This window comes from Mastigocoleus testarum BC008 (assembly GCF_001456025.1).
In the GTDB taxonomy this organism is placed as follows: Bacteria; Cyanobacteriota; Cyanobacteriia; order Cyanobacteriales; family Nostocaceae; genus Mastigocoleus; species Mastigocoleus testarum.
Genome location: NZ_LMTZ01000123.1, coordinates 1 through 57,671 on the forward strand (window position 1 = coordinate 1; position 57,671 = coordinate 57,671).

General features: G+C 37.7%; 37 protein-coding genes, 1 tRNA gene and 2 pseudogenes (1 of these 40 running past the window's edge). 15 read left to right on the plus strand and 25 right to left on the minus strand.

Annotation, left to right across the window (positions count from 1 at the left end):
• Nucleotides 1–274, plus strand: a pseudogene (locus BC008_RS31770) (photosystem II q(b) protein); the annotation flags it as partial.
• A gap of 284 nt (nucleotides 275–558) precedes the next feature.
• Here BC008_RS31770 and BC008_RS31775 read toward each other — a convergent pair.
• Nucleotides 559–1,575 (minus strand): hypothetical protein, encoded by a 1,017-nt coding sequence (locus BC008_RS31775; protein ID WP_027842225.1) that lies wholly within the window; start codon nucleotides 1,573–1,575, stop codon nucleotides 559–561.
• A gap of 486 nt (nucleotides 1,576–2,061) precedes the next feature.
• Nucleotides 2,062–2,646, minus strand: a complete 585-nt coding sequence (locus BC008_RS31780) for a hypothetical protein (RefSeq protein ID WP_036264995.1) — start codon at nucleotides 2,644–2,646, stop codon at nucleotides 2,062–2,064.
• A 96-nt stretch (nucleotides 2,647–2,742) separates the two neighbouring features.
• Here BC008_RS31780 and BC008_RS31785 point away from each other — a divergent pair, with 96 nt between their 5' ends.
• On the plus strand, nucleotides 2,743–4,074 hold the full coding sequence (locus BC008_RS31785) for a YcjF family protein (protein WP_027842223.1): 1,332 nt from the start codon (nucleotides 2,743–2,745) through the stop codon (nucleotides 4,072–4,074).
• Nucleotides 4,075–4,252: 178 nt separating this feature from the next.
• Nucleotides 4,253–7,525, plus strand: coding sequence for a DNRLRE domain-containing protein (locus tag BC008_RS31790; RefSeq protein WP_027842222.1), 3,273 nt, complete (start codon nucleotides 4,253–4,255; stop codon nucleotides 7,523–7,525).
• A gap of 95 nt (nucleotides 7,526–7,620) precedes the next feature.
• On the opposite strand, the gene glsA is transcribed toward BC008_RS31790, so the two are convergent.
• Complete coding sequence (glsA, locus tag BC008_RS31795; protein ID WP_027842221.1) at nucleotides 7,621–8,577, minus strand: glutaminase A; 957 nt, start codon at nucleotides 8,575–8,577, stop codon at nucleotides 7,621–7,623.
• A 905-nt stretch (nucleotides 8,578–9,482) separates the two neighbouring features.
• On the opposite strand from glsA, the gene BC008_RS31800 reads away from it, so the two are divergent.
• The 4 genes from BC008_RS31800 (at nucleotide 9,483) to purM (ending at nucleotide 16,267) form a co-directional block, all read left to right on the plus strand.
• Nucleotides 9,483–10,520, plus strand: a complete 1,038-nt coding sequence (locus BC008_RS31800; protein ID WP_235595966.1) for a septal ring lytic transglycosylase RlpA family protein — start codon at nucleotides 9,483–9,485, stop codon at nucleotides 10,518–10,520.
• 600 nt (nucleotides 10,521–11,120) lie between these two features.
• Nucleotides 11,121–12,728 (plus strand): bifunctional pantoate--beta-alanine ligase/(d)CMP kinase, encoded by a 1,608-nt coding sequence (locus tag BC008_RS31805; protein WP_027842219.1) that lies wholly within the window; start codon nucleotides 11,121–11,123, stop codon nucleotides 12,726–12,728.
• A gap of 1,415 nt (nucleotides 12,729–14,143) precedes the next feature.
• The gene (locus BC008_RS31810) at nucleotides 14,144–15,013 is read left to right on the plus strand and encodes a DUF5895 domain-containing protein (protein ID WP_027842218.1); all 870 of its coding nucleotides are present in this window, start codon (nucleotides 14,144–14,146) and stop codon (nucleotides 15,011–15,013) included.
• A gap of 225 nt (nucleotides 15,014–15,238) precedes the next feature.
• Nucleotides 15,239–16,267 (plus strand): phosphoribosylformylglycinamidine cyclo-ligase, encoded by a 1,029-nt coding sequence (gene purM, locus BC008_RS31815; RefSeq protein WP_027842217.1) that lies wholly within the window; start codon nucleotides 15,239–15,241, stop codon nucleotides 16,265–16,267.
• 59 nt (nucleotides 16,268–16,326) lie between these two features.
• Here purM and BC008_RS31820 read toward each other — a convergent pair whose 3' ends face one another.
• The 7 genes from BC008_RS31820 to hpsA form a co-directional block, all read right to left on the minus strand.
• Complete coding sequence (locus tag BC008_RS31820) at nucleotides 16,327–16,974, minus strand: TIGR04282 family arsenosugar biosynthesis glycosyltransferase (protein ID WP_027842216.1); 648 nt, start codon at nucleotides 16,972–16,974, stop codon at nucleotides 16,327–16,329.
• 129 nt (nucleotides 16,975–17,103) lie between these two features.
• Nucleotides 17,104–17,646 carry a pilus assembly FimT family protein gene (locus tag BC008_RS31825; RefSeq protein WP_027842215.1) on the minus strand — a complete coding sequence of 181 codons (543 nt, stop codon included), beginning with the start codon at nucleotides 17,644–17,646 and terminating at the stop codon, nucleotides 17,104–17,106.
• 358 nt (nucleotides 17,647–18,004) lie between these two features.
• Entirely contained in the window at nucleotides 18,005–18,994 is a 990-nt protein-coding gene (hpsE, locus tag BC008_RS31830) for a hormogonium polysaccharide biosynthesis glycosyltransferase HpsE (protein WP_027842214.1), read from the minus strand.
• 113 nt (nucleotides 18,995–19,107) lie between these two features.
• Nucleotides 19,108–19,803, minus strand: coding sequence for a pilus assembly FimT family protein (locus BC008_RS31835; RefSeq protein ID WP_058184203.1), 696 nt, complete (start codon nucleotides 19,801–19,803; stop codon nucleotides 19,108–19,110).
• Between the two features lie 99 nt (nucleotides 19,804–19,902).
• Nucleotides 19,903–20,919, minus strand: coding sequence for a hormogonium polysaccharide secretion pseudopilin HpsC (hpsC, locus tag BC008_RS31840; protein ID WP_235595967.1), 1,017 nt, complete (start codon nucleotides 20,917–20,919; stop codon nucleotides 19,903–19,905).
• Nucleotides 20,920–20,950: 31 nt separating this feature from the next.
• A complete protein-coding gene (hpsB, locus tag BC008_RS31845; RefSeq protein ID WP_027842211.1) occupies nucleotides 20,951–21,631 on the minus strand; it encodes a hormogonium polysaccharide secretion pseudopilin HpsB in 681 nt (226 codons plus the stop codon).
• 76 nt (nucleotides 21,632–21,707) lie between these two features.
• Nucleotides 21,708–26,546 carry a hormogonium polysaccharide biosynthesis protein HpsA gene (gene hpsA, locus BC008_RS31850; RefSeq protein WP_027842210.1) on the minus strand — a complete coding sequence of 1,613 codons (4,839 nt, stop codon included), beginning with the start codon at nucleotides 26,544–26,546 and terminating at the stop codon, nucleotides 21,708–21,710.
• A gap of 511 nt (nucleotides 26,547–27,057) precedes the next feature.
• Here hpsA and BC008_RS31855 point away from each other — a divergent pair.
• Complete coding sequence (locus BC008_RS31855; protein ID WP_036264994.1) at nucleotides 27,058–27,579, plus strand: hypothetical protein; 522 nt, start codon at nucleotides 27,058–27,060, stop codon at nucleotides 27,577–27,579.
• Nucleotides 27,580–27,874: 295 nt separating this feature from the next.
• On the opposite strand, the gene rpmB is transcribed toward BC008_RS31855, so the two are convergent.
• The 9 genes from rpmB to BC008_RS31900 form a co-directional block, all read right to left on the minus strand.
• Complete coding sequence (rpmB, locus tag BC008_RS31860) at nucleotides 27,875–28,111, minus strand: 50S ribosomal protein L28 (protein ID WP_027842208.1); 237 nt, start codon at nucleotides 28,109–28,111, stop codon at nucleotides 27,875–27,877.
• Nucleotides 28,112–28,389: 278 nt separating this feature from the next.
• Nucleotides 28,390–30,348 carry a molecular chaperone HtpG gene (gene htpG / locus BC008_RS31865; RefSeq protein WP_027842207.1) on the minus strand — a complete coding sequence of 653 codons (1,959 nt, stop codon included), beginning with the start codon at nucleotides 30,346–30,348 and terminating at the stop codon, nucleotides 28,390–28,392.
• A 459-nt stretch (nucleotides 30,349–30,807) separates the two neighbouring features.
• Nucleotides 30,808–31,983, minus strand: a complete 1,176-nt coding sequence (locus BC008_RS31870) for a glycosyltransferase family 4 protein (RefSeq protein ID WP_027842206.1) — start codon at nucleotides 31,981–31,983, stop codon at nucleotides 30,808–30,810.
• 97 nt (nucleotides 31,984–32,080) lie between these two features.
• Nucleotides 32,081–33,070: a glycosyltransferase gene (locus BC008_RS31875; protein ID WP_027842205.1), complete on the minus strand. Its 990-nt coding sequence runs from the start codon at nucleotides 33,068–33,070 to the stop codon at nucleotides 32,081–32,083.
• Between the two features lie 165 nt (nucleotides 33,071–33,235).
• Nucleotides 33,236–34,249: a hormogonium polysaccharide biosynthesis glycosyltransferase HpsE gene (gene hpsE, locus BC008_RS31880; protein WP_027842204.1), complete on the minus strand. Its 1,014-nt coding sequence runs from the start codon at nucleotides 34,247–34,249 to the stop codon at nucleotides 33,236–33,238.
• Nucleotides 34,250–34,954: 705 nt separating this feature from the next.
• Complete coding sequence (clpB, locus tag BC008_RS31885; RefSeq protein WP_027846119.1) at nucleotides 34,955–37,612, minus strand: ATP-dependent chaperone ClpB; 2,658 nt, start codon at nucleotides 37,610–37,612, stop codon at nucleotides 34,955–34,957.
• A 490-nt stretch (nucleotides 37,613–38,102) separates the two neighbouring features.
• Complete coding sequence (locus BC008_RS31890; protein WP_063800839.1) at nucleotides 38,103–40,034, minus strand: iron uptake porin; 1,932 nt, start codon at nucleotides 40,032–40,034, stop codon at nucleotides 38,103–38,105.
• A 38-nt stretch (nucleotides 40,035–40,072) separates the two neighbouring features.
• Nucleotides 40,073–40,486 (minus strand): lactoylglutathione lyase, encoded by a 414-nt coding sequence (gloA, locus tag BC008_RS31895; RefSeq protein ID WP_027846117.1) that lies wholly within the window; start codon nucleotides 40,484–40,486, stop codon nucleotides 40,073–40,075.
• Nucleotides 40,487–40,745: 259 nt separating this feature from the next.
• Nucleotides 40,746–41,381 (minus strand): 4Fe-4S single cluster domain-containing protein, encoded by a 636-nt coding sequence (locus tag BC008_RS31900; protein WP_027846116.1) that lies wholly within the window; start codon nucleotides 41,379–41,381, stop codon nucleotides 40,746–40,748.
• Between the two features lie 209 nt (nucleotides 41,382–41,590).
• Between BC008_RS31900 and BC008_RS48760 the strand changes: the two genes are divergently transcribed.
• Both BC008_RS48760 and eno read left to right on the plus strand, forming a co-directional pair.
• The gene (locus tag BC008_RS48760) at nucleotides 41,591–41,800 is read left to right on the plus strand and encodes a hypothetical protein (RefSeq protein WP_153009699.1); all 210 of its coding nucleotides are present in this window, start codon (nucleotides 41,591–41,593) and stop codon (nucleotides 41,798–41,800) included.
• 66 nt (nucleotides 41,801–41,866) lie between these two features.
• The gene (eno, locus tag BC008_RS31905) at nucleotides 41,867–43,147 is read left to right on the plus strand and encodes a phosphopyruvate hydratase (RefSeq protein WP_027844637.1); all 1,281 of its coding nucleotides are present in this window, start codon (nucleotides 41,867–41,869) and stop codon (nucleotides 43,145–43,147) included.
• 117 nt (nucleotides 43,148–43,264) lie between these two features.
• Here the strand turns inward: eno and argC are convergent, their stop codons facing one another.
• Nucleotides 43,265–44,335 (minus strand): N-acetyl-gamma-glutamyl-phosphate reductase, encoded by a 1,071-nt coding sequence (argC, locus tag BC008_RS31910; protein ID WP_027844636.1) that lies wholly within the window; start codon nucleotides 44,333–44,335, stop codon nucleotides 43,265–43,267.
• A 553-nt stretch (nucleotides 44,336–44,888) separates the two neighbouring features.
• Between argC and ribBA the strand changes: the two genes are divergently transcribed.
• Nucleotides 44,889–46,571: a bifunctional 3,4-dihydroxy-2-butanone-4-phosphate synthase/GTP cyclohydrolase II gene (gene ribBA, locus BC008_RS31915; protein WP_027844635.1), complete on the plus strand. Its 1,683-nt coding sequence runs from the start codon at nucleotides 44,889–44,891 to the stop codon at nucleotides 46,569–46,571.
• Nucleotides 46,572–46,788: 217 nt separating this feature from the next.
• Here ribBA and BC008_RS47780 read toward each other — a convergent pair whose 3' ends face one another.
• The 4 genes from BC008_RS47780 to BC008_RS31935 form a co-directional block, all read right to left on the minus strand.
• Nucleotides 46,789–47,913, minus strand: coding sequence for an N-acetylmuramoyl-L-alanine amidase (locus BC008_RS47780; RefSeq protein ID WP_082650682.1), 1,125 nt, complete (start codon nucleotides 47,911–47,913; stop codon nucleotides 46,789–46,791).
• A 665-nt stretch (nucleotides 47,914–48,578) separates the two neighbouring features.
• A complete protein-coding gene (locus BC008_RS31925) occupies nucleotides 48,579–49,094 on the minus strand; it encodes a YdcF family protein (RefSeq protein ID WP_058184205.1) in 516 nt (171 codons plus the stop codon).
• A 497-nt stretch (nucleotides 49,095–49,591) separates the two neighbouring features.
• Nucleotides 49,592–49,665 (minus strand) — tRNA-Arg (locus tag BC008_RS31930).
• A 45-nt stretch (nucleotides 49,666–49,710) separates the two neighbouring features.
• On the minus strand, nucleotides 49,711–50,871 hold the full coding sequence (locus BC008_RS31935) for a tocopherol cyclase family protein (RefSeq protein WP_027844634.1): 1,161 nt from the start codon (nucleotides 50,869–50,871) through the stop codon (nucleotides 49,711–49,713).
• 41 nt (nucleotides 50,872–50,912) lie between these two features.
• Here BC008_RS31935 and BC008_RS31940 point away from each other — a divergent pair, with 41 nt between their 5' ends.
• On the plus strand, nucleotides 50,913–51,629 hold the full coding sequence (locus tag BC008_RS31940; RefSeq protein WP_058184206.1) for a J domain-containing protein: 717 nt from the start codon (nucleotides 50,913–50,915) through the stop codon (nucleotides 51,627–51,629).
• Between the two features lie 28 nt (nucleotides 51,630–51,657).
• On the opposite strand, the gene BC008_RS31945 is transcribed toward BC008_RS31940, so the two are convergent.
• Nucleotides 51,658–52,152, minus strand: a complete 495-nt coding sequence (locus BC008_RS31945; protein WP_027844633.1) for a thiol-disulfide oxidoreductase DCC family protein — start codon at nucleotides 52,150–52,152, stop codon at nucleotides 51,658–51,660.
• A gap of 440 nt (nucleotides 52,153–52,592) precedes the next feature.
• Here BC008_RS31945 and BC008_RS31950 point away from each other — a divergent pair, with 440 nt between their 5' ends.
• The 3 genes and pseudogenes from BC008_RS31950 to BC008_RS31960 all read left to right on the plus strand — a co-directional run.
• Complete coding sequence (locus BC008_RS31950; RefSeq protein ID WP_027844632.1) at nucleotides 52,593–54,278, plus strand: NAD(P)H-quinone oxidoreductase subunit 4; 1,686 nt, start codon at nucleotides 52,593–52,595, stop codon at nucleotides 54,276–54,278.
• A 466-nt stretch (nucleotides 54,279–54,744) separates the two neighbouring features.
• Nucleotides 54,745–56,298: pseudogene (locus BC008_RS31955) on the plus strand (AAA family ATPase).
• A gap of 662 nt (nucleotides 56,299–56,960) precedes the next feature.
• Nucleotides 56,961–57,671 carry the 5' end (the start) of a hypothetical protein gene (locus BC008_RS31960; RefSeq protein ID WP_027845921.1) on the plus strand. Its footprint extends 876 nt past the window's final position, so the window shows 711 of its 1,587 coding nt (coding positions 1–711); the start codon lies at nucleotides 56,961–56,963; its stop codon lies off the right edge, out of view.

A 57,671-nucleotide genomic window follows, 5' to 3' on the forward strand; every position in this document is an offset into this window, starting at 1 on the left:
TTTACACTTCTTCTTAGCAGCATGGCCTGTAGTAGGAATCTGGTTTACCGCTTTAGGTATCAGCACCATGGCGTTCAACCTTAATGGTTTCAACTTCAACCAGTCTGTAATCGACTCTAGCGGTCGTGTAATCAACACCTGGGCAGACATCATCAACCGTGCCAACTTAGGTATGGAAGTAATGCACGAGCGCAACGCTCACAACTTCCCCTTAGACTTGGCTGCAGGTGAAGTAGCTCCCGTTGCTGTAAGCGCTCCTGCTATCAACGGTTAATATTTTAGGTTTAACTGAAATAGGTTTAACTGAAACTGAATAGAAAAAGCCTCCCAATAATCGGGAGGCTTTTTTATTTGGTCTATAATAGAATACGTTGATTGTTTACTTTCTTGTAGGCGTTAAGATTTCATTTTTATTTCGCTTCACTTTTTAAATTTATGATTTGTGACTGCCAACTGTAAGCTCACAGCAAGCAAAATAGATTGATTTATATTTATTGATTTATTAACTGATTTAATAATTAATTTAATAATTGATTTGTGAAAACTATTTGATGATTACTACAGTAGAGTTGCAGCATACTTTTCCAAATCAAAAAATTTCATTAATTCTTCTAGCCTTGTAGCAACATCTGTGGGGGTAATAGATTCTATTTCTTCAATTGTTTGTTCATTAAGATATATAAATACATTACTTTTCAAAACTGATATTACTTCAGGGGGCAAACCTTGCAACTCTTTATCCAGTCTTGCCACGCGACCTTTGGCAAAATCGATTTGAAATTTTGCCCTCCTCAGCAAAATTTGTCTGAGATTTTCAGACGATTCTTTTAATAAGCTATGATAATTGTAATTATTCGCAGATAAATTTTGGATTAGTGGGATCGCATCTGGATTATCTTCTAAAAATAATAAAATTCCTTCTGCAAAATATTGTTTAATTCCTTCTATTCCTAATCCGCCTAAGTCAGATAAGGCAATAACTCTAGCAACAATATCTACTTCATTTCCTGGGTTATAAAGCTCGGGTTGGTAAGCGGAACTATCACTAACATCAAACATGCAAACAGTCGCATTTATTGCTTTACGAATAACCTGTAAATCTGAATTAGTAAATAAAGGAGTACGGTTGGGATACTTTCGAGAATATTTATTATTTATTTCTTGTATATAATTAATGAGTTTTATGATTGTGGCATTTTCACTGACACCAGTTTCCCTCTTTCTAGAAGCTTGAAAACTTGAAGCTGGAACAAAAATTTGCACCATGTCATGTGATATTGCACATATATCTATAATGTGCTTGGTTCGAATTGGATCGGGGGAAGAAGTATTTTGGAAAATTAGATCCCAAAAGGGTAAAATTTCTTGATAAATTTTTGTTGCTCTCTCCTGTACCGCACTTGCATGGGCATAGTTGTGATAGTAAAGCTTTTGTTTTTTTGTTTGTTTATGTATTTCTTTGACTGCTAAACTTTTGATTTCCAAAACAGCTTCAGCAAAAGAATTAGGTACTTGAATAGAGTTTTCAGTCCCTATTGTTTCTAGGGTTCTTGAAGATTGATTCACTTGAGTCATTTATAGAAATTCCTAATTTCGTATTTATTTATTATTTATTTTTGTTATTTTGAATTGAATACAGGCCGTCATCTATTCTTTTAATGGGTGCGATAAGCCGTTCACCTCCGGTGCCCCTCAGGCATGCGCGTGTTCGCGTAGCGCGTTCTTGGACGCATCCTGCGGATGAACGACGCGGCAAGCCGAACGCTGCTAAGCGCGTCTAAGCGATCGACCTCTACTCATGAATAAACAAATAACTAATTAATCTCCATTCTCATTTTCTGAAAATAAAGATTTTGTAGATATATTTTTTCGCTGTGATTTTCTTGAACTAGCAAGGAAGCGAATAAGAATTAATTTCGACAATAGGCAATTAGATCTGACTCGCAAGAGATATTTATTAATGATTATAAAATAATGGAATCACATATCGTATGCCATTTAGGCACTTAAATATATACATCTGCATTCTTAATGGCTGACAGATAGCAGGTAAGCGTCATTTCAAGTACCTGTTGCAGTCCACAATGCTAAACCACCGCCTTTACCTCTGGCGGCTATGTAATTCTTCTGTACCAAGAAATACGTAAAAAATGCTTGCTCTTTTAAGTTTTGTTGGTAAAACTTCGTTTCGCGTTCTTTTCCACCCCGAATATAGCCTTGATAGATCCTGAGCCCAGAGAAATATAGTTGCATTCGGGTAAAATCAAAAGCAAGAATATTTCTGTTCTCCCAAAATAGAACAGGACCTGTAAGAATAATCTTTAGGGGTCCTAATTCTACAGAATTTTCTACTCTTCCTTTTTCTTGCTCGGACTCTGCTTGAGAATAGGAAATTTGAATATTAACCCACTTTGGCAAAAACTTTCCTGCTCCTAGAATAACCCCACCTTGGCGCTTAATTTTCTTAGTTCCAGTGGTAAAACCTAAACGCCAATTTCCTAGTAATTGTGAATATTTATAACGTTCTTTTGCTTGTTTGGTTATTTTTTCTCGTTCAAGCAATGCTTCAACTACAGCCTCAGGTTTCGGGCTTGTTGAGGATGATGTACTTATAAATTCAAAAGCTTGCTCTAAAGTTAGGTACATTTGCTTGATTCGTAAAATTCCGAAGACTTAAATCGCGGGTAAAATTAGAAGCAGTTAGACTGCCGACAAATTGTTGCGATTTCCTGCAAAATTTCTATGACCCAGAAACGCGATCCTGAGGATTCATCAATCGATGCTCAGCAATCGAATAAATCTACTCACACTCAGACAGGTGATTCAGGAAAAGATTCCTGGAAAAATCGTATGTCAAGTATTTGGGACAAGACTACTGCAAGTTTAATGCAATTGTTGCCCCTCGAACAAGTTACACAAAGTGCTGTTGGTTGGTTTAGGGTAAATGAAGCTCAAGTGGCAGAAATTTTGGAGTCGGTTAGAACTAAATTACCAACAACAGAAGCAATTTTGATTGGTAAGCCCCAAGCAGGTAAAAGCTCCATAGTACGTGGAATTACAGGTGTTTCTGCTGAAATTATTGGTCAAGGATTTCGACCCTACACCCAGCACACAGGACGCTATTCCTACCCTTCAGATGATTTACCCTTGCTGATTTTTACTGATACAGTTGGGATTGGGGATGTCAAGCAAAATACTCAGTCAATTATTCAGGAACTTACTGAAGATTTACAGCAGCCAAGTCGCGGTGCCAGAATTTTAATTATTACTGTCAAAATTAATGATTTTGCAACAGATTCCCTCCAACAAATAGCTCAAGAATTACGCCAGAAGTACCCAGATATTCCTTGTCTATTAGCAGTTACTTGTTTGCATGAAGTTTACCCTCCCACAGTCGATAATCATCCCCAACATCCACCGGATTTTGAAGAAGTAAAACGGACATTTGCTGCACTTCAAGAAGCTTTTACAGGAATATGCGATCGCTCGGTAATGATTGACTTTACCTTGGAAGAAGATGGTTTCGATCCAGTGTTTTATGGCTTAGAAGACTTCAGAGATAACCTAGCAGAACTACTACCTGAAGCTGAAGCTGCTGCTATTTATCAGTTACTAGAACGAGAAGCAGGAGAAGAAATTGGCACTCTTTACCGCGATGTAGGGCGACGTTACATGTTAGCATTTGCCATCATCGCTGCGACCCTTGCGGCTGTTCCATTACCTTTTGCTACCATGCCAGTACTTACGGCTTTGCAAGTATCTATGGTAGGAATTTTAGGTAATTTGTACGGGCAAACCCTTAATCCATCTCAAGCTGGAGGTATTGTGAGTGCGATCGCAGGGGGTTTTATTGCACAAGCAGTGGGACGAGAGTTAATTAAATTTATCCCTGGTTTTGGCAGTGTAATCGCTGCATCTTGGGCAGCTGCTTATACTTGGGCTCTAGGGGAAGGTGTTTGCGTTTACTTTGGTGACTTAATGGGTGGGAAGAAACCCGATCCAAAAAAAATTCAATCCGTAATGGAACAAGCGTTTAAGGAAGCAAAAGAACGCTTTAAAGAAATTAGACGCTGAGATCGAATTTTACATCGATGCTTGGATTTACAGATTAATAGGTCGTCAAAAATTGTGATATCACCATTTTTATTAGCGATTTACTCTTTTTTCATCAATATGTTCCTTGTTTGTCACTATGTGAAACTAATATAAAAGCCATTTCATCTGTAGGGTTTAAAGCCGAGAGGGTGTATAAATGGCATCTTTAATTCAAAAAGGCTCAACTTGGAAGTACCTAGATGACGGTTCTAATCAAGGTACGACTTGGCGTAATCTAGACTTCAATGACAATAATTGGAAGACTGGCGAAGCTCAGCTTGGCTATGGAGATGGTGATGAAAAAACCACCCTGGGCTTTGGTTCTAATAGTAGAAACAAGAATATTACTAGCTATTTTCGGAAAAATTTTCAGGTTGAGGATCCTAAAAGTGTACAAGGATTAGATTTAAGCTTATTAAGAGATGATGGTGCTGTAGTCTATTTAAACGGCACTGAAGTATTCAGAAGCAACATGCCCAGTGGCGATATAAATTATTCTACCGCTGCCTCCTCTGCTATCAGTGGTGCTGATGAGGACACGTTTATCAAAAGCGTGATCGATTCAGGTCTTCTACGCCAGGGTGATAACGTCCTCGCTGTTGAAATTCATCAAAGTAAGGCTAGTAGTAGTGATATCAGTTTTGATTTGGGACTTACAACTAGTGGTGGTGGCGATCCTGGAAATCCTGGAAATCCCACCGGTGCGGTTCAATACGAGATTAACCATAACCCTTATTTACAACTTGGTGATGCTCCCCTCGATGGCTATGCTGGAAGTGAAACAGACCAAGTAGAAGTTCTCTGGCAAACTATTCCTAAAAACAGCAGTGTTAAAGATTCGTTTTTAGTTGAATATCGCCCTGATAATTCTTCAGCATCTTGGATTGCAGCCCCTCAAGTACAAAAAATTAATACCGGTACTGGTAACCGTGTTAACCATTTCACAGAGATTGATGGTCTGAAGTTCGATTCCGACTATGAATACCGCGTCAAACATCTCAATCAAAATGGAGAAGTAATCGAAACTTTCCAAAATAAGTTTCGTACTCGTTTACCGGTAGGCGATAAGAGTTCTTTTTCTTTCGCTGCTTATGGTGATTCTGCTTACACCAAAAATATAAATGGCTTCCGTGGGGTACAGGGTCGGATTAATCAGATGGACCCTGACTTTTCGATTCTTTTAGGCGATAACGTTTATAACGGTGGATCCCACTTAGAATCAGATGCTCGCCTCGATCCAGATCTTAATCCGGAAGCGGCAAAATGGATGGGTTCTCATATAGACTATTTGAGTTATGGTAACCACGATATTAGAACTGATGGTGGTGGTCCTTCAGAAGACAACTATTCCAATCCGATTCCCGTTGCTGGCGTTACCAGTACTGCTCAACTTCCTTCTAGCGAACGTCCAGAACACAATTATTCTTTCGACTATGGCGACGTACATTTTGCTACTTTCGATAGTAATAGTTTGAAGGATTCTTCTCGTCTTGATGGTCAGCTAGATTGGTTGGAGAAGGATTTAGCAGCCTCTGATGCCAAATGGAAGATCGTCTTTGCTCATCATCCTGTCGCTGGAGTGCCAGATAAACCAGAAAACCCTGGTGATAATTATTATCAGCAAGTCGTACCGAGGTTGAAAGCCGCAGGAGTAGATCTTTACTTGACAGGTCATTCCCATACTTACGCTTGGAGTTTACCGTTGACCGGTCAGAAAAATGGTAAAGCGACTTACGTCAACGACCGTGATAAAGATTATGCCAAAGGTGCAGGTCTAGTCCAAGTTGTTTCTGGGATGGGTGGTAAATCACTGCGTGGTGGTTCTTTTAGCAAGTTTCCCTTTATGGCTGCTGGATATACCCAAGATACTAACCCTGCATCGGAATTCGGTTTTTCCAACATTAAAGTTACTCCTGATAAGCTTACCATCGACTATATCGCTGCTGATGACGGCTCAATTATCGATAGCTTTTCCATTACAGATGACGAGACTTCTAACTCTGACACAACCGCTCCGACACTGGCGCTGACATCTCCCGTCGATAACGGTCCCAATGATTCTAATCCAGCCAACAATGCGCTCAAATTGGATCGAACTCCAGGAGAATTCCAATTCCAGCTTCAGGATACTGGTGATGGTGTTGATGACAAGAGTGTCACTAGCGAAGCATTTACTATTACTAAGGGAGGACAGTTAGTATCACCCCAAGACTATTCCTTCAGTTATGATGCGGTAAAAGATTTGGTCACCCTCAAATCTACTGGTAATGGATTCGCTGATGGTAATTACGAAATCGCAATTAATAACGGTACGACAAAAATTGCTGACCTCGCTGGAAATCAGCTCGCCTCGACTAAATTTACAGTTGATGTTGATACCGCAACCGATCCAGTTCCTCCCACAATTTCCAAGATAAGCTTCCAGCAGGGTCTAAATGGATACACTGGCACGCTAGATACATATATCCAGGAAAGCTCAGGCAATAGAAATCACTCCAGTGCTAGTTCCCTCAATGTTGACGGCAGAGATCGAGGCGGTTCTGTGCAGAGTTTGATGCGTTTCGAAGATATTTTTGGCGACCAAGCCGGACAAATCTCTTCTGGTGCTAAGATTAAATCTGCCAAGCTGGAATTGGAAGTGACAAATCGCGGCGATAGCATCGAATTTCACCGTATGCTCCAGGATTGGTCTGATAAGGATACCTGGGGAAGCTTAAATAACGGTATTCAAGCTAATGATGTAGAAGCAGCTAGCAAAGCTGATGCTATCACCGGTAATATTGATAAAGGCTTGCTGTCAGTTGATGTTACTGATAGTCTCAAAGCATGGCAGAGTAATCCACAAAGTAATTTTGGTTGGGCAATCTTGCCAACTGATAGTAATGGCGTTGACTTTAACTCTGCTGAAGGAAAAACAGCACCACGCTTGCAGATCGAGTTTGAAGCTAAGGGCGATCCAACCACTCCAACCACTCCAACCACTCCAACCAACCCGCAAATTTCTGGTAAAATAATTGTTGGTACAAATGCTGCAGATAGACTTATTGGAACACCTCAAGACGATCTGATTCAAGGTGGTGATGGCAAAGACATTATAGACAGCGGTAATGGAAATGACGTCCTCACTGGTGGTAGTGAGGCTGATACCTTTGTTTATAACAACCTCAATGGAGGGGTTGACACAATTAAAGACTTTGAAATTGGTAGCGATCGCATCGACTTAAGCAACATTTTCAAAGGTTCTATTGGTGACGACGATGGGGATGATTTTGATTTCGACGATTCTGTCAAATTTGTTCGCAGTGGTTCGGGTACAAAAGTACAAGTAAACCCATTTGGTGACGACGACGATTCTGGACAGTTTAAAACTCTTGCAGTCCTAGATAACATTAATCCCGGGCAATTGGGTCAGAAGCAGTTTATTATTTAAGCTTTCGCCTTTCTAAAACTTCAGATGACTTGGGGACTTTCTATCATTTGATATAAAGTCCCTTCAAAGAGTGCATAAGACCCGAACTCACTTTATCAAGTATCGCAACAATCAAACAGGTGCAAACCTAATATACGAGATAGTTCTTCACAAACCTTTACTCCTCGAACGCTATTACCTCTTTGATCAAGTGATGGTGAAAATACTCCAATACCCATCTTGTTTGGTACCACAGCAATAATACCCCCACAAACACCACTTTTTGCTGGCAAACCAACCTTATAAGCCCATTCACCCGCAAAGTTATACATCCCACAGGTGTACATCACCGATAGAATATCTTTGACATAGGTACTTTGAAGAGCCCGCTTACCGGTAATAGGATTAACACCTTTATTTGCAAGGGTCGCTGCCATTACTGCTAAATCTTGGCAATTAACCATGACTGCGCACTGCTGAAAATAAAGATCTAAAGACTCTTCTATATTGGGCTGAATCATACCAAAATTGAGCATCAAGTGAGCCATCGCCCGATTGCGATGTCCCGTAGCTCGTTCGGAAGTAAAAACAGAAATGTCAACAAACACATCGTGACCAACATATCGCCGAAACATTTCTAGCAATCTGTTTAAACGTTCTGTTGCATCTGCACCTTTAATCAGACTGGTGGTGGCGATCGCACCAGCATTCACCATTGGGTTATAAGGTCGTTTCGATTGTTCGTCTAAAATAATCGCGTTGAATGCATCACCTGTCGGTTCTACACCCACCCTGGTCAAAACATCGTCTCTACCACGATCTTCTAAAGCAAGACCATAGGTAAAAACTTTGGAAATCGATTGTATTGTGAATAATCGATCGCGATCGCCTATCTGATAAACTTCACCGTCTACAGTCACCAAGCAAACAGCAAATAAATCAGGACTTACTTTTGCCAGTTCCGGTATATAATTTGCAACTACACCTTTTTGCAGAGACTTATATTGGCAATGTAAATCTTCTACGATAGATTGCAATGATGATAGTACTTGTAAATCTTCTCTCACAACCATCCAACTAACAAATAAATTGTATTAATCGCGAACATCAAAATATTATTTTTGTAGAGTTTTCTCTGAGTATTCCCCTCGGAACCAAAAATCAACAAATATCATTTGTAGACACAGTTTTTCTTTCATAAAAACTTTATCTAAGCTTTAATTAAAATTTAATTTTCCGATCTTGCTACGCTTAATTTTATAACTCTATATTTCTATAGTGTTGAATTGATACTTAAGTACATTTTAATTATCACACATATAATTTTGTACTCAAATCGCATCAAAATGCAAACCTAATTCACACATCATTTTTCGTTGCCATGGTCATTTTGAAGATAGCCCCGAAGAAAGTGCTTTCAAGCATGATTCTATTGATGTCAAAGGATTATGAACTCATTTATGAGAACTATATACGTTCGATAACTATATGTTAATTTCAGTATTTTTCCAGCTTTTCAAACAGCGAATAACCACTTTTTAATAACTTATTTATATTTTTTATGAATTGTGTTTACAGGTTTACATATGACACCAATTATGACAGCCTAAAAGCCTAATACTTAACTGGCAAGTTAAATGTCAAAGTTTGTTAATAATCAATTAACATTGTTTTTTTTTATCATCAAAATAGTCAAAACCTAAAACCCCTATGGAAGAAGGATTTATTCTTGAAAATTAAATTTGAAATTGATAAATTAACCCTAGTTTACGCTAAATTGCCGATCCCCAAATTTAACAATTCGTGTTAGTCTGTTGCAGTTAATAACGGAAAGTAAAAACAGAACGAGTTCGAGACAAGGGGAATTTAGTTACGTCTGTCTTGTAACGTCCCGGAAAAATCAAACTTCAGTTCTTTGAGTGGATTAACATTCGGACGCATGAATCAAAAACATTTTTATTTTTGGATTTTAGTGGCTATGTTCGCGACTATATTGGGAACGCCAAGACTTGGTCGCGCTCAAACAACTAAAGGAAATGTTATTAATAATCGGTCAGCATCACCAATTGAGGCGAAATTGGTTGGGAATGAATCTCAAATTGAACCAAGTGCAGCAAAAAAATTAGTCACACAAGTGGTATCTCATAAGTTGGAAGGACGACATGCTGCAACAATTTACATTCGCCAAATTCCTGTTCTTACTTTCTTAGGTCAATCATCAGCAGTACCCAGTAATATTTCAGATACTTCTGTAAAAACAATAGCCAGTCTCTCTCAGACACAAACTAACGATCCAATTCATAAAGCTAATTTATTAGCAGAACGAATTAATCAGTTAGTTCATACAAATACAGATGCCAGTAAAATTACAGTTAATTGGAAAGGTGAGAAAAAGCTAGCATCTGCTGAATTAGGACAAAATAAAAGTTCATTTGTCAAACACTATAAAAACGATATCTTTGCCATCAAAACTAGCGATTCCAAGCTAGTAGAAATTGATCAATATACTGTTTTAGCAGGCAGTACAAAAAATTTAGCAGAAGATGCACTACAAATAACCAATCGCTTACGGAGATTAATTGGTTATGCTCCACCAGTAAACAAAGTTGAAAATTTACCTGTAAGGGAACCAGTTAAGGTTGTCGGAGAAGAAAATAAATCTAAGATTGTCGGTCATCATATTCGTAAAAGAAGGAATCGACGGAACCGAGCAAGAAGGGGAAGAATTCTAAGAGGTTGGGCTTCTTGGTATGGTTACGATGGTTCCGGTAATCGCACCGCTACCGGTGAAAGGTATAATCCTGAAGGTTTAACAGCCGCTCACCGTTCTCTCCCATTTGGAACGCGAGTTCGAGTTACTAATACCCGTAATGGGCGCTCTGTTGTAGTAAGAATCAATGACAGAGGTCCCTTCATTCGGGGTCGAATCATTGATGTTTCTGCTGGAGCAGCAAGAAGATTGCGAATGATTAGTAGTGGCGTTGCACCGGTAAGAGTTGAAGTAATCAATAGGTAGAATTACTTATAGTCGTTTGCTGCTTTTTAACTGCATCTATATATTTCTTAAACAGGGGTTTTTTAATTTAAGATCCCTGTTTTTGCTATTTTAATTATTCTTTTATTTTTATTTCTGTGGCTTAAATCCCAAGCCAAGCAAGGGTTTTAGGAAATTTTATTTTGTAAATACATGAAAATAACATTCTTTACGATTGTTCCTTTGGCGTTCAGTAAGTAAGGGTCACGCAAAAAAAAATTCATTAAACCTTAAAATTATATAAAATTAGCAATAAATCTTAGTTTTTCGAAATTATTTGGTATGAACTAGAGCTTATTTGGCTAAGTATCCAGATCCAGTTCGAAGACCTAAGAACAAATCTATAAAGTAAGTTAATTCAGCCTGAAATGAACACCCCCAGGGAAAAACCAACCACTACTGATAACTGCTTATGGAGCAATTCATAAATAAATCTATACCTAATTTTAAGGTAACCAATTAGCCAATGAACCACTTATAAACTACACAAACTCAACTGTTTGTAAATTTTATATTGATGGCATTCTCGCTCAAATTTTATAAACTAACGGGGAATAGATAGATTATAACTAGGGGTTATTTGTGCGCTTGCTGACGAGTGTTACAGCTTTACGCTGTTATGTAGCTCAACAAAAACGTTTGGCAACAAACTTTTTGCATTCAGAGGAAGGACAACTTGCAGAAGTTAGTACCTGGTTCCAAACTGCGATCGGTTTAGTCCCAACCATGGGAGCATTACATGAGGGTCATGTGAGTTTGATAAGGAAGGCACGACAAGAAAACAGGACTGTAATTGTCAGTATTTTTGTCAATCCTTTGCAATTCGGACCGAATGAGGATTATCAACGCTATCCTCGTACATTAGAGCAGGATGCACAAATTTGCGAAGAACTCGGAGTTAATGCCATTTTTGCACCAACTCCGGAAGAAATGGGAGTACCTTTGAAGAATATAAAAGGGTCTAAAGTTACACAAGTTACTCCGCCATCTGCTATGATATCTGGCTTGTGTGGTCGTTCTCGGCTAGGACATTTTCACGGCGTAGCGACGATCGTGACCAAGCTTTTTAACTTGGTTTCGCCTGACCGTGCTTACTTCGGTGAAAAAGACTTTCAGCAACTGGCTACAATCCAAAAAGTAGTGGCTGATTTACATTTGCCTGTGGAAATTGTTCCCTGTCCCACAGTACGCTTAGCTAATGGTCTGGCTTTAAGTTCCCGTAATCAATATTTGAATGCGTCCGAGAAAGAGCAAGCAACGGTTATATATCGCAGTTTGCAAAAAGCTAAGAATGCATTTTGTGCCGGGGAAAAAAATAGTAGCAGACTTATCGCTTTAGTGCAACAAGAGTTGGCAAAGGTCAGCATTTTATCTGTTGAATATATCGAATTGGTTGAACCGACTACTTTAATGCCAATAGAAAAAGTTAAGGAGAAAGGAATGCTCGCGATCGCAACTAGAATTGGTTCTACTCGTCTAATTGATAACGTTATCTTGCGCGATCGTCAGCCGATAGTCGCCATTGATGGACCTGCTGGAGCAGGTAAATCTACCGTTGCTCGTCAAGTTGCTGCTCAGCTAGAATTAGTGTATTTAGATACAGGAGCAATGTATCGGGCAATGACTTGGTTAGTGCTACAAAGAGGGATTACTCTCGATGATGAATGCGCAATTGCTGAATTAGCCGATAAGTATGAGATTGAACTTACCCCGACTTCCAATTTACAATCACCAGTCAAAGTTTGGATTGACGGAAATGATGTGACTCAAGTGATTCGTACTCCTGAAGTAACAGCAAATGTTTCGGCGATCGCGGCTCAAACATCTGTACGGAAATCATTAGTCAGACAACAAAAAAATTGGGGAAAGAAAGGTGGCTTAGTTGCTGAAGGTAGAGATATTGGAACTCATGTTTTCCCCGATGCAGAAATAAAAATATTTCTCACAGCTTCTGTTAAGGAGCGCGCTCGTCGTCGTCAACTTGACTACGAGACACAAGGTCTGTCTTCAATTAATTTAAAACAATTAGAAAAAGACATTGCAGAACGTGACTGGAAGGATAGTACTCGTACAGTTTCTCCTTTACGAAAAGCAGAAGATGCTGTGGAATTACAAACAGATGGTCTAAGTATTTCGGAAGTGACAGGAAAAATTGTGTATCAATATCAAAAACATCTATCTAATTTGTAGAATAAGAATAATAACGTTCTTTATCGATTCTTGTTGCTCCCTTTATGGTAACACTTTGATTAGTTTCACTTTTATGAACTAAAATTGGTCATAATTGGCACGCAAGTGTTTACTTCAAGACTTCATGATTAGGAGTAAGAGATAGATCGTAATTCGACTGACTTACACTTCAATTACAAATACACTACTGATTTCCTAAAGAGACCTAATTAGATCATCAGGGTTTACTTAAAGTCAGTAATAATACACATCACCACCATTCTATTAACATATCTATGAAAAAATTGGTATTAGACTAGTTTCGCTTTACTTTGTTTTGATTTAACTCTTTTGATTCAACAGGGAACTATCTGCAACCTTATTTGCCTGATAGAATTAATTTATTTTCTTGTTTGGACTAAATTCTTCAAAGCAAGATTGTCAATATATCAGTCACAGAAATTAGACAAAAAATGATAGAGCAGCTGGGTTGCTGACTATGAAATATTTTTGTCAAATATTCTGTTAAGCTATCTTGTTTAGCTGTTTGCCTAGCCATTTTGTACAAGGTTAGTCACAATACTTTTTGTCGAACATTGTGTTTTCTAGTGTACTCACTCTGGGTGATTTGAGTGTTGGAAGCAGGCATTGACCAATAAAGCAAAAGTCTTTGATAAAGATTTACCGGTGCCCCAAAGTTATTGACGGGGCACTAAATATTTAGAGTTATAAACCGCACAGACGAAAAATTTTCTTCCTCAGGCATATGGGAAGAACTTTACGGTTTAGTTGAACTGTTTTTGCAGTTTACGCTTAGTTTGCTATTAGTGTAAACTTTCCTTTTTAACAAGATTAAAGTGTAACGAAACGCTTTAAGTTGTTGTGAAAAAGAGTTAGCGTTTACTATTTGTATCACTCTTGGCTTGAAAGGGTATCAGTCTTTGGAGGGATGATTGGGGATAAAAAAATATAAAAAAATATAAATCAAGGGGCAAATGTAACATAAAAAAATATTGATTTGTATCCCCAGAACCTTGCCAATACTATATTTGAGGTATTTAAGGACCGAAAACAGTGGATTTGTAAAAGTCAATGAATCTAGAGTACTAATTAAAAACTATTGCACTATCGATCGCTTCACGGAAGAATAGAGTTTAATTAAAAAGTTATATGTCCCCAATCGTGGAATTAAGGTGATTCTTGAAATGTAACTGTTGTTTGATACGTACAGTTTTTACAAGACTTTAGGCCTTGACGTCACCTTTGGCTAATATCACTGTAAATGAACAGTAACAATTGCAAGCAAAAAAACAAGATTATATTCTTGTTCGCCACTTCAATAGCGGCTTCTGTTCGAATACAACAAGGTTTAAGCCTTGTCAACTTTTCACTGCGCTGCACACAGGCGCGGTTCTCAAACTACCGGAGGATTTTAGATGAAAGCATCTGCAAAATTCGATTTTGACGATGAGAAATATAATGCACTGCCTTCTCGAGTAATTCCCTGGTGTCAGATGATAAATCCTCGATACGGCAAAGATGGCATACAACATCATGGTTTGGCAATTAAGCTTGATAATGCCCATTCCGTAGACTTTCAACCAGACGATAACTGGCAAGAGGTGGAGCATGAATTCAGTTCTGGGGTTGAAAATGTACTTATTACAGCAACTCCAAAATTAGTACTAGTGCGTCGAGGACCATTATCTGTTAAAGATAGGGAAACAGGAGTCAAACTTGGTACCCTCAAGGAAAATTACGATGCTTTTCTAGCAGATAAGCTCAGGTTTAAAACTTTCACGCGTTATTTAGTCTTCCTTGTGGGAGAAAATAAAAAATTTCTACATAAAACTCCATTACAACTTACTCTTAGTGGTGCCGCAGGAGCTAGCTTCAGTAAAGCTTATTGTGAATATCAACAAGGTAAACCCAGTACTGGTTTTATTGCCGAATTAGAAAAAGCTTATGCTGGATATCGTCAACAGCCCTGGATACCTAAAGGTCCATTGTTCCATGCCCATGGAATTTTTTCTCCGATTATCGAATGTGAAGAAAGGGGAATCGCCACTAATACGGTCTTAGTTGCTTCAACGGTAGATTACAAACATCCAACAATTGCGACTCTCACCCAATATTTAATTGCTTCTGATTCAGAAGAATCAGCGATGATTTCTCAAGCTTTTGAGGAATACAAAGATTTTGCTAAAACTCCACCGAAAGCAGAAACTCAGAAAGTAGCGATGGCAAGTGTTTCTAGCTCATATATTTATCCAGATGAAGATGATTTTGGTTATCCGCCGTATTAAATAAAATTTAAATTATTATCAATTGACGGTTGATGCTTGGAAGTGAAAAAATATTCCATGTGGTTGGTCGTGCGTAAAACATAAATGTGAGATATCGTCTTTGTGCTTACGCTCTGCCCACAGTAATACTTTTATTAACAAAAATTAATTTCAATGGGTTGCGCACCCCTTCAGAAGATTTGCTGATAAGTGCGGGCAAAAACGCTTAGGCTAATAGGGCTCAAAATGGATTATCGGGATGCTGGGGTTGATGTTGAAGCAGGTAGAGAGTTTGTTGGACAAATTAGTAGCTTAGTTCGTAGTACAAACCGTCCTGGAGTTATTGGCGGTTTAGGTGGTTTTAGTGGTTGTTTTCAATTACCGACTGGTTTTCAAGAGCCAGTGTTGGTTTCTGGAACTGATGGTGTAGGTACAAAACTGAAAATAGCTCAGGCTGTCGCTCGACATGACACCGTGGGTATAGATCTGGTAGCAATGTGTGTCAATGATGTATTGACTTCTGGAGCTGAACCATTATTCTTCTTAGATTACCTGGCAACAGGAAAATTAGATAAATTACAGTTACAGCAGGTAGTTTCTGGAATTGCTGCAGGTTGCAAACAAGCAAATTGTGCCTTGTTGGGAGGTGAAACGGCAGAAATGCCAGGTTTTTACCCTGGAGGTGAATATGATGTTGCTGGGTTTTGTGTGGGAATTGTTGAAAAGAGCGAGATGCTTGACGGTTCTCAAGTGAAGCTTGGAGATGTTGCTGTTGCTCTTCAAAGCAGTGGTATACACAGTAATGGTTTGAGTTTGGTCAGAAAAATTATTGACGAACAGGGATTTTCTTGGAGCAATCGTCCAGAATCATTAGGAAATAAAAGTTTAGGAGAAGTTTTTTTAACCCCCACAAAGATATACGTTGACGCTGTTTTGGGAGCAAGGAAATCTGGTTTGAAGATTAATGGGATGGCTCATATTACAGGTGGTGGGCTTCCAGAAAATTTACCGCGTTGTTTGGATCGAAACCAAGGAATTAAGATCGATCCCAATAGTTGGTCTGTACCTTCTGTATTTCAATGGCTAGCAGATGTAGGGTCCGTAAGTTCCCAGGCCATGTATAATACTTTCAACATGGGTATTGGTTTCGTATTAATAGTTCCTGCGGAGAGTGCAGAACGAGCGATTAGTTATTTTCAGTCAAAAGAAATTTCTGCTTTTGCTATAGGCGAAGTAATTTCTGGTTCTGGGGAACTGGTGGGATTAGATTGTTGACACTCCCCAATGACCAAAACCTGGGTATTTTAGTGGATATATATCTGACAGCTTTGTAATTACCTATTACCCCTTTGGCGATGAATTTCTTCCCAAATTACTAAGTCTTCGGGGCGATCTATATCAGCTAAGGTTGGTAAATGACCTACAGCTAAATCGAGTTTTTTTGTAATATCCATAGTTTGTTGGAATACTTTTTCGGTTCCCCAATCAATATCTACGAACAATTCTGGAATTGATCGACACAAAGCAATTAAATAATAACCACCATCGATCGCTGGACCTAAAACCAAATCCTTGTCTGTTAGATGCTCAAAAGCCTGCTTCAAAATTCCCAGTTCGATACTAGGGCAGTCGGTACCAATAATAATTGATTTTTCTGCTCCATTTTGAAAAGCTTCCGATAGTGATCGCGCCATCCGCATTCCTAGATCGCCTTCTCCTTGTGGTTGGTAAACAATATCGGAACCTAACCAATCTTTCATTAATTGCGCATTACCACCAGCGAAACGTAACTCTAGTGATAAAGGTATTTGTTTTTGTAGCTGTTTTACCTTTGAGAGAATATACTCTGTCATTTCACGCTGAAGATTTGCAGCACCTTGAGGACCCAAAGCTGGTATTAATCGAGTTTTTGTTTTCCCTGCTTCTGGGTAGCGACTAAAAATAATCAAGTGCTGCTGTATTATTTCTGGTGGTTTTTGCACGCAATAACCTAATATATAAATTTCAAAATTATTTGAGATGAGATATGAGAGACGTACCACAATACGTCTCAAAAAAATAATAACAACATCGCGTAAAACCGTTTTATGTTCTCTGTTTCCTGTTCCCTTCTAATAACAAAAATCACCTTTACGATTGGGTTTATCCCGTTCTTTTGCTCTACGCATTGCGCCTAATATTGTTGAGACAAAGACACAACGTTTAGTTGTTCCACCATATTTTCCAGATAAAGTAATTCTTCCCAAGGGTGGTTTTCTCACGCTACCTCGATAATCAAATTGAATTTGTCTAAGACCTTGACCCTTAAGTAGTTGTAGAGTTGTTTCTTTATCCAAGCGGATATTAGGATCTAAACTATTCCAATTTATTCCAGAGGGGTTCGCAGAAACATGATGTACAGCCCATTGAACAATACCATTTTGTTCGCGAAAACTGGCTTGCCAAGTTTCTTTATTTTTTTGGGCTTGACTTTGGGCTTTTCGTAAAGCAAAGTAAACTCGATCTTGAGCAACGTCAAGATGGCGATTATTTAGGAAAGATAACCAACTTGGTACTGCGATCGCGCTTAAAATTCCAATTATTACAACTACAATTAATACCTCTAGCACTGTAAAACCGCTGCTAGAAGAAACTTTGTGTAGACATTTCCCCATTTCAGATATTCCACCGTGATAAATGCACCAATTTGGTAGATACAGTGCTGGTGAATATCCCTGATAATTTTATTGATAGTTAACTATTGAAGGTTTAGGTTAACTACAATTAGCGTCTAATATACTTTATTTTTTTACACACTTTCAAACCATGACATAGCAAAAGTTTTAGCCATAGCTAAAAAACATATTATTTTTATTCCTTGGGAGAGAGTTTAATACTTTTGACTTTTGATATCAAATCCTATTTTTAAAACCTCTTTATATTTTTTGGCATTTCCCCCCACATCCCCTACACTTCCCCTGTCATTCTTAAAAAATCAACCCGGATCTTGTCTGACTTCTCTTCCTGGGACGCTTACTTATTGAAATAACCATTTTTCCAAAGGTAAAAAGGACTAACAAAACTACTAACAAATAATTGCATTTCGCAGGCTGCTACTAATTCTGTTTTAACTTTAAATCTATGTTTACATAGATGTAGAAGTATTTTCTTAAAATCGTTCAGCATATAAGCAGTAAAAGCAAGTGGTTTTACCCAAGGCTGAATATTAATTGTTCGAGTGACATAACGACTGAGTCCTATACCCCGAAAAAATGGTAATAAATATTCTTTTTGCAAGCGCCACTTGGGTATTTTATGATAAATTTCCATTTCTGGGTTATACCAAATTTCCCAGTTTGCTTTTTGAATATAAGACAACATTTCTAAATCTTCGCCGGTGAGCATATTACCTGTAACTCTACCAGTCAAAATAGGTTTTTCTGGAATGCTTTCTAGGCAAGCTTGACGACGAACAACTAATCCTGCAGAAGGAGGAAGCAGTTTTGTTTTTGGTTCGTAAAATAAAGGTAAATTACCTCTTTCTGTAATCGCTAAAAATGGAGCTATTCGCTGAAAATTCTCTGGTGGTTCTATTTCCCAGTCTGGGTGAATTTGACTAGCAAATGCTCCTGCTTGAGGATGTATTTTTGCAAAATTATGAGCTTTTTCTACCCAATTTGAAACTGGATAATTATCGTCATCTAAAAAGCCAATAAGTTCGCTATTTGCTTCATCAATAGCACGTTTACGAGCATATGCAGCACCTTGTTTAGGTTCAAAGCAATATTTCAAAGGAAAATTATATTGCCAATTTTTCTGATAATCTTGAACAATTTTTGCGGTGTTATCATTACTGTTGTTATCAATAACAACAATCTCCCAATTAATATCTTCAGTGTTAATTTGTTGTTTTAATTTATCTAAAAGTCCTGGTAAGCGACTTTCTCCATTATAGGTAGGAATAGCAATAGTAAAATCTGTCTTGTTGTCAAATTTATTTTGAAAAGAAGTTTTATTTTCCATGGCACCATTAACTAAAAATAATATCTATAATCAAGTATTGACTATAGATGTTATTTTTGTATTCAGTGTCTTTTCTTAAATATTATTGTATAAAACTTTATATACTATTTTAATTATTCACAGTCTGTATCTTTTGCAGTTCTCATCCCTCCTAAAATAGTCTGTACAATTATACATCTTTTAACATCACTGGCTTGGGTTGATTTTCCTGCTTTAGGTATAGCAACAACTATCTTTATCCCATCATTTATTTCTGATTCTGATAAACCACCAATTTGGTTAAATGTAATTGCTTGTGGTTTTGTCTTATTATATTTATTTGCATAGGATATAGTTTTAGTAGATTTATTTTCGTCGGTAATATTACTACCTAGGATTATATTTTCTGTACCAACACCTACTTCTTTACCGAGAATTTCCCAATATTGATCCGGCTCGGAATCATTTGGATGAATAGCTATTTGTGCTACTTTTTTCCCATTTTTAGTATCTGTTGTTAAGCTGACGCTGTAAGGAAGTTTAGTCTTTTTCGCTTTTCTTTGAGCTGTTTGTAGTGCAGCTAAAATCTCATCATTAACTTTATTTATTTGTTGTCGATTAACAAAACTAAACCAACTAGGACCTACAATTGCTGAGAGAATTCCTATAATTACTAGAGCTACTAAAACTTCCAAAATTGTAAAACCACCAGAACTTAACTGATTTTTACTATCAGATTTTAAATCAAATAGTAACTGATTTATGATATTTTGGTTATGATATTTTATATTTATGTTGTTATGATGAAGAAAATTAGTTATTTTATTCATTGCCTATAATCTCTTTTTTTAAGATAATTAAAGTGAATTGTAATAAATATCTTTAATTACTTGCTATTAGTGAGAGTAAATTATCTAGTTTATTTACTTTTATTCGACACCAATAAATCCTCGACCTTTAACATTAATGCTTGCACTTGGAAAATAAGATTTGACATCATCTTTATAGCCATAATTATTTTCCTCTATCCGTGCTAATGCATTTCCTCTCAAGAAAATTTTTGCTGTTGTATTATCAATATCTACACAAGCATAGAAACTAGCATTGTTAAGAACCCCATTTAATGCGGGAACTTTGAGAGAATCTTTATTTTTTTTACTTTTAGGAAAAATAGATTTGCAGTCTATAGTTTTAAAACCTTGACTTGAATCAACATAGTCAACCAATACATCAGCACTTTGACTTCTGCTATAGATACCATCTTTTTTCCAAGCATTCATTTTTTGTTCGAGGGTTCCTTGAATACTTAAATCAAATTTAGCAAAACCTGGATCTGGTTTCTGGATATATTCAGAAGTTACTTTAGTATTATATTCATCATCGGGCTCAATCCCATCATTCAGTTCAAATCTAGCAATGCGATATTGATTAGACCAAATATTCTTTGCATCATTTGTTTTGTTATCTTGTATCAAATAATAAGTAACTAAAGAATAAACAAAAGCATCATTTTTTGTCTTACTACTTGTAACTTTTTTCAGTTCTATTGCTTCCTTCTCAAATTTACGCTTCCAAAAAACAAGAACCGGGACTCGATCGCTTGAACTATAATCCAGTAGCTGATTTCTTATAGCTTTTATTCCATCAGCATCATATATATAAATTGCCTGTTGTAAATCTTGAGCAATATAATCTAAAGCTGTTTGAATTTCCTGTTCGGAATTAATTTTGGCTTGTTCTTTGCGATCTGTATCGAGAATATTAATCATGAATCCTAGTAATGGTGTAATTACCAGTACTGCTAGAATCATGGCTACCATCAATTCTATTAGGGTAAAACCTGCTGTTTTATTGACTTGTTTAAATTTTTTATGTTTAAGTTGAGCGTTGAGAAAAAAATTGAGTTTATTAAAATGAGATTTATTGAGCATTTCAATGCTTTTCATATTTGAAAAATTAAGTTTATATTGAATTATTTTATTTACACTTGGAATATGTATTTTTACTGTCTTCCAATCGCGAGCAAAAATCTGCAAATGTTGTGTTTCTGGATGCAATATCTGTAGTCATTTCTAGTAGAGGTGCTTTTAAATTACCGAATCCTCCACTAAAAGCGGATTGTGTAGCTTTTTTCTTTTGGTCGCTTTTTTCTAATGATTTACTATCTTTGAAAGCATCTGCTCTGTAAACTCTAATCCCTAAACGGTAACCTCTATTTGCTTCATCAGTATTAGGGTTATAAGCAAACGCTTGGACAAGTATGTCCCCCGATTCATCTTTTGTACATTTCCCATCACCACTACCATCGATACAATACAGTTGATAGGTTTTATCGGTGGGAGCAGAACAGTAATCATTATCTTTTCGGCAATTTAAACTACCAGATGGAGCCTTGACTTCAGCAATTAAATTATTATCTTTTTTCGTGATTGGTGGCGATTCAATAGATCCAGAAGTAACACCATCAATGTATGTTTTAGCTGCTTGGGTTGCAAGTTCCACCCTTCTGGAGTTAACTCTGCTGGCAGTAGAAATTACAATTACAGGTGCGATCGCAGTTAACAAAATGGCAACAACAATAATCGCAATCAGTGATTCGATAATAGTAAAACCAGTATCATCTGTTTGTGGGTTAACTCGTTGTTGAATTTGGATCATGGCGTTTTGATGTGAGGACTGCGGTAACTTGTGAGTCTAAAACTGTTAAAAAATCTATATCGTGATTTCCAAAACTTTAGCTACGTGAGTACTTTTTACAAAAGTCTTGTGGACGTTGACTGGTGGGAATAGCTGTTCCTGTACGACTAATTGTGCTAGTACCCGTAGAACTATTGACAGTAACTTTGATTGTTTGAGCACATAACAGTGTTTTGACCCATTCATCATCCCGACCGACTTCTCTAAAAAATTCATTAGGTTCCCCTGCAGGCGGTAACGTGAATGTTTCTGTAAACAAATCTGGTAGTTGGGATAATAAGCCAACATCAAAACCCCACTGACGGGAAGGTGGTGTATAGAAGGGTGTCATACCTTCACCTATGAGACCTGTTCCAGTATTACTATTCCTGTAAGCCTGTCGGTAATCATTACCAAATAGAGCAGTACTACCTTTGGGTGTTTTTCCATTCAGTTGAACAACCTGCCAAGGTCCAGTAGCATAAGCACTGCGTTTATATTGGATTAGAGAACCACTGAGATTATGATTAGTGTTGTTCCAGGTTTCTAGATAGCGTACAAAGTTTTCCAAACCACCGTTTGATTCGCTTGGTCTTCCTGGGGTGTCTCCACCAGCAATAATTAAGTTAGTTGTAGTATCTGTAGCTTGCTGCAACCAGTTTCCATCTGTAGCAACTCCCCTGTCTCTATCTGTTGGGAGATTGGTTCTATCATTACCAGGGTCACCACTTCCACTAGTCCACTTGTCACGCGGTAATTGAATTTGTAGTACTGGGACTAATATTGGTTGTTCGTTAGGATCGGTTCCATTCAAAGCATTACCGTTAATACTTTTATAGAACAGGAATTGACCATTCCCGTAATTGGTATCTGTGGGTATTTTTTTATTCGGTAAGGTTTTAGCAGTCCTAAACCAGAGAGCATTGTCTTTGATTCTTGGTAATTTGTTTGCGGTCCAACTTTGTCCTGTAACGGCATTTTTAGGAAATGCTTGGATATTACCAGCAGTATCAATTCCTAAAGGAACTGGATGACCTTGAGTGTCAAGTATCAAGTTTCCGGTACTGCTATCCCGAGCGAAAGCTACACGACGAGCGTAACTTTGCAATGTATTCTCTGCTAAATCGACGGTTGTACCTGCTAAGTCAATCGTTGCTTTATTGTATTTTTGACCAATTCTAGATGTGGCTGTGGTTCCTCCAGAGCTAATAGCTTTGCCATCAACCGTCCAATCATCTGCAGTACAAGTGTAAACAGGAACTTTTATGCAAACTTCCGTTAGGTACTCATTAAACTTCACCCGTCTCTGGATCGGAGTCACAAAGTTATTGACATAGGAACTACCTTGAAGTCCAGTTTTGCTAGTATTGAAATCTTTGGGTAAGCCCTGGGAAGTACCAGCACTGTTATACCAAGCACTGCTAGTAGTGAAACTATTATCGAAAAATCCTTGTTTTAAACGAACTGCGGTGATGCTGATTTGGTCTTTTTCTCTAACAGTGTCTTTTGTATCGCCATCACCGTTAAGATCGACCTTTAAAGTAATTTCACTTAAAGCATCTGTAGCATCACCATCGTTATTAAAATCAAAGTTAGGAATAATAGCAGTTCCGGCATTATTTCTCAGGTCGTAATCTCCCTCATTACGAAACCCAAAACGAAAGTTATCTGAAAGTACTGTGACCGCATCTGCAACGACTGATGCTGCGCGCCAACTATCTCCTGTAGTACACTTAGGAAGCCTTTTATCATTTTTGCGGCAAGCAAAATTATTATCAAGGGTTTTATTGCGGATATAGAACCTACTCCAGTTTATCTTGCCAGTTTTACTATCTCGTAACTGATCGACAAATTCCTCAACTGGATTGCTAGCGTTTCCACCTTTAGCATGAAGGTTAAAATCACCTTTGATATACGTAGGTAAATTACTTGCTAATATTAATCCTTTTTCTTCTTGTCTAAACTTAACATCACGATCGAGACGGCTACCATTTATCAGCATGATGCCACTCGGACGGCGAGTCGGGTCTAATCTGTAGTCAGTGGGACTAATTAATTCTCTTTGTTCGGTTTTATTATCTGGAGTGTCACTGAGATCGGCTAAAGCATCATTTCTCGTAGCATAAACAATACCACTATTGGGAATTAAATATTCTTGTTTTCCACCACCGCTATGGCTACCAGAGATTTTTTTCTGGCGTATTTTATCAACATCTAATACCGTTACCCTTACCTCTAAGGGTTGGCGCTGCTCAATACTCCTGGTATAGTCTTCTCCTAATTCTGCAAGTTTTAAGTTTGTGTCAATCGATTTAATCTGGCGAGCATCTAAAAATGCTGTTTCGTAAATGGCTCCATGGGGTATTGGCGGAGAGGTACTAGGAGATTTATCCTTAAGAATATCGAGAGCACAAACTGCTGCATCTATTGCCGAATAATCTGCTGCTGTCCGCTTTGTACTGGATTTTTCTAATGCTCTTCGCAGAGGTTCGTTAACAAAACGCCCATCTGGAAATACCATTCTTGCTTGTCGTTCTAATTCTGCTGCATACTTACCCCTTCCACCAAAGGTATACACAACACCATTATTAGATTTACCTTGGGTAGTGCTAGAGTCAGCATCTGGATTCTTCCATCTAGCTTTTACCTTGCTATTATTTTGAGCTGTAACTGAGTTTGTTGGATCGTAATAGCTACTAACACAGGCTATAGGTTGTTGATCCTGACCATAGTCCTTGGCGTAATGATAAACAGCAGTTGCTCTCATTAAGAGATCGCCTTGACGGGTTTCACCATTTCCTGTCGTCATTGGCATAGAATCAGACCAGACAATGATTGGGTCTTTACTCTTAAATTTGAGGCTATTAACTTTAATTCTTTTAGAATCAATACTGCTAGGGTCAACAAAATTTGTATCCCACTGTGGTTCGGGTAAAAACGACTTATCAACTCGCTTGTAGGTGACGCCATCAACATAGATACCTGCGCCAGTTACAATGCGTATTCCACCAATATTGTCGAGTAAATCTTTCGGTTTTTCCGTTGCTTTTTCTTCAAAAAAACCATCCCGATCAGTAGCACCAGCCAAACTGACCAATTGCTCAATTTTGGTGGCGCGGGTACGATACTTATCCTTATCATTTGTGTAATCATCCCATTCGGTACGAGGTGTACTGGGATAATCTACAGATTGAGGTGTGTTGGTACCAACAAAATCTTTAATAGTCTTATCAAACCACAGAGCAGGTAAATTATTTCCGACTAAAATGCGATCGCCAAGTAATTTCTCTTCTTCCCTATACTCTTCTTTGAGTTTGTTGGGTTCGGTAGCGGGTAATTTCTTCGGTTGAAGTGATAATCCCGTATTAGCGCTAGTAGGATAAATCCAAGTATCTTGAGGTCGTAGTAAATCACCAGTACCTTGAAGCTGAGCAGTTCCAGGATTACCTCCTAAAGGAACTTTTTTAAAAGTAACTTTGCGAGTTCGCTTTCTAAAGTAAGATTCTAACTCTTCTCGACGAACTTCATTTCTATTTAAACCAGGATTATTTTCCAGCCGAGTAGTGACATTATCTCTTACTTCAGAAGGGTCTTGGGTACTAGATTTAGTAATCTGTTTATTTACTAACAAGTTAACTCTTTGAGCATAAGCTTGAGTATTAAAAGCAATCTCTGCAGAAGAATTATTAGCAGATTTATCACCACTATTAAAAGTCTTTTGGGTCGGCTTATTTCCTGGTCTAAATAAATCTATATCGACACCACCTCTTGTACCGACACCAGTAATACGACCAAAACCAACATTTCCACCAACAATTATTTTGCTATTCTGGGCGTTATAAAAACAGGAATCTGGGTCGCTAACTTGATAAAATCGGATATCATTAAAAATTTTAGCTGTCAATAAATTACTGTTAGTAAATATCCTCCCATTAAGACTTAGTCCAGCACCAGGGGTTATTTCTAAATCATCTTCGTAAACAACAGCATTATTACTCAGAGGAATCCGTTCTTGATCTTGCTGAAATTCAATCGCAGAAAAGCCCTTATTCCCTTTATAAGCTTCGTACTTTGTTGTTGTTAACTTTGCAGTTTTGAGATATGCATCATCAATTGGTACTGTGGTCGAGTAAACAAAAAAGCTTTTCTTGAGGGTTCCATCTAATCGGTACCAACCCGAACCACTAACTAAACTTGCACTTGTACCTGCAGCTCCACCACAACTTTTACCTGCACCCATCGGACGCGCTCTCGCATCAAGAGGAGTACGAGCCCGGTTAAACTTAGCTTCATCATTACGACTGGGGCTACGGAACAAGACACCATACAAAGTTAGGCTGTCATACTTACCATTATTATCTGTATCAACAGGAAATCTCCAAGCAGTTTTGATGACTTCTCTGTTTTCTAATTCGGTACTATTTTTATCATTAATTCCACTTTTGCCGTCAAGATTGTAGCTTACTTCTAAAGGTGTCTCATCACCAAAAGTATATTTAGTCAGATTTTTAGTAAAAGCATCGTACAAAGAACTATCAGAAGGTGTGGAGCGCGGTAGAGTTGGATCGGTAAATAACTGATTTATTTTTGCTTTAGCCCGCTCAATTGATGGCATTGCAGCACTTAATACTGCTTGATTTACACGAACATTACTAGCATTTTCAGCCCGTTTGAAAGAGCGAAATAAAATCGCAGTGGTCAGTAATATAACCACCAAAGTTACCATCGCTACAGTTGGTAAAACAAAACCAGCATTTACCCAATCTGCTTGTCTTCTACTGACCAAGAAAGTCCGCAACAACCAAGCACGTTGTTCTCTAATTTCTAATGTAGATTTTTGATAATTTTTTTGATAGAAGCTTTTGATCAATTTGACTAATTTGCTATTGGGATGCATAACTACCTTCTGGTCAAAAAAACGATGCGATAAATGATATTACTTTTTCAAAAATTCTTTTTCTTATTTTTATACTCGTGCAATCAAACTGACCTGAAAATAAAATTTGCAGGCAAAATCAAGTTTAATTTGTATGATGATTTTTAGTAATGAATGGATTATTTAGTGGATGAACAATTTTGAACGAACTATAGGAATAATATTTGATTTGTGAATATTAGAGACGTAGTATGGTACATCTCTCTAAAATACTCATGCTAAAAATGAATGATTTAAGATTGCTATATCGGATTATTTAATTTGTAGCTGAAACAGAGTATAAATGTCATCAATTAATCCCAAAAAAAGCAAAAATTTACTTTAAATTATAAGTAAATGAAGTTGCTATTGGGAGAGTAAACTTATGTTACCCATTTGCAGCGAGAAATATATCAGTTAGGGGAAATAAAATTTTGGTAATTGGTAATTGGTAATTGCTGTATTTGAATCGACCTAACTTAAAAAATTATCGATGTCTGAACATAATGTGGTGATAGTTGTGAAAAACTTATTCATTTTTTTGGCTATGATTTGCATTTTGGGCTGCGCAGAAACAAACTCAGCTAATGTGCAACAACAAAATAAAAAGCAAAATGTTACGAAGAAAAAAGTTAATGAAGCTAAGGTGGTATCTGTTAAAGCTCAGGGAAAACCACAAAACTATACCTTTAATGTGGGGATTTCCAGCCCCGATACAGGTTGCGAACAATATGCTAACTGGTGGGAAGTACTAAATGAAGAAGGTAAACTTCTCTATCGTCGTATCTTGGCACACAGTCATGTTAAAGAGCAACCTTTTGAACGTTCGGGTGGACCTGTGACCGTGAGCGATAACGAAATAGTAATAATCCGAGCACACATGAATAATTCAGGTTATGGGACAACTGTTTTCAAAGGTTCAGTAAAAGATGGTTTTAAACCAACTCAACTGAAAGCCAATTTTGCTTCCGAGGTGAAATCCCAACAACCACAACCGAGTGGATGTGCTTTTTAGTGTCTTTTAGAAATCAGAAGACAGGAGTCAAAATTAGAATGTTCTTTACTCCTGACAGTATTTTAGCTGTATTTCATTTGCTTATAATCCAATAAATATAGTTCCCAATCGCTATATGCTGCTAAGAAGGCGCGGCTAGCGCCACGCAGTGCTATCCCTAATCCCCAATCCCGGAAATACCAAAAACACCCGCATCGGTACTCCGCACAGGTGTTCTGGTTTGTTCTGGTTTGTTTGATGATAACTGGCGAAAAATTGCCAGTAATTTAGGTACGAGATTGGAAATGATTGAACCTTAATAGTGGTTAAGATTAATCCCAGCTTCTTTAGCCATTGCATCAATACCTTTCTTTTCTAAAGTTTTGATTGCTTTGGTAGAAAGTTTTAGTTTTACCCAACGATTACCTTTAGCCCACCAAACACGTTTGTTTTGTAGGTTGACCTGCTGAAGACGCTTGGTACGACGGTGAGAGTGGGAAATTGCAAAAGCATTATTTGCTTTCTTCCCAGTAAGTTGACAGCGACGAGACATAAAATCTATCTCCTTGTTTTTTACACGATCTACTATTTTATCTAAAGAAGCAAGTAATTAGGGAAAACAAGTAGACAGTTATCAATTTTGGTTGAATTTTGGGTATTTAATTCACCCAATATCATTTTCGTGGCGGTATATGACAGCTTTTGCTTGAATAAGCAACCATAATTAGCCAATTAACTCATCCGCCGATATAAGAATAACGGTGCGTTATGGCTAACGCCTAACACACCCTACAAAATCGGATATATTTCAACTGTCAGTCATGAATTATCCTACTTAATTGCTTCTTTTGTAAGTTTGGTCAGCACTTCATTAGAACGAAGCACAAAAGATTTCATCCCATCAGCATCAAAGCCCTTCTGTGACATTAATGCCAAATCGTAAACATGTTGGCAAACCATATCTACCAATTGTTGAGTGGGAGAAGAACCATCACCTTGAATAATACTACCTTGGTTGAGATTTGCTAGGTTTTGAATTAATGGGTGGGATGTATTTACCAGTAAAACGTGTTCTTCTGGAAATTCTACGTTTTGCTGTTGCATCATAGCGTTCATTTCCCGCAGACGGCGCAGAATTTCGGGTAAAAGAACCATTGCTGGCGGTGTACCTTGAGGATTATCAGATTTTAAAGCTTCGGTACGAATATTCAGTTTTGGTTTGTTGAGTGCTTTCTCAAATAGCTCTTTGATTTGCTCGCTGCGAGTTTTATTTGTGTTGGGGTCAACGATTTCTTTGTCTTTCTCTTGATCTAGGAGGGTATTATCTAAGTCTGAGTCTACCCGAGTAAATTTAACATCTGTATATTCCCGCTCCAAAAAGCTGATAAAGTGAGTGTCAATGAATGAGTCCATAAATAGAACTTCCAAGCCTTGACCCTTATGCAATTCTACATAGGTGGCTTGTGCTGCTTCATCTGTGCAATAGAATACTCGGTTTTCGTGCTTTTCTTTGTTTCGTTCTAAGTATTCTTTAATGTTAGTGTAAGGTAATTTGTTAGCAGGGGTAACATCTTGCCAAGCATCACCTTCTTCTGTGGGAACTTGAACTGTGGTAGTGTCTGCTGATTCTTCTTGGTATGTGCTACGGAATATTACTATATCTTGGACTTGTTTCTTGAATTTTTCGTCGTTAAGAACGCCAAATTTAACGAAAGTACCGAGATCCTTCCAAGCACCGACATATTTTTCGCGATCGTCGCGGTACAATTCCTTGAGGTTATCTCCGACCTTTTTAGCGATATAGTCACCAATTCTTCTTACGGTGCGATCGCCTTGTAAAGCACTACGGGAAACGTTGAGAGGAATATCAGTACTATCAATTACACCCCGCATGGGTAACAAAAACTGGGGAATAATTTCTTCGCAATTATCACTGACAAAAACTTGGTTAGAGAATAGTTTGATTTGTCCTTTATTAACTTCAACATCAGGCTTGAGTTTAGGAAAATAGAGAATACCATTAACAATGAAGGGATAATCGGTATTTAAATGTACCCAAAGTAACGGTTCTTCTTCAAAGGGATAGAGATACTTGTAAAACTCCAAGTAATCTTCTTTGTTTAGACTGTTGGGTGATTCTCGCCAAGGAGCTTTTTGCTTGTTGAGGACTTCCCCATCCATTTTGATGGGTACCGGCATAAAATCACAGTAAGTCTTAACAAGATTTTTGATGCGTGCAGGTTCTAAAAATTCCTCTTCCTCTTCCATGAGGTGCAGAGTTATTGTAGTACCGCGATCTGTGCGAGATGAATCGTCCAAGGTGAAAGCAGGAGAACCATCGCAAGTCCAATGGACAGCTTTTTCCCCTTCTTTGTAAGAAAATGTATCAATTTCAACCTGCTTTGCGACCATGAAGGATGAGTAGAAACCCAAGCCGAAATGACCTATAATCGCCTGATTTGAATCTGTTTTATACTTCTGAATAAATTCTTCAGCACTGGAGAATGCAACCTGATTGATATATTTTTTTACTTCATCAGCACTCATCCCAATCCCATTATCGGATATGGAAAGAGTTTTCTTATCCTTATCAACAGCAATTTGAATTTCTGGTTCGCCAATTTCACCCGAATATTCTCCAGAGCGCGATACCATGTCCAGTTTAGCGATCGCGTCTACGGCGTTGGATACTAATTCCCGCAAAAAGATTTGATGATCGGAATAAAGTGATTTCTTGATAATCGGGAATATATTCTCAGTATGAATGCTGATCGTGCCTTGCTCTAACATATAACAGCCATGATAATTACGAATATTTTGATTTTGACTCAATTATTAACACTCTGACAGCTTGATGTTGCTGATACCCAGAAATAATATTTTGAGTCAATAAAGAATTTTAAAACTGAAATGCTGTATTTGCTTTTAGTTTAAGGGTTTGTTTGCCGTCTATTAACAATTCGGATTTCACTACTCGCGTATGCTCATAAAAAAATATGTCCTCCTAGCAGGGAAAGTGGAGGAGTTCTACTGGAGCACCTAATTTCTCCAAGAACACTCAAAAACTTTGATAGGACTCAATTTTCGAGATGTGAATAAAATAAGCTCTCATAGCCGAGGACTTGAAAAAGAATAATCTCATAACAGCAACAGTGTTATGTTCCATGCTGTAATGTTACAAATATTAACTTTAAATCTTAATATTTAGCCAAGAGAAGCCGTCGGTCTGATTGAATTAATCCGATTGAATTAAACAGATGGCGTTAAATTATTTATTAGATTTTTAACTTTATGTGCGGAAACTTTCCAATTTAAACGTGCTTGATACTCATTAAATGAAGAGATTGCTAATTCTTTATAGCTTGAGTAGTTAGTGAATAAATTATAAATATAGGTACAATATTCTTCTGTTTTGGCATCCAATGAAAATGTTTTACCGTTTTTACCGTCTTTGATAATTGTAGGTATTCCACCGACGCTACTTGCAATAGATGGGACGCCAAAAGAATTCGCCTCGCAGAATACTAAACCAAATGCTTCAGCTCTTGATGGCAAAATCAGAAAATGGGATTCGCATAATAATTTTTCTATCTTTTTTAAGCCTTCTAGATTTGATTTGCTGATAAATCCCAAATTATTCACAAAATCCGGTAAAGGTTCATTTGTTTGAGGTTTGCAACCAACAATATTTAATTCCGTTTCTAAACCAATAGCATTTAATTGTTTTGCAACTGCTAGAGCAATATCTCCACCTTTACGAACCCAATCGACGCCAATAAAAAGTAATTTGCATTTTGAGGTGTCTTTTTGTTGAATAATGTGATGAATGTCTTCAGGTGTTCGCTTGGACTCCAGGTTAGCTCCCCAAGGAACTACTTTAACTTTATTCTCTGGAATTCCATAGGTTTGCGATGCCATTTTAGCAGCCCATTCAGATGTATAAACAACTAGCTCGCACCTTTTCAGGGCTTCTGATTCAATTTTGTAGATATTTTGAATATTTTCCTGGCATAAGTTACTCATGTAGCTGTAAAAATTGATTAAGCCACTCAGAGTAGTATCTGTCCATAAAACAATTGGTTTTTTGACATCAAGGTATGCTGTTGGAACTGTGCTTTCTGACGATAAAATAACATCCACATCTAGATTACTTAATGCATTTTTTATTTGATGAGCATAATTTTTAACGACCAATGGCTCTGCCCAACGATAATAGTCTTTATTGTATAAATTACGATATAGACTCCATTTAGCTCTGGTTAAAAACGTATATTTTTTCCTCAAAGGTCCAATATATTCAATAGATGTAGAATCATCGAGCAAATTTTTTGCAATGTAAAAACCAGCAGAACAAATTCCTTGTACATCTTTTGTCCAAGATGTTTGGTTTATTAGGTCGTATGATGTTACGCATGCTATTTTCATATTTGTTATTTTAAAAATTTTAATAAAAATGAAAATTAAATTATATATATAGTGTGATTAAAAATAATTAAGTATAAATATAATATTATAAATTATATTAAATATTGAATTTTATATAACCTAATAAAGTACTTGTATTGGCTAGATGAGGAAACTTTTGCAGTAAATTATTACTAACATTATTTGGAAAAATAAGAATAATAATTATTTTCAAAAAAGCCTTATATATAATAGGTTTAAATAAAATATATGGGTCGTATTTAATTATTAAACATAGATATTTTAGTGTTATTGGATTTAAATTTGCCAAAAGTGGAGGTACATCTAACGCTTTATAGATCAGATACTTGTATAAATTTGCTAAACGATGTCGCTTCAAATGTTGAAAGGATGATGCTTGTGTCCGAGCAAATGCTTTCTCAATTACTAACAAGTTTGATTTTTCCTGTCCCACGACGTTAGAGGACATGGAAAAAGGTAGAACACGATATAAAATTTGTACTTTGGGAATAGCGACGAAATGATATTTAGCAGCTAATTTTAGCCACATATCCGTATCTTGAGTATTTGTTAGTGAACCATCAAAGCCTCCTAATTCCCTTAAAACTTTAGTACGTATGGTTACGTTAGAACCACTACCGATAAATTCACTCAATAATAGTTTTGAATAAACATCTCCGCTCCACTGAGCACGGCTACATCGGCGTAAAAATATGCTGTTTTCATCAATAGCATCTGTCCAACTATAAGCAACAACGGCTTGTGGGTTTTCCTGTAGTGCTTTGCAGTGATCTGCTAATTTATCTTTAGTCCAAAGGTCATCAGCATCAATGAAACTAATAAATTCGCCAGAAGCATATTTTAAGCCACGATTACGATTAACTGCTACATTAGCTTTTGGATAGGAATAAGTCTGAATTCGTGGGTCTTTAAATTGAGAAATAATTTCTAAGGTGGAGTCAGTTGACGCTGAATTAATGATGATTAATTCAAAGTCCATAATCGTTTGATTCAGTACTGACTGAATTGTTTCTTGAATAGTTTTTTCGCCATTATATACTGGGATAATTACAGAAACTAGTACCATCTATTATAATTATGATGTAAATAATTCTTATGTAAATAGATACAATGAATCTTTATTTTCAATGATTCTATAATTATTTATTATATATATCTTTTAACAAACTAATCATCCGTGATTGTCTCAAATTTTTATTATTTTTTGTAAGTTAACAATCAATAAATCAGACTAAACATTTTTATTAAATATTAGTTCTTTAAATTTAAATTTTGCCAAATGAAATGGGCTAAAAAAAGTACCAATTAAACGTTCCATTTCACAGATATTAACTATATTATTTTCGCAATTAATAGAAATAAAATCTTGAATATTGGGAAATAATCTCGGACAAATATTAGCGATGAAATGGATAATTATTTTGCATAAATCATTAATCAGATAAAACACAAAAGCTATAGGTCTTTCCCACCACTGCAGTAATAACATTCTTAAGTGGAAGCGCCCTAAACCTATACTGCGCATTAGCTGCGTCAAATAAGTTTTCTCTAATCGCCAAGATGGAATCAGATGATCGATTTCCATGGTTGGGTTATACCAAATTTCCCAACCAGCTCTATAAATATGTAGCAGCACTTCAGCATCTTCACCTCCTGCCATAATAGAATTTCCAGATCTACTAACTAGAAGTAAGCGTGAAGGAACGTATTTTTCCCAGACTTCACGTCTAACAACTAACCCCGCACCTGGAGGAAGTCCTTTTTGGCGAGGTTCGTACAACATAGGCTCAACACCTCGATCCACAATCGCTAAATAAAAAATAATCTTTTTAAGTTCCTCGGAAGGTTCGGTCTCAAACAAACCATGAATTCTACTACTGAAGGCTCCTGCTTTGGGGTTTTTTTTCGCAAATTCACAAGCTGCTTTTACCCAGTTAGAATATGGTAAATTATCATCATCAATAAAACCAATAAGGTCGCCTTTTGCTTCTGAAATTGCTTTTTTTCTGGCAAACTGAACTCCTTGTTGACTTTCAAAGCAATAGCGTAAAGGAACATTTTTTAACCAATTTACTTGATATTCTCGAATAATTTTCGCTGTATTATCTGTGCTGTTGTTGTCAACAATTAGAACTTCCCATTTAATATTTTTTGTATCTATTTGATTTTTTAATTTTTCTAAAACTTGAGGTAAACGTTTCTCGCCGTTATAAGTCGTAATAGCGATAGTTAAATCAAGAGACATTATTTTTTAGATCGTTTATATTTTTTATTGACTTTATTTGTGGTTACGCTTTAGCGTCATTAACATATCATCTAGACACAAACCAATTACAAACTTAAATAATTTATTCAAGTCAAAATAAATTTATGATATTTATCATTTTTTATGGTGCTATAGTGCGTTACGTCGTAATTATAAAGACGAACAGAAAATATATTTTCTCGCGCGCTTAACACACCCTAAAAAATTTATTATCTTTATTAATATTTTTGTTAAGTACGTTAGTAAGAAAAATCATAACTTGTTTGTAATAGCGCTTTAGCGCTAAAGCGCTACTACTAGCCAAATACAGATATTTTATATTNCACTTACTGCGTTAGATTATGCTCAAAACAATGCTTTACGGCACGATGACAAAGGTTACCTAAAAAAGATATTCTTTTGCGCGCCTCACACACCCTACAAAATGGAATATTTATTTATTCTAAGTACTTTAAACTAAGGTATTTCATTATAAATCTGTAGATATTCCGATTCTGTTGACTTATATTTATATTCTTCCCTTATAAGCCAAAAGATTAACAACAAATTATAGAGACGTCCCACAAATACTACAGTTTTGCTACTGAGTGGAACGTCTCTAAAAATCAATTTACTTTCAGAACTTATTTTTCAATAAAGTGTATTTCGCTCGAATTTTCGAGTTCACACCTTACAATCTTTACATCAACTAATCAATCTGACAGGATTTGAATTCACAGAAATTTTAGCTGCTACTTTTTTTTTCCGAAAACTCAGACCTTTATCTTCTTTATTTATTACAATCGTGTCACCAGCAATAAAGGTATTTTCTAAAATTTTTGTCGCGATCGGGTTTTCCACTTCTCTTTGAATTGCTCTTTTTATTGGACGAGCACCGTAAACCGGATCGTAACCGACATTAACTAAGTAATCGCAGGCTGCTTTGGAAATTTCTAAGGAAATCTTTTGATCTGCGAGCAGACTTTCTACCCGCTTGAGTTGAATGCGAATAATTTTCGCCATTTCGTTGCGACCCAAAGGATGAAAGATAATTAGATCGTCAATCCGGTTGAGAAATTCCGGACGGAAGTGCGATCGCAAAGAATCTGTAACTCGATTTCGCATTTGTTCGTATTGGGATTCATCACCGGAAACATCCAGAATGTGTTCGCTACCAATATTACTGGTCATGACGATGACAGTATTGCGAAAATCTACAACTCTTCCTTGGGAATCAGTAATTCTACCGTCATCTAATACTTGTAAAAGAATATTAAATACGTCAGGGTGAGCTTTTTCTACTTCATCGAGTAAGACTACTGAGTAAGGACGGCGACGAATAGCTTCGGAAAGTTGACCCCCTTCTTCGTAACCAACATATCCGGGAGGTGCACCAACTAAACGGGAAACCGCATGCTTTTCCATATACTCAGACATATCCAAACGCACCAAGGCGTCATCAGCATCAAACAAAAATGCAGCTAAAGCCCTTGCTAACTCAGTTTTACCCACACCTGTTGGTCCCATAAATAAAAATGAGCCGATGGGGCGAGATGGGTCTTTCATTCCCGCACGGGCGCGGCGAATTGCAGCAGAAACAGTCTCAACGGCTTCACTTTGACCGACAACTCTTAGCTGTAAGTGCTGTTCCAACTGTAATAATTTCTGTCTTTCCGATTCCAAAAGACGATTTACAGGAATCCCCGTCCATTTTGCAACGATTTCAGCAATATCAGCTTCGGTGACCTGTTCCCGTAATAAACTAGAATCTTGGGATTGAATTTTGAGTAACTGCGCTTCTTTATCTTCTAATTCCCGTTGTACTACTTCTAATTTTCCATACTTTAATTGGGCTGCAGTGTTAAGATCGTAGTCGCGTTCTGCTTGTTCAATTTGGACTCTGAGATTCTCTTCTTCTTTTTTAAGGGTACTAATTGCTTCTAAAAGTTTCTTTTCACCTTGCCATTGCTCGTTAAATTCTTGCTGTTTTTCAGTTAACGATCCGATTTCTCTCTCGATTCGTTCTAACCTTTCTTTAGTTTGTGGCGTTGCTATTTCTTCTCCTGCTAAGGAAAGTTTTTCCATTTCTAGCTGCATTAATCGCCGCTCAATGTTTTCCAACTCAGTTGGTTTGGAAGTAATTTCCATTTTTAATTGTGCTGCGGCTTCGTCTACTAAGTCGATCGCTTTATCCGGTAAAAACCGATCAGCAATATACCTTGCTGATAATGTTGCAGCTGCGACTAAAGCTGAATCAGAAATTTTGACGTTATGGTGTACTTCATAACGTTCTTTCAAACCCCTCAAAATCGAAATAGTATTTTCTACATTGGGTTGTTTTACCAGTATTTGCTGAAAACGTCTTTCTAAAGCTGCATCTTTTTCAATGTACTTGCGGTATTCATCTAATGTTGTTGCTCCAATACAACGCAACTCACCCCGCGCCAACATGGGTTTAAGTAAATTACCCGCATCCATTGACCCTTGTTTGCCAGAGCCAGCACCAACAACAGTATGTAATTCGTCAATAAATAAAACTATTTGACCGTTTGATTCTGTAACTTCCCTTAGTACTGATTTTAGGCGGTCTTCAAATTCACCCCGATATTTGGCACCAGCAATTAAACTACCAATATCCAAAGTAATTAATTGACGGTTTTTTAAAGATTCGGGAACATCACCTTTAACGATCCGCTGCGCCAAAGCTTCAGCGATCGCAGTTTTGCCTACCCCTGGTTCGCCAATTAAAACTGGATTATTCTTACTACGACGGGATAATACCTGAATTACTCGGCGAATTTCTTCATCACGCCCAATTACCGGGTCAAGCTTTCCTAATTTTGCTTGTTCTGTCAAGTCCAAACCAAATTTTTGCAGGGCTTCATAGCGAGACTCTGGATTTTGATCTGTAACTTTTTGACTACCGCGAATTGCTTTGATTGCAGCCTCCAGACTAGATACATCCGCATTCATGCTTTTGAACATCCGCCGCCCAATACGTTCATCTTCGGCAAACCCCATTAAGACATGTTCTATGGAGATGTAAGCGTCCTGCATTCTCTCCCTAGCCGCATCTGCATTATCTAGCATCCTATCTAAGCTGCGACTAAGATAGAGCTGATCGGATTTGCCTACTTTAGGTTGACGCCGTGTAAAATCTTCCAATTGCTGTTGCATTCTGGAAACATCAACACCCGAACGATTGAGAATTCGTGAAGCTAGGCTGTTGTCTTGTTCCAAAAGGGCAATTATTAAATGTTCGACATCGAGCTGCTGTTGTTGATAAGCACGAACAATATCTTGGGATTTAACTATCCCTTCCCAAGCTTTATCAGTAAATTTATCTGGATCTGTGGGCTGCATATGAATGAATTTAGGATATCATTTAGGCGGATTTTGGGAGCACTTTCATGAGAACGAGGAAAAACTTACCCCTTTAAACTCAGGTAAAGTGGTATGAAATTCGATTGCGACAGTGGGACTTACCTTAACTTATTATCCAAACATTATGAGTGCGTATCCACTTGTATATACGGTTGCAATCTGAAATCTAGATTCTGAGATTGAGATTTGAGTGAGGATTTAGATTTTAGGATTTAGATCCAATCTAACAATTTGAGCGAACTTTATTTAAGAAAAGTAAGTTAGGAGTAAGAAATCAGGATTGACCATACTCTAACGAGCGTTAACGCATCGGCGCTCAAGCATCGTATGAGTTAAAAGTTAGAAGTTAGGAGCAAATAATAAAAAGTAAGAATTCAGAACTAAGAAAAATTTGAATTAAGAAAGAAATTATAAAGTTTTTTTTGGTTTTTTTGAAATATAAAGAGCACAAAAATATCTTTAAAGTAATTTAAAAGGAAATAACCGTTCTCAAAGTACTTTGCCAAATTATACTATTTGAGCTATCGTTATCCGCGTTATCAACAAAAGTGAAGGTGGGGGTAACACTGATATTATCGCTCAGTTGCAAATTATAAAATGCTTCTAAATTAATTTGATTGGCATCACCTAAGCCATTGGTAGCAAAAGGTTGACCTATGGCAATCCCGGCAATTGTACCGGGAATCACAATATTTCGAAAGCCCACACCTATTGCCCAACTTACAGGATTTAAATCTAAATCTGTGTTAGTAACAGTACTAAATCCCTGATATTTACCGAATCCCAAGCGAGCAAAAATACCAGTATTGTAATTAAGGGAATATTCAGCATTTACGCCAAAAGCTTCAATATCAATATTATTAATTGAGGCATTAGTATATTGTAACCGAATAGTTAGTTGCTTACTGGGAACATATTCTAGTTCCACACTTGATTGACGGGGGTCACCAAACAGACCTCCATCCGAATCAGAATCAGGTTCGCTACTGTTCCCAGCAATATAAAGCGATCGCAAGGTAAATTTTCCTCCTCCAGGATTCCAGCTAATAGCTGCTCCCGCACCCCCGTTACGATCTATTTGGTTTTGGACTATTAGAGGATTATTCAAAAAAAAGCTGGAACTAAAATCTACTGCTTCATTGTTAGCGTAACTGTTACGATCAATAAAGTCTCGTGGTGACATTTTTGCCCCCAGAGTTACAGCTAAATCAGATGTGGGACGCAAGGTGTAGTACAAACGTCGCAATCTAAAATTGCTTTCGACATCTGCGTAGTCAAGCCCACCACCATTCGCAATGAAGCCACTAGTCCCTAAAAGATTGCCATTTTCTTCTTGCTTTAAACCAATAGCGTCTTGGCTATCACTACCTGCTTCAAATTGAGTAATGAGTAAATCATTTGGTCTAAAACTAGTTCTCAAATTTACACGGGAACGACTAAGCAAAATACCATTAGCTCCCGAGCCACCAGTTAAACCAAAAATCTGTTCGCCACTTAGTTTAGTAGTGGTGGAGAATTGATTTCCTTCCAACCTATCTATGCTATCGCTAATTTTTTCTATACGAGATAATCCATCCAAGGCTGCCCGATATTCTAACCTTAGGCGACGCAAAATTATCATATCTTGACGGACATAATCCTGACCTGTAAGGTCAGCCACCACACTTTCCATCTTGTCAACGGTTGCTGACAAAATTTCCGCAAATTCATAGCGTGTGAGGGGACGTTTACCGCGAAAGGTTCCATCGGGATAGCCAGAAATTACCTGGTATCGCTCAACCAAAGATTTAAGTGCTTGATAAGCCCAATCTGTAGGGTAAACATCTGATAATCCCGATACTGAGGGTTGATTAGTTTTTGGAATGCGCTCATTACCAGGAGTAATTTGAGACTTGATTTCGGTTTTTACCCCTAAATTATTTACTTCATTTGAATTATTTGCTTTATCGGATGGGAACGATAATCCTGCTGAGTTATGGGGAGGTGGGTAAGCGCGATCGATAGGGGAAGAAAATTGTTTTTCTAGTTTTTCAGGAGCATCGGTTGCTGTTGTAGTAATTGCTGATGTAGTCGATGAGAACTCTGTTTGTAACAGACTTAAATCTTTTTCTGGTGGGGATATTTCTGAGTGAGGAATATCTTTACCGGTCAATAATTCTCCTGCTGTTGCAGTATCAGCGATCTGTTCTGGTGGAAGTGTGTTTTGTACTACGATACTTGCTCGTGATACTGAACAGTTTGAAATAACACCACCAGTTAATACACTTCCTAGCACTATCAAACGTCTAATCGTCTTGTTATGACTATTAATAGAGCTTTGTACTGATTCCTTATCAATATTTTCCGAATTTACTAGCAAAAGAAAGACTTCCCCTGGCGATTGCTTACCCCTCAAATTCATCACCCACACTTTTTAATCAAAACTACTGCTTTTAGTCCCTACTTTGTGGTAACAACTGTTTCGCTTCGATTACTAGTTTGGATGAGTTCAACTTTGTACCCATTTGGGTCCTGAACAAAAGCAATCACAGTAGAACCATGTTTCATAGGTCCCGGTTCGCGTACTACTTTTCCACCAAGTTTTTTAATGGTTTCGCATGTAGTATAAATATCATCAACTCCAATCGCAATATGACCGTAAGCATCTCCTATATCGTAACTATCAACACCCCAGTTATAAGTAAGCTCTAATACCGTATTGTTTTTCTCCTCACCATAACCAACAAAGGCTAGAGTAAATTTACCTCCCGGATAATCTTTCTGTCGGATTAATTTCATTCCCAGGATGTCACAGTAAAATTTCAATGATTCCTCTAGATCGGCAACCCGCAGCATCGTGTGCAGTAAACGCATCTTCAATCCCTTATCTTGACTTAATGAAATATTTTCATCTTTGAATATTTTACAAATTGGGGGTGAGAGAAGAAATAAATTTGAGTTTATCTCCCGACTAAATATTTGAGGGTCGGAGTCGAATATAGGTTTTTTCTCTCTGAAGACGTAGCAATGCTATGTCTCTTAAGCTGGTCAAAAGCAATTAAGTAAACCAGCAGAAGAGTAGTTTACTACATCCATCCCCAATTGATTAAAAACATTTCCACCCACCGAAGGCTTACGACAATTCAAGTCCTCCCCTGTAACCAGTTACTAGTCGGCTGCCATTCTTAAAAATATGAACCTCTATTTGATCGCTAGCCCAATTTATTTGGTCTTTTAAAGCAGGATTAAAGATGCGAACCTGTTGATTCCGAGAGGAAACGGGAGAATTGGGGGAGTTAATAGCTAAAGATTCAATGTAGGGCCCATCAATTAGAATATCCAATTGCTGCAATAATAATTTGGCACCTGTTGGTGCATTTTGAGATTGTAATTGTTCTAGGGTAAATCCTGTAAAAGACATTACATTTAAGCCTTTTGCTTTAATTTTGGCAGCTAATTCAGCTAGTGCGGGAGCTTGCAAAAAAGGTTCGCCACCGGAAAAAGTAACTCCTTGATTGCGCGGTTTACTGAGAATTTTATTGACCAAATCATCAATTGATATTAATTGATTGGTATCAAATGACCAAGATTCAGGATTAAAACAACCGGGACACTCTCGCCAGCATCCCTGCACCCAAATTACTGCTCGACATCCAGGACCATTAACTTCTGACTCATCCACATAACCCATAATGTTGAGATGTCCAGGGGGAATTTCCGATTCTTTGACCTTGGGATCGAAGTTTGAATTAAAATTCTGTTGATTCATGATTTTGCTCTGTTGTGGGGATTGGGGATTGGGGATTAGGAATTGGGGATTGGGGATTAGGGATTGGCGTTAGCGGAAGCGTGGCGTTAGCCATAAGCACTGCGTGCCGCCTTGCGGCATATGGCGATTGGGGATTAGGGATTGGGGATTAGGAATTAGGGATTGGGGATTGGCGTTAGCGGAAGCATGGCGTTAGCCATAAGCACTGCGTGCCGCCTTGCGGCATATGGCGATTGGGGATTAGGGATTGGGGATTTGAGATTGATAATTTGGAATTGGGCATAGAAGAGATGAAGTATTTGTTTTCTTCCCAGTCGCCAGTCGCCAGTCGCCAGTCACTAGTCGCCAATCTCCACGACCCAAAATCTTCCTTAATATCCTGCTTAGATTTAGCAAGAAGCACCTATGCTAACGGTTGAGTCATTTCATCGAGGCTTTTTTCTCGATTGGCTATTTCATGCACTTATACAAAGGAAAAATTACGGATGATTAATACCGCCATTGAAACTATTGTTGCCCGGGAAATTTTGGATTCGCGGGGTAGACCAACAGTAGAAGCGGAAGTTTATCTGGTTGATGGTGCCGTAGGGTTGGCACAAGTTCCCAGTGGTGCTTCTACCGGAACTTTTGAAGCCCATGAGTTAAGAGATGGAGATAAAAACCGCTATGGTGGTAAAGGTGTACTTAAAGCAGTGCAGAATATCCAAGAAACACTAGCTCCAAAGTTGTTACAAATGGATGCCCTCAACCAGGAATTATTGGATCGAACAATGATTTCTCTTGATGGTTCTCCAAATAAATCTAATTTAGGTGCTAATGCGATCTTAGCGGTTTCCTTAGCTGCTGCCAAAGCTAGTGCTTTATCATTGGGAGTGCCACTATATCGTTATTTGGGCGGACCGCTAGCAAATTTATTACCGGTACCATTGATGAATGTAATTAATGGTGGTGCCCACGCTGCAAATAATGTTGATTTTCAAGAATTTATGATTGTCCCGGTAGGTGCAGGTTCCTTCCGGGAAGCTTTACGTTGGGGTGCTGAAGTATTTGCGACCTTAAGTAAAGTTTTGGACGAGAAGAATTTGCTTACAGGTGTGGGAGATGAAGGTGGTTTTGCACCCAACCTGGAGTCCAATCAAGTTGCTTTGGAATTATTAATTGCTGCGATCGAGAAAGCTGGATATAAGCCAGGAGAACAGGTTGCTTTAGCCTTGGATGTTGCTGCGAGTGAATTTTATAAAGACGGGCAGTATGTTTATGATGGTAAACCTCATTCTCCTGAGGAATTTGTCGGTTATTTGGGTCAGTTATCTCAACAATATCCAATTGTTTCCATTGAAGATGGTTTACACGAAGAAGATTGGCAAAGTTGGAAGTTATTAACCCAAAAAATTGGTTCTAAAGTGCAATTGGTGGGAGATGACTTATTTGTGACCAATGCAACTCGCCTCCAAAAAGGAATTGAGGAAGAATCTGCCAATGCAATTTTGATTAAACTCAACCAAATCGGTTCTTTGACAGAAACCTTGGAAACAATTAACTTAGCGACTCGCAACAGTTTCCGTTCAGTTATCAGTCACCGTTCTGGTGAAACAGAAGATACAACAATTGCCGATCTAGCTGTAGCTACTCGTGCTGGTCAAATCAAAACTGGTTCTCTTTGTCGTAGCGAACGAGTAGCAAAATATAACCGCTTATTACGAATTGAAGACGAACTTGGCGATCGCGCTGTTTATGCTGGTACCGTAGGGCTCGGACCGAGGTAAGGGGGACTGGGGATTGGCGACCAGGGATTAGGGATTGGGAAAAGAGACAAAGGTAAAATATTTATCTTCTTCTCAGTCGCCAGTCGCCAGTCGCCAGTCGCCCATCGCCAATTCCCTTCAAGGATAAAAACCCAACTTAGGTAAACCTTGAGTTTCTTCCCAACCCATCATGATGTTAAAACACTGAATTGCTTGTCCGGCTTTGCCTTTTATGAGGTTATCAATCACTGACATCACGATCGCGCGCCCAGTACGGGAATCAACTTCAATGCCTATATAACAAAGGTTACTACCTCCAGCCCATTTTGTTTGGGGGTAAATTCCGGGTTCGCAAATATTTACCCAAGGGCAGTTACGATAAAAAGCTCTGTAAATGGTGATCAAGTCATCTCTTACTAAACCTGGATCCCTTAGTCTGGCATATACCGTCGCTAAAACTCCTCTGACCATGGGAATTAGGTGAGGAGTAAACTGCACAGTAATTTCATGACGTGCTAATTCACTACAAACCTGCTCTATCTCTGGTGTATGCCGATGGTGGGCAATTCCGTAGGCTGTGAGGGAATTATCTGCTTCTGCTAATAGTAATTCTGTACTTGGATTTCTTCCTCCACTGGAAGTACCTGATTTCGCATCAATAATCGCAGTCTCTGGTACGATTAAACCCTGTTTAAGAAGGGGAGAAAGGGCTAATAAACTGGCAGTAGGATCGCAACCCGGACAACCAATTAATTGAGCTTCAGAAATGCGATCGCGATAAAGTTCTGGCAACCCATAAACTGCATTTTCTGCAACGGAAGTATCATGTCTTTCCTTCCCATACCATCGGGTGTATACTGTCAGATCGCTAAATCGGTAGTCGGCGCTCAAGTCAATTACTTTACAACCCTTGTCTAATAATTGAGGTACCATCTGGCAAGCTAAACCATTTGGTAGAGAAAGAAATACAGCTTCACACTTCCTGGCAATTTTATCCAATTCTGGAGGCTCAATGGATAAATCTACAACATGAGATAAATGCGGATAAATATCCCCAAAACTTTTACCGTTAACATTTCCAGAACTCTTGTCCCCACCCAAGTAAACTATTTCTACCTGTGGGTGGTCAATTAGTAATCGAATCAACTGTACTCCGCCATAGCCTGACGCGCCAATAACTCCTACAGGTACGCGCCGAAAATTACCCATGATATGAAATCCTTAATCAGTAGTTGGTTAACTTGTTGACTTGCTGCTTTTTTCTCAACCGTTCGCCAACCTTTTGTCTGGTAGATGCTGATTAGGAAAACGGCTGATAAATATAGCAGAATTCAGGAGTCAGAAGACAGGAGTCAGGAGTAGGGTGTATTTTACGACTGAATTCCAGCTTTTGCTCTGTACCTTTGTGACTCCCAATCTGCGATAAATTTCCTTAATAAATATCCCTGAGGTTTTTGCCGGGGTTGTAGTTTTCAGTTTCTTGAAGGAGGAGGTCGGAAAACATCTGGGTCGCCCGACTGTGTTTGCTTATTATGCTCAGCCACGAAAAGTATTTTCAAAACCTAATCCCAAGAATTAATTGTCAATTGTGATTTTAATGAACTTTGCCCCATGGTATTAGAAATGAAGTTTTGCCGCTTCATCTCAAAGTCATGTTATCGAATCATTGCTATTTTGCTTCCATAGTCAACCAAAGAAGCTACAATAAACGAATAAGTTTTTGTTAAAAAAGTTTACATTCGTCGGTCGCTGGAAATAGTAAGTGTCGCAGTCTAAGACTACCTTTAATCAAAATTTTGAGTTTGACTCTATAGAATCCGCTTTATCTGACCTGAAAGCTGGTCGCATTATTGTGGTTGTCGATGACGAAAATCGTGAAAATGAAGGCGACTTAATTTGCGCTGCTCAATTTGCGACGCCAGACACCATAAATTTTATGGCGGTGGAAGCACGGGGGTTAATTTGTTTGTCAATGACAGGCGATCGTCTAGACCAACTAGATTTGCCATTGATGGTAACTAATATTACCGATCCCAATCAAACTGCTTTTACTGTTAGTATTGATGCCTCTCCTGAATTAGGTGTAACCACCGGGATTTCTGCAGAAGACCGTGCCCGGACAATTCAAATTGCCCTCAATCCTGCTACCAAACCAGAAGATTTACGCCGTCCCGGACATATTTTTCCTCTGCGTGCAAAGAAAGGTGGGGTACTTAAACGGGCAGGACATACAGAAGCGGCTGTAGATTTATCTCGATTAGCAGGGTTATATCCTGCAGGGGTAATTTGTGAGATTCAGAACCCTGACGGTTCGATGGCGCGATTACCAGAGTTAATTGAATATGCTTCTAGACATCAGCTAAAAATAATTAGCATTGCCGATTTAATTAGTTATCGTCTGCAACATGATCGCTTAATTATTCGAGAAACCGTTGCTGAATTACCAACCCAGTTTGGTTTATTCAAAATCTACGCCTATCGTCACACCCTAGATAACTCAGAGCATGTCGCGATTGTTAAAGGTGACCCAGAACAGTTTGAAAAACAACCTGTAATGGTAAGAATGCATTCGGAATGTTTAACTGGGGATGCTATTGGTTCTTTGCGCTGTGACTGTCGGATGCAACTCCAAGCAGCATTAAAAATGATTGAGGATGCAGGGCAAGGCGTTGTGGTATACCTACGTCAAGAAGGTAGGGGTATCGGTTTAATTAATAAGCTCAAGGCTTACTCTTTGCAGGATCTTGGTCTCGATACAGTGGAAGCAAACAAACGTTTGGGATTTCCTGCTGACTTGCGCGATTATGGTATGGGGGCACAAATCCTTATGGACTTGGGTGTCCATAAAATGCGTTTGATTACTAATAATCCCCGTAAGATTGCCGGTGTTAAGGGCTATGGTCTAGAAGTTGTTGACAGAGTACCGTTGCTGATTGAATCAAACGACTACAATTCAATTTATTTAGCAACTAAGGCGAAAAAACTAGGTCACATGCTGCTGCAAACTTACTTGGTTACAGTAGCACTCCATTGGCAAGATAACCCAGAAGCAATTACGGAACGCTACGAGCGTTTGGAAAAATTACGACATTTAGCAAAAATTAACCACTTATTATTGCAAGAAGAAGCACGTCCGGTAGCAAATGCTTTGTTTGATAAACCCTCATTAATCGTCCATTTGGGTTTCGATCAAGCTAATATTGCTAGTCCTGATTGGTATCAACAACAAGGTCACCCTTATATTCAAGCAATTGGTGCAATTCTCGATCAATTGGTTAATTTACCTTACATTCAAAAATTAGAATTTCTGATTTCCTCAGGAGTAGATCCCCTAAGTTATTTGCAGGTGGGCTTAGATCGATATCATTTCCCTGAGGGTACTTTACCTTCTTCGATTTGCTGCGAACGCTTAGAAACTCAGAAAATTTATAGTTTTGGCGAGTAGTTGAGCTTAGTAAGTTTTCTTGCTGTGGTACTGAGTCACACCTGCGGTGTTCATCCGTTAGTATGCTTTCAAACGTGCTCATCATAGTATCTATTTTTATGAAATAGATATCAGAAAGAAATAGAGATGTAGCTGTGCTATGTCTCTATAAATGAAACAAAAACAACTCAAACAAGAATAAATTCAACAAAAATAAACTCAACAAAAATAAATAAAATTAGGCAGGATCGTAAATTTCTATCTGGCGTTTTACAGCTTCCTGTTCTTGTTTCTGAGAACTTGCTAGCACAGGTTGGCGATACTGATGTAATAAATCGAAAAACTTATTAAAATCAAAACTCCTGGGATCAATTCTTTGACCGGAACGATCTACTGCATAGTGTGTAGTAATACGTTCGTCAGGAATATCACTTTGAGCTAGTAACCAAGCGAGAGATTTGTATTGCAGATCGGTATAGCCGCTATGGGTTTTATAAGAATATTTACCATGAGCTTCGACTGGTGTTTCTAAAGAAACATGGTAAGCAAAGTTATTTACTGACGGCGGTAGATTTGGATTTGTTTTAACCGTTTCTATACCATTACTTCCCTCAAAAACTGAGTTTCCCGCACCGTAAGCACGTTTTTCTGGAGGGACTAAATATACTACGGTTCCATCTAACGTAATTAAAGCGTGGTAGCTAACTTGTTGACTATCATTAGTATGGTGAGTTTTGAAAGTATTAATCGCACTGGATGCAGAATTACTAGTTTCATGAATTACCACGATTGGTTGATGTCGGAGAGGTAATCCATTCACATCAACTGGGTAGCGATCGCCATAGTTACTTGGATCTGCCAAAGCAATTGTATATTTCGGCTTGTATTCCTGAAAATATTGTGTGGTTTGATATTTGATTGTAGGTAACTGCTGGACTTGACTTCTATTTTGGTTGTAATATTTATTTTTCTCGTAGGATTTATTTTGCTCGTAAGATTTATTTTCCTGCTGAGATAATTTTTGTTTATTTGATATTTTATTTTCAGTTATCTTATTGTCAGTACGAGAATTATCAATAGGTTTGTTTTGTTTTAATTTATTCTCTGAAGATTTTACTTTTAAATTAGGATTATTTGCTGAATTCGACGATATGTTATCTTTTGGTGCTTCTTTCTTTCGAATTGGATGAGAAAAAAGCTGTGTTTGTGAAGGATTCCAAGCTGTTTCTATTGTATTTTGTGGCTGAACTTCTGCTATTTTTTCTTCTGTCTTACTTTTATTCCCCACCAGAACAGCTAGAAGCAAAGAAGTTATTAATAAACTGATAATTAATAATCTTTTTAACCAAATATTAAAATTCATCTTTATTAAGATTAATATGGCTATTTTTCTAATATTATTGCTTTTGTTTCTATGAAGATAGGTTAATCTTATACCTCAGAAAAATCTCTAGGTAGCATAAATTTATTATTCGTTTTTTAACTCGTTTTGATTATGATTTTATTTTAATCTCACCTAAGTAAATGTAAAAAGAAATACTCAAAAAAACTGTAAATTATTTATATAAAAATAAAATTATTTTGTAATATAGACTGTCAACTATGTATATTAACACACAAAATTAGATGCAAAATATTTATCAAGAAACCTTAAATAAATAAAACTTGCTGTTCGCGTAGCGTTAGCTAAAAAAGTTTTTTCCAAAACATGAGGAATTAGGAGCTAGGAGAAGAATAGACCGCCCATGCGCGGCGTAAAGTCACCTAACGAATCTAAACATTAATATATGGCACTAATATATAGCACTACGTAATAATCTTAGGACATTGGTAAATCTGGCAAAGCTTTGATGTGCAAGCTTTTTACTTCTTACTTGCGCTTAGCGCTATAGTGGGGTGTATGCACAGAAGAATAGTGTAGAGAATTTGTGCACTACATAGATTTTGACTGACCATTAATCCTTGGAACGACACACCTTCTGATGTGAGCAAAGCCTATAGATAGCTGCCCCGGAGGTTAATATAACATTATTTGATTTTCAGAGACTTTTTAGTAACAGTGTAACCAGTTGTAACCCAGAGTAAAGCTCTTGCACCGTCACGAATTGATGTCGCAACAGGTTCGGACTGTTTTCGGGAAGGAACTGGTACCGCTTTAAAATTAATTCCTCTGCTACCCAATATAATCTCGCCGATGACTTTAGCCCGGCCCATATGGTATTTAGAGGTAATTAAATAGATACTTCTTATCCCGCGCCTTTCTAGATCGTCAACCAATGTTGTGAAGTTACTAACCGTATCCACTGCTTCATGATCCAGATAGAGACGTTTTACATCAACTCCAGCTTTAACAAATACTTGCTTTGTAGCTCCGTTGGGACTTCCGCCAGAAATTAAAATTGGTAAATTGGGATATTTACGAGCAAAGCCAGCGGTAAATTTTTCGCGTTCTAGTTTTCTAGTCGAACCACCTAATACTAAAATCGCTTGGGGTTGAATCAAATTATTACGAATCTCTTTGTATCCCCATAGTGATAGCAACATGAGGAAAAGTAAGGGAAGTTGGAAAGAAAGAACGTTAGGAAGTTTTTTATTCAAGGTTCTATAACTTCAGCCTATCCAAGGTTTTTAGATCGCGAGCAAAGCTCGGCAAATAGTCTTAAGTATATAAAATATGAGCCTAATTGACTAAGGTGTTTAACCCCTGACAATAATTGATTTATATAAAGTAGAAACTAAGAAAATAGACACTGACTGGAAATATTAAATATCCAGTAGCGTTAATAACTTCATTCTTGAACAGCAAAATTACGGTAAATTCAGCCTTAAATGACAAGCTCAAGTTTACCTAATATCAACTGCCAAGAGTATTTCACAAGTTCAAACGATTTTCAATAACCGCACCCTACAAGATTGAATTTAAATCAAATTGAGCGCCAAACAATTATCGAAATAAATACACGAATGAGGTACCCAATTGTATCGACAATTGGAATCATAATGAAGTTTGGAAAACTACTTTATTTGATTTTTCTTCACTACGGGACTGGCCAGATTCGAACCGGCGACCTACCGCTTAGGAGGCGGTTGCTCTATCCAGCTGAGCTACAGCCCCAATTACTATCACACTTAACTACTATCACGCTTAATATAATAGCACTTAAGATGAAGATGACCATGGGTCATTCCAAGAGCCGCCGCCTATTTCTAATCCACACAAGGAACTGCGTGCCGTCAGGATAGTTTTTATTTTTTTACTATTTATTTCTCGCAATTCTAATCCTAATTTCCCTTGCATGGTATCGCGACAGCAAAATATCAAGCCATCTTGTGTCGGTGCGCGTAGTGGAGTTCCGGGCAAATCAGTCGTTCCAATTAACTTTATCTCGTAGTTGTCGTTTTTGGCACTCATTTCCCATTTACCCCAAGGTTGAATATCCCAAGTTACATGGGAATTCCAAGGAACAAATTCATAGAATTTCCCTTGGTAATGTAAGCCAATCATGGCGACAGATTCCATCCACCACAAAACGCCACGTTTTCCACCACCTGCTGTTAATGCTAAGTCGGATTCGTTGTCAAAACTATTACAGTTCAGCCAAAACCATTTTTGAGGAAAAGCACCACCCCAATTTTTTTCGCCGTAGGCTGGAGCGTCAGTAAATTCATAGAGTTTACCATTCCAGTCTATTACACCACTGGCTAAGCCATGGGCCATCAAAATTTGCCAACCCGGTTCAAATATTTGTAAAAATGATAGCCATCCAGCAGTTGATTGTTGAATATTCCCTTGGTTACCCCAGCCATACACTGGTTTGATTTCGTACTCCCAGTAGCAGTAATTATTCGTGCTGCGATCGCGAATTAAACCCTGATTTAAGGTTGCTGTTGCTTGATATCCTTCTTTGATATGATTTTTAAATTCTTCGGGGGAAAGATAACAGGGTTTTGAAGAATTATTTTTTGAGGTAATATTTCTTGACCCCATAGTTCTGAAACCTGTATTGCTCGGGTAAAAATCTGTTTTTCCCCAGTGACCCAAAGCTAGTACATCAGGACTTCCCCAAAATTGATTCACATTAGGAAATGTTCGTACTAAATATTCATCATTGGGTCCAAGAATTTGTGCTCCACCACCACTGTGCTCTTGATCGCCAATGGGATCTTCTATGGAGTACATGAAAGCAAAAGTTTGCTTCTCTGTAGGTAAAGTAACGCGGTAATACCAACCTTCAAAGAATCGGCGAGCAGTACCGTCCCAATGATAACCACTATGAGGTGTTTGAGTTGACAATAAGGAAGCTGTGAAAGGAACTATCATAGAAAAAGATTAACAAGATTGATTATTATTATTTCCCCTATATGAAAAAGCACCTGGATATAAAAAGTGCTTACTATATCTTGGGATTGGAACCAGGTGCATCTTTCGCCCAGGTTAAGCAAGCTTACCGTCAGTTAGTAAAGATTTGGCATCCTGACTGTTTTTCTGACCTCGATAAAAAACAACAAGCAGAGCAAAAAATTAAAACTATTAATGAGGCTTACGAGTTACTCAAATCTTATCAAGCAGACTCATCCAATCGGCCCAAATTTTCTTCTCAGCAGCAAACAAATAAATCTCAAACAGATAAATCTAAACCTCAAACAGATACAACTCAATCGGGTAAAGAAGAAAAAAGTGAACCTCAAACAGAGAAAAAAACAACTAAAGTATATGTTTATCGTTCTAACGCCCAAACCTTTTATCAGTCAGGAGTAGATAAGGCTAATAGGGGCAGATACGAAGAGGCGATCGCAGATTTTACTAGAGCAATTCACCTCAACGCTCATTATGTTGAAGCATATAAATATCGTGCTTTTGTTTGTCATAAGTTGGGATACAAACATAGAGCTAATGCCGATTTAAATCAAGCTGCTAGGATCGAAGAAAATTTTCAATTTAATCGAACTAAAAGCTCTAGTTCAGATTTAAACTCGACCTGGAGGGAAGCAGTACGTTATCGAAAGAAATCATTTCTAGAAAGATTATGGGATAACTTCAAAGCATTTTGGAAAAAATTTTTTTTGGGAAAATTTTAAGTCTGGGAAATTGAGTAATTAATTTTAATTAATCAGTTCGACAGCGTCTCTGGGTGTCAGTGCTACACTCGATTCGCTGCTGACGTTTTCGAATAATAGTTTCTAAATTCGGTCTTCCAGTTAGAGCAAGTCGCCATTCAGCCCAAATACCATAAATGAGATTTGCGATTGCACCAATTATAGGTAATTTGGTAATTGCATAAACCCAACCCATTCCCAAAGCTTCATAAACGCGGCGAAAGACTTCCACATTTTTAATTACTGTACCGTCGGGTAATACTCCATGAATCCGTCCCATCGCAGCTTCAAAATCAACTCCACCATTTTCCTCTGGGTTGTAATCATCATCTGCAATATCTACAAATGCTACTAAATTTCTCCCAGCATCGCGTTTTTGTAAAAAGTTAACTTCACGGACGCACAGGGGACATTGACCATCGTAAAGTAGCTTAATTTCCCATGAAGGTGAAGACTGATTCAAGTTTTGGTCTGAGTCATAGATGACAGTATTTGGTGAAGACATATTTTTTCAGTCTGCTTAAACAGCACGCTTTTAAAAGTGAGGAAATATTCCTCACAATTAAATTGTCTCAAATTATTAAGGAAAATAAATAAAAATATCTAAATATATAGTTAAGTTACAAGTTTTTTGGGGTGAATTCTAGTTGTTTGTCCCATTAATTTTGAAATATTGAGATTGAGACTACATATTTCGAACTTCTCTTGGATAGATTTCGTGAAATATAAACAGAAGTTACCCAATTTACAAGTATTTAAACTGTTTTACAGCCTATTAATTTGAAAACTCACAATACAAGCAACCTACCAAAGGCTTGTAACTCATAGCTTATAGATTGCTCCCAAACATATCTATAATTATCCATGACAAATATCTATACATAAATTGTTACAAATTTTAGTATGATGAAATCATAAGCAAAATGAGTATTTATTCTTATTCACATGACAGCGGAACAATTTCCTTGGCTTACCGCGATTATCTTGTTACCACTCCTTGCAGCTCTCCTCATTCCCTTGCTGCCTGATAAGAATGGTAAATATGTACGTTGGTATGCCTTAGGCGTAGGTATAGCAGATTTTGTCTTAATGTGTGTTGCCTTTTGGCAAAATTACGATTCCAGTAGTGCGACTTTCCAACTAACAGAAAATTATGCTTGGGTTCCACAATTAGGAATAGACTGGGCAGTTTCGGTTGATGGTCTATCTGTTCCCTTGGTGCTTTTGGCAGGTTTTGTCACAACACTTTCCATGTTTTCAGCTTGGCAGGTTGACCGTAGACCCCGTTTATTTTACTTCTTAATGTTGGTGCTATATGCGGCACAGATTGGGGTCTTTGTAGCTCAAGACTTGTTGCTATTTTTCATCATGTGGGAAGTAGAACTAGTTCCTGTTTACTTACTGGTATGTATTTGGGGCGGTGCTAGACGTCGTTATGCAGCAACAAAGTTTATTCTCTACACTGCAGCAGCTTCCATATTTATTTTAGTCGCAGCGATCGCAATGGCATTTTATGGTGGCGGTGATGTGACCTTCGATATGGCTGCTCTGAAGATGAAGGATTTTCCACTGGCTTTAGAATTACTGCTGTATGCAGGTTTATTAATTGCTTTTGGCGTCAAACTAGCTATCTTCCCATTGCATACATGGTTACCGGATGCTCATGGCGAAGCTTCTACTCCAGTGTCAATGATTTTGGCGGGCGTACTCCTCAAAATGGGTGGATATGGATTAATTCGCCTTAACTTAGAGCTTCTTTCCGACGCACATATTTACTTTGCACCTGTTTTAGCAATTCTTGGTGTAGTTAACATTATCTACGGCGCGTTGAATTCTTTTGCTCAGACAAATATGAAGCGTCGTTTAGCATATTCCTCTGTTTCCCATATGGGTTTTGTTCTACTGGGTATTGCATCCTTCACTGACTTGGGAATCAATGGAGCAATGTTGCAGATGGTTTCCCATGGTTTGATTGCTGGAGTGCTATTCTTCTTAGCTGGTGTGACCTACGACCGCACCCATACAATGGCAATGAAAGAAATGGGCGGTCTAGCGTTAGCAATGCCAAGAGTATTCGCTTTATTTACTATAGGTGCAATGGGGTCTTTAGCCCTCCCTGGAATGAGTGGCTTTGTCGGTGAACTTTCTGTCTTTATCGGCTTGACAAGTAGTGATATCTATAGTTCAACATTCTGTACTGTAACTGTTTTTCTCGCAGCAGTAGGAATTATCCTGACACCGATTTATCTTCTCTCAATGCTCAGAGAAGTATTTTATGGTACAGGGAAAATGACCTGTGACATTACCAATGCCTTGCTCGAAAACAAGGAAGATGAAGGAGCAGTATGTTTCGGTACGGATTGTCTTTTACCTACTCAGTCTGTTTATCGCGATGCTAGTACCCGTGAAGTGTTTATTGCGACCTGCTTCTTGGCATTGATTATTGGTATTGGATTTTATCCTAAGTTTGTCATGCAGATGTATGACGTCAAAACAGTCGCTATAAATACTCAAGTTCGCGAATCTTATACCTTAGTTGCTGAAAGAAATCCTAATGTTTACGCAAAAGGATTTTTGACAGAGGAACTTGCTAAAGCTGAAATGTCTTCTGTTTTGGGGACTTTAGATTAACCCGTTTGCAATCCTAGTTTATTACTTGTACCTGCGTTATTCGCTGAATTTTAATTTACAACAGTGAAACCAGAAAAAAATAAACTTCAAAATATAAGCTTCAAAACAGAAACTTCAAAATAGAAACTTAGAAAAAATGTTCCAGACGCAGGTTAAAGACAAAGAGAGAAGAGAGTAGGAACACTAAGTTAACTTCGATGTTGAAAACTAAGCGGTTGCTTTTCGGGAGTGAAAGGCGATCGCTTTGCGCATGCACTTTGTGCTTATCGCTATTTTAATTCAATACGGTTCAGATAAGACTAAATCGGTTGGTAGAGACGTTGCATGCAACGTCTCTACATGCCCAAAATAATCATGGTTCAACCTTAACTGAACCGTATTGTATTTTAATTGATGTTTATTTAAATCTAGATTTTTCTCTAATTGCTAAACTGAATGCATCTCCCTTGGTTGTGAAATTCCTATTATGGCTCGTTGGTTCAATACTGCTGGTCCTTGTAAAGCTGATATCCACTACATGTTACCGCCAACGCTTCGGTTACCCAATTTAAAGCGTTTGATTGACCAACAAAGTTATTTTGTGATTTATGCACCCCGCCAAACTGGTAAAACTACTGCGATGTTGGCGCTAGCAAAACAACTAACAGAAAGCGGCAAATATTTTGCTATTATGGTTTCTGCAGAAGTTGGGGCACCTTTTAGTAATGACCCAGGTGAAGCTGAACTTGCTATTCTCAGTGCTTGGCGATTACGTACTCAGTTATATTTACCCGCAGATTTACACCTTCCTAATAATGTAGAACAAGGGAGTTCAGGACAGCGAATTCAAGCTACTTTACGAAACTGGTCACAAGCATCACCAAGACCTTTAGTGTTATTTATTGATGAAATCGACTCCTTACAAGATGAAGCCTTAATTTCAGTTTTGCGACAACTACGTGACGGTTACCCTATTCGTCCTGAAAATTTTCCACTTTCAATTGGGTTAGTTGGTTTACGAGATGTCAGAGATTACAAGGTCGCAAGTGGGGGTAGTAACAGATTAAATACTGCGAGTCCATTTAATATAAAAGTCCGCTCCCTAACCCTGAGGAATTTTACTGCTACAGAAGTTGGAGAGCTATACCAACAACACACTGATGATACCGGACAAGTTTTTACAGAGTCGGCAATCGAAACAGCCTTTGATTTGACTCAGGGACAGCCTTGGTTAGTAAATGCTTTGGCTAAAGAAGTAGTTGAAGAGATGGTAACAGATACGAATGTCGCCATTACATTGGAGCATATTCATAAAGCCAAGGAAATTTTAATTAAAAGACAAGATACTCATCTTGATTCCCTTGCAGAGAAATTACGAGAACCAAGGGTAAAAACAATTATTGAACCGATATTATCAGGACAAACATTGGGGGTAACCTCATCAGATGACCGACAATATTTGCTGGATTTGGGTTTGTTAAGAAGAGATCCTGCGGGAGGATTGATAATTGCAAATCCGATTTACAGAGAAGTTATTCCTCGCGTGTTAGTACAAGGAACTCAAGATACTTTACCTCACATCAGTCCTAGTTGGTTAACTCCATCTGGAGAATTGGATACAGATGCTTTACTAAAGGCGTTTATAGCATTTTGGCGACAGCATGGCGAACCGTTGCTTGGTAGTGCTGCTTAGCATGAGATTGCCCCACATTTAGTATTAATGGCATTTTTGCATCGCGTTGTGAATGGGGATGGAACCTTAGAACGGGAATATGCAATTGGGTGTGATCGCATGGATTTATGCTTGAAATATGGGAAGGTTACTTTAGGAATCGAACTAAAAACTTGGCGAGATAAAAAAGGAGATCCGTTGGAGTCGGGTCTGGAACAGTTAGATTCTTATTTGGCGCGGTTAGGAGTAAATTTTGGTTGGTTGGTGATTTTTGATTTGCGTGGGAAGGCTTTACCCATAGAGGAGCGTTTGAGTACTGAAGTTGCAATTAGTGAAAATGGGTGTTCTATTACCGTTGTTAGGGCGTGAAGTATAAATTAAACAGGACTTACGCAACGTTAGCATCGCGTGTCCGCAGGACATAGATTTGTCATTGCGACCGAAACGCAGTGTAGGGAAGCAATCTCATAGATTTTGGCGATTACGTCGCTGTCGCTCGTAATGACGTAGTTACGTTCATTTTGCGTAAGTCCTGTTAAATTTTAGATATCTTCACGAAAGTCAAGCGGTAATCTGGATGTTGTCATCAAAAATATTGGCTGAAGTGCGTAACACTTAGGGGAAATAAATCGTAAAACTTTCGTGTTTCCAAAAAAAGAACTACTAAGTCCATTATTGGGGCAGAAATACAGCAAAATAATTAAACTTGATAGCAAGCTTATAGAGTATTCAGAAGGCTGTTTGAAATAGAAATCTACTTTCTCTACAAAAATAAGACAAGACTAAAGTAACAATGGATACTTGTACTCCTACACAACAAAATGTTAAATAACTGTTACTTGATTGATTCAAAAAGTAAATTGAGCAGGTGATAGTGTTTAATGCAACAAGTTTAGCAAGTAAAAATAACTAATAATATAACTTGTAAGTTAATAAATTAACTTACATCACTATACTTTTGTGTTTAATTTTGATAGGCACTATTATCTTATTTTCTAAAGAAAACAGAAATTATATTTAGGAGTTTTAAGATGAGTTTATATATTTATGACCCCAGAATACACTTATTTGCTTTTTCTGCTAAAGAAAATGTCAATAATCGCAAAATAATTAATAAAAATTGGATTTGGGATAAGTGTAATGAAATTATTTCTAGAACAACTTTAAGTCAAAAATTTGATATCTTTCACCAAATCAATATTGATGCAGACACTACAAACTTAATTAAAATTTTCCAAGATGAAGATATTTTTCATCCAATTTTTTTTGATGAAAATGCTGAAATTATTCCTGAACAACCCAATAAAGATAAAGACTTAATTTTATTGCATACTAATAATAGTAGTGTTTATGCCATACAAATTGATGAAAACTATGGATTATGTATTAATTTTAATTTAAATCATCCAAGAATAGCGACTCAAACAGTTGAGGTAAATCAATTACGATTTCTAAATCCAGAAAATGTTTTAATTTTAGGTAACGAAGCAAATGACAGCAATCAATTTGTAGGTCAAACATTATTAATTACTGCTCAACTTTTAGAGCAAGATGAGCATAAAACAAATAAAGAGCTTAGAATTATTGCTAAACAATGTATTAAGGCTCTCTTTCCCGATAAGCACTATCCTTTTAATAGACAAGGTCAATTATTTAATAGTCCCATTTTTGAATACGGTAGTCTTAGACGTAAAAGCTTAGAGCGTTATCAACATATTCTAGTTTGGTTATTTTACAATCGA

Coding starts and splice junctions, on each gene's coding strand:
- BC008_RS31775 (WP_027842225.1), bottom strand. CDS start 1,575: ATGACTCAAGTGAATCAATCTTCAAGAACCCTAGAAACAATAGGGACT.
- BC008_RS31780 (WP_036264995.1), bottom strand. CDS start 2,646: ATGTACCTAACTTTAGAGCAAGCTTTTGAATTTATAAGTACATCATCC.
- BC008_RS31785 (WP_027842223.1), top strand. CDS start 2,743: ATGACCCAGAAACGCGATCCTGAGGATTCATCAATCGATGCTCAGCAA.
- BC008_RS31790 (WP_027842222.1), top strand. CDS start 4,253: ATGGCATCTTTAATTCAAAAAGGCTCAACTTGGAAGTACCTAGATGAC.
- glsA (WP_027842221.1), bottom strand. CDS start 8,577: ATGGTTGTGAGAGAAGATTTACAAGTACTATCATCATTGCAATCTATC.
- BC008_RS31800 (WP_235595966.1), top strand. CDS start 9,483: ATGTTCGCGACTATATTGGGAACGCCAAGACTTGGTCGCGCTCAAACA.
- BC008_RS31810 (WP_027842218.1), top strand. CDS start 14,144: ATGAAAGCATCTGCAAAATTCGATTTTGACGATGAGAAATATAATGCA.
- purM (WP_027842217.1), top strand. CDS start 15,239: ATGGATTATCGGGATGCTGGGGTTGATGTTGAAGCAGGTAGAGAGTTT.
- BC008_RS31825 (WP_027842215.1), bottom strand. CDS start 17,646: ATGGGGAAATGTCTACACAAAGTTTCTTCTAGCAGCGGTTTTACAGTG.
- hpsE (WP_027842214.1), bottom strand. CDS start 18,994: ATGGAAAATAAAACTTCTTTTCAAAATAAATTTGACAACAAGACAGAT.
- BC008_RS31835 (WP_058184203.1), bottom strand. CDS start 19,803: ATGAATAAAATAACTAATTTTCTTCATCATAACAACATAAATATAAAA.
- hpsC (WP_235595967.1), bottom strand. CDS start 20,919: ATGAAAAGCATTGAAATGCTCAATAAATCTCATTTTAATAAACTCAAT.
- hpsB (WP_027842211.1), bottom strand. CDS start 21,631: ATGATCCAAATTCAACAACGAGTTAACCCACAAACAGATGATACTGGT.
- hpsA (WP_027842210.1), bottom strand. CDS start 26,546: ATGCATCCCAATAGCAAATTAGTCAAATTGATCAAAAGCTTCTATCAA.
- BC008_RS31855 (WP_036264994.1), top strand. CDS start 27,058: ATGTCTGAACATAATGTGGTGATAGTTGTGAAAAACTTATTCATTTTT.
- rpmB (WP_027842208.1), bottom strand. CDS start 28,111: ATGTCTCGTCGCTGTCAACTTACTGGGAAGAAAGCAAATAATGCTTTT.
- htpG (WP_027842207.1), bottom strand. CDS start 30,348: ATGTTAGAGCAAGGCACGATCAGCATTCATACTGAGAATATATTCCCG.
- BC008_RS31870 (WP_027842206.1), bottom strand. CDS start 31,983: ATGAAAATAGCATGCGTAACATCATACGACCTAATAAACCAAACATCT.
- BC008_RS31875 (WP_027842205.1), bottom strand. CDS start 33,070: ATGGTACTAGTTTCTGTAATTATCCCAGTATATAATGGCGAAAAAACT.
- hpsE (WP_027842204.1), bottom strand. CDS start 34,249: ATGTCTCTTGATTTAACTATCGCTATTACGACTTATAACGGCGAGAAA.
- clpB (WP_027846119.1), bottom strand. CDS start 37,612: ATGCAGCCCACAGATCCAGATAAATTTACTGATAAAGCTTGGGAAGGG.
- BC008_RS31890 (WP_063800839.1), bottom strand. CDS start 40,034: ATGAATTTGAGGGGTAAGCAATCGCCAGGGGAAGTCTTTCTTTTGCTA.
- gloA (WP_027846117.1), bottom strand. CDS start 40,486: ATGCGTTTACTGCACACGATGCTGCGGGTTGCCGATCTAGAGGAATCA.
- BC008_RS31900 (WP_027846116.1), bottom strand. CDS start 41,381: ATGAATCAACAGAATTTTAATTCAAACTTCGATCCCAAGGTCAAAGAA.
- eno (WP_027844637.1), top strand. CDS start 41,867: ATGATTAATACCGCCATTGAAACTATTGTTGCCCGGGAAATTTTGGAT.
- argC (WP_027844636.1), bottom strand. CDS start 44,335: ATGGGTAATTTTCGGCGCGTACCTGTAGGAGTTATTGGCGCGTCAGGC.
- BC008_RS47780 (WP_082650682.1), bottom strand. CDS start 47,913: ATGAATTTTAATATTTGGTTAAAAAGATTATTAATTATCAGTTTATTA.
- BC008_RS31925 (WP_058184205.1), bottom strand. CDS start 49,094: ATGTTGCTATCACTATGGGGATACAAAGAGATTCGTAATAATTTGATT.
- BC008_RS31935 (WP_027844634.1), bottom strand. CDS start 50,871: ATGATAGTTCCTTTCACAGCTTCCTTATTGTCAACTCAAACACCTCAT.
- BC008_RS31940 (WP_058184206.1), top strand. CDS start 50,913: ATGAAAAAGCACCTGGATATAAAAAGTGCTTACTATATCTTGGGATTG.
- BC008_RS31945 (WP_027844633.1), bottom strand. CDS start 52,152: ATGTCTTCACCAAATACTGTCATCTATGACTCAGACCAAAACTTGAAT.
- BC008_RS31950 (WP_027844632.1), top strand. CDS start 52,593: ATGACAGCGGAACAATTTCCTTGGCTTACCGCGATTATCTTGTTACCA.